General features: G+C 34.8%; 59 protein-coding genes (2 of these 59 running past the window's edge). 36 read left to right on the plus strand and 23 right to left on the minus strand.

Going from position 1 to position 57,671, the window contains the following annotated elements; all coding sequences use genetic code 11:
- The 3 genes from MKX67_RS07480 to MKX67_RS07490 form a co-directional block, all read left to right on the plus strand.
- Positions 1-1,451 carry the 3' portion of a phospho-sugar mutase gene (locus MKX67_RS07480; RefSeq protein WP_342489092.1) on the plus strand. The gene continues 292 nt to the left of window position 1, outside the view, so 1,451 of the gene's 1,743 nt are visible here — the last part of the coding sequence; its start codon lies beyond the left edge, outside the window; the stop codon is at positions 1,449-1,451.
- A gap of 343 nt (positions 1,452-1,794) precedes the next feature.
- On the plus strand, positions 1,795-2,913 hold the full coding sequence (locus MKX67_RS07485; RefSeq protein ID WP_341054995.1) for a GAF domain-containing sensor histidine kinase: 1,119 nt from the start codon (positions 1,795-1,797) through the stop codon (positions 2,911-2,913).
- Positions 2,914-2,929: 16 nt separating this feature from the next.
- Positions 2,930-3,562 carry a response regulator transcription factor gene (locus tag MKX67_RS07490; RefSeq protein WP_095369952.1) on the plus strand — a complete coding sequence of 211 codons (633 nt, stop codon included), beginning with the start codon at positions 2,930-2,932 and terminating at the stop codon, positions 3,560-3,562.
- 49 nt (positions 3,563-3,611) lie between these two features.
- Here the strand turns inward: MKX67_RS07490 and MKX67_RS07495 are convergent, their stop codons facing one another.
- Positions 3,612-3,863: a YhdB family protein gene (locus MKX67_RS07495; RefSeq protein WP_095369951.1), complete on the minus strand. Its 252-nt coding sequence runs from the start codon at positions 3,861-3,863 to the stop codon at positions 3,612-3,614.
- A gap of 199 nt (positions 3,864-4,062) precedes the next feature.
- Between MKX67_RS07495 and MKX67_RS07500 the strand changes: the two genes are divergently transcribed.
- Positions 4,063-4,407 (plus strand): DUF3889 domain-containing protein, encoded by a 345-nt coding sequence (locus MKX67_RS07500; protein WP_095369950.1) that lies wholly within the window; start codon positions 4,063-4,065, stop codon positions 4,405-4,407.
- A gap of 202 nt (positions 4,408-4,609) precedes the next feature.
- On the plus strand, positions 4,610-6,016 hold the full coding sequence (locus MKX67_RS07505) for a SpoVR family protein (RefSeq protein WP_095369949.1): 1,407 nt from the start codon (positions 4,610-4,612) through the stop codon (positions 6,014-6,016).
- 117 nt (positions 6,017-6,133) lie between these two features.
- Here the strand turns inward: MKX67_RS07505 and MKX67_RS07510 are convergent, their stop codons facing one another.
- Positions 6,134-6,997, minus strand: coding sequence for a YitT family protein (locus MKX67_RS07510; RefSeq protein ID WP_095369948.1), 864 nt, complete (start codon positions 6,995-6,997; stop codon positions 6,134-6,136).
- A gap of 202 nt (positions 6,998-7,199) precedes the next feature.
- On the opposite strand from MKX67_RS07510, the gene MKX67_RS07515 reads away from it, so the two are divergent.
- Positions 7,200-8,111, plus strand: coding sequence for a cation diffusion facilitator family transporter (locus MKX67_RS07515; protein ID WP_095369947.1), 912 nt, complete (start codon positions 7,200-7,202; stop codon positions 8,109-8,111).
- Here MKX67_RS07515 and MKX67_RS07520 read toward each other — a convergent pair.
- Entirely contained in the window at positions 8,108-8,419 is a 312-nt protein-coding gene (locus MKX67_RS07520) for a metalloregulator ArsR/SmtB family transcription factor (RefSeq protein ID WP_095369946.1), read from the minus strand. The genes MKX67_RS07515 and MKX67_RS07520 overlap by 4 nt on opposite strands.
- Positions 8,420-8,636: 217 nt before the next feature.
- Between MKX67_RS07520 and MKX67_RS07525 the strand changes: the two genes are divergently transcribed.
- Both MKX67_RS07525 and MKX67_RS07530 read left to right on the plus strand, forming a co-directional pair.
- The gene (locus MKX67_RS07525; protein ID WP_095369945.1) at positions 8,637-9,335 is read left to right on the plus strand and encodes a response regulator transcription factor; all 699 of its coding nucleotides are present in this window, start codon (positions 8,637-8,639) and stop codon (positions 9,333-9,335) included.
- A gap of 58 nt (positions 9,336-9,393) precedes the next feature.
- Positions 9,394-10,731, plus strand: coding sequence for a HAMP domain-containing sensor histidine kinase (locus tag MKX67_RS07530; RefSeq protein WP_322909124.1), 1,338 nt, complete (start codon positions 9,394-9,396; stop codon positions 10,729-10,731).
- Between the two features lie 47 nt (positions 10,732-10,778).
- On the opposite strand, the gene MKX67_RS07535 is transcribed toward MKX67_RS07530, so the two are convergent.
- The gene (locus MKX67_RS07535) at positions 10,779-12,137 is read right to left on the minus strand and encodes a hemolysin family protein (protein ID WP_307318311.1); all 1,359 of its coding nucleotides are present in this window, start codon (positions 12,135-12,137) and stop codon (positions 10,779-10,781) included.
- 501 nt (positions 12,138-12,638) lie between these two features.
- Positions 12,639-13,187 (minus strand): GNAT family N-acetyltransferase, encoded by a 549-nt coding sequence (locus MKX67_RS07540; RefSeq protein ID WP_095369942.1) that lies wholly within the window; start codon positions 13,185-13,187, stop codon positions 12,639-12,641.
- A gap of 155 nt (positions 13,188-13,342) precedes the next feature.
- On the opposite strand from MKX67_RS07540, the gene MKX67_RS07545 reads away from it, so the two are divergent.
- Together MKX67_RS07545 and MKX67_RS07550 are read left to right on the plus strand one after the other, a co-directional pair.
- A complete protein-coding gene (locus MKX67_RS07545) occupies positions 13,343-14,572 on the plus strand; it encodes a dicarboxylate/amino acid:cation symporter (protein WP_095369941.1) in 1,230 nt (409 codons plus the stop codon).
- A 534-nt stretch (positions 14,573-15,106) separates the two neighbouring features.
- Positions 15,107-15,574 carry a helix-turn-helix domain-containing protein gene (locus tag MKX67_RS07550; RefSeq protein ID WP_191815030.1) on the plus strand — a complete coding sequence of 156 codons (468 nt, stop codon included), beginning with the start codon at positions 15,107-15,109 and terminating at the stop codon, positions 15,572-15,574.
- Positions 15,575-15,626: 52 nt separating this feature from the next.
- On the opposite strand, the gene MKX67_RS07555 is transcribed toward MKX67_RS07550, so the two are convergent.
- On the minus strand, positions 15,627-16,133 hold the full coding sequence (locus MKX67_RS07555; protein WP_157733753.1) for a universal stress protein: 507 nt from the start codon (positions 16,131-16,133) through the stop codon (positions 15,627-15,629).
- Positions 16,134-16,235: 102 nt separating this feature from the next.
- Between MKX67_RS07555 and MKX67_RS07560 the strand changes: the two genes are divergently transcribed.
- Positions 16,236-18,236: a PBP1A family penicillin-binding protein gene (locus MKX67_RS07560; RefSeq protein WP_322909125.1), complete on the plus strand. Its 2,001-nt coding sequence runs from the start codon at positions 16,236-16,238 to the stop codon at positions 18,234-18,236.
- A gap of 102 nt (positions 18,237-18,338) precedes the next feature.
- On the opposite strand, the gene MKX67_RS07565 is transcribed toward MKX67_RS07560, so the two are convergent.
- Positions 18,339-18,659 (minus strand): hypothetical protein, encoded by a 321-nt coding sequence (locus tag MKX67_RS07565; RefSeq protein ID WP_095369938.1) that lies wholly within the window; start codon positions 18,657-18,659, stop codon positions 18,339-18,341.
- Positions 18,660-18,899: 240 nt separating this feature from the next.
- Between MKX67_RS07565 and fumC the strand changes: the two genes are divergently transcribed.
- On the plus strand, positions 18,900-20,273 hold the full coding sequence (fumC, locus tag MKX67_RS07570; RefSeq protein WP_322909126.1) for a class II fumarate hydratase: 1,374 nt from the start codon (positions 18,900-18,902) through the stop codon (positions 20,271-20,273).
- 56 nt (positions 20,274-20,329) lie between these two features.
- Here fumC and MKX67_RS07575 read toward each other — a convergent pair whose 3' ends face one another.
- Positions 20,330-20,533 (minus strand): alpha/beta-type small acid-soluble spore protein, encoded by a 204-nt coding sequence (locus MKX67_RS07575; protein WP_095373492.1) that lies wholly within the window; start codon positions 20,531-20,533, stop codon positions 20,330-20,332.
- Positions 20,534-20,892: 359 nt separating this feature from the next.
- Between MKX67_RS07575 and MKX67_RS07580 the strand changes: the two genes are divergently transcribed.
- Positions 20,893-21,153 (plus strand): metal-sensitive transcriptional regulator, encoded by a 261-nt coding sequence (locus MKX67_RS07580; protein ID WP_095369936.1) that lies wholly within the window; start codon positions 20,893-20,895, stop codon positions 21,151-21,153.
- 53 nt (positions 21,154-21,206) lie between these two features.
- Here MKX67_RS07580 and MKX67_RS07585 read toward each other — a convergent pair whose 3' ends face one another.
- From MKX67_RS07585 to MKX67_RS07610, 6 genes are all read right to left on the minus strand, one after another.
- Positions 21,207-21,401 (minus strand): hypothetical protein, encoded by a 195-nt coding sequence (locus tag MKX67_RS07585; protein ID WP_095369935.1) that lies wholly within the window; start codon positions 21,399-21,401, stop codon positions 21,207-21,209.
- Positions 21,402-21,452: 51 nt separating this feature from the next.
- Positions 21,453-21,665 carry a YheE family protein gene (locus MKX67_RS07590; protein ID WP_341091896.1) on the minus strand — a complete coding sequence of 71 codons (213 nt, stop codon included), beginning with the start codon at positions 21,663-21,665 and terminating at the stop codon, positions 21,453-21,455.
- A gap of 66 nt (positions 21,666-21,731) precedes the next feature.
- Complete coding sequence (locus MKX67_RS07595) at positions 21,732-22,919, minus strand: YheC/YheD family protein (RefSeq protein ID WP_342489093.1); 1,188 nt, start codon at positions 22,917-22,919, stop codon at positions 21,732-21,734.
- Positions 22,916-24,289 (minus strand): YheC/YheD family protein, encoded by a 1,374-nt coding sequence (locus MKX67_RS07600; RefSeq protein ID WP_307318325.1) that lies wholly within the window; start codon positions 24,287-24,289, stop codon positions 22,916-22,918. Before MKX67_RS07600 ends, MKX67_RS07595 begins: the two co-directional genes overlap by 4 nt.
- A gap of 4 nt (positions 24,290-24,293) precedes the next feature.
- On the minus strand, positions 24,294-25,370 hold the full coding sequence (locus MKX67_RS07605) for a YheC/YheD family protein (protein ID WP_095369932.1): 1,077 nt from the start codon (positions 25,368-25,370) through the stop codon (positions 24,294-24,296).
- A 21-nt stretch (positions 25,371-25,391) separates the two neighbouring features.
- Positions 25,392-26,750, minus strand: a complete 1,359-nt coding sequence (locus MKX67_RS07610; RefSeq protein ID WP_157733751.1) for a YheC/YheD family protein — start codon at positions 26,748-26,750, stop codon at positions 25,392-25,394.
- A gap of 142 nt (positions 26,751-26,892) precedes the next feature.
- On the opposite strand from MKX67_RS07610, the gene MKX67_RS07615 reads away from it, so the two are divergent.
- The 6 genes from MKX67_RS07615 to MKX67_RS07640 all read left to right on the plus strand — a co-directional run bounded on the left by MKX67_RS07615 (position 26,893) and on the right by MKX67_RS07640 (position 34,080).
- A complete protein-coding gene (locus MKX67_RS07615) occupies positions 26,893-28,035 on the plus strand; it encodes a DUF445 family protein (protein ID WP_307318328.1) in 1,143 nt (380 codons plus the stop codon).
- Between the two features lie 85 nt (positions 28,036-28,120).
- Complete coding sequence (locus MKX67_RS07620) at positions 28,121-28,471, plus strand: YlbF family regulator (protein ID WP_095369928.1); 351 nt, start codon at positions 28,121-28,123, stop codon at positions 28,469-28,471.
- 304 nt (positions 28,472-28,775) lie between these two features.
- Complete coding sequence (locus MKX67_RS07625; RefSeq protein WP_095369927.1) at positions 28,776-29,645, plus strand: Cof-type HAD-IIB family hydrolase; 870 nt, start codon at positions 28,776-28,778, stop codon at positions 29,643-29,645.
- A 219-nt stretch (positions 29,646-29,864) separates the two neighbouring features.
- Positions 29,865-31,376, plus strand: a complete 1,512-nt coding sequence (locus tag MKX67_RS07630) for a coproporphyrinogen III oxidase (protein ID WP_095369926.1) — start codon at positions 29,865-29,867, stop codon at positions 31,374-31,376.
- A gap of 179 nt (positions 31,377-31,555) precedes the next feature.
- Complete coding sequence (locus tag MKX67_RS07635) at positions 31,556-33,175, plus strand: long-chain fatty acid--CoA ligase (RefSeq protein ID WP_307318331.1); 1,620 nt, start codon at positions 31,556-31,558, stop codon at positions 33,173-33,175.
- Between the two features lie 113 nt (positions 33,176-33,288).
- A complete protein-coding gene (locus MKX67_RS07640; protein ID WP_095369925.1) occupies positions 33,289-34,080 on the plus strand; it encodes an enoyl-CoA hydratase in 792 nt (263 codons plus the stop codon).
- Positions 34,081-34,159: 79 nt separating this feature from the next.
- Here the strand turns inward: MKX67_RS07640 and MKX67_RS07645 are convergent, their stop codons facing one another.
- Complete coding sequence (locus tag MKX67_RS07645; protein WP_095369924.1) at positions 34,160-34,345, minus strand: YhzD family protein; 186 nt, start codon at positions 34,343-34,345, stop codon at positions 34,160-34,162.
- 151 nt (positions 34,346-34,496) lie between these two features.
- Here MKX67_RS07645 and MKX67_RS07650 point away from each other — a divergent pair, with 151 nt between their 5' ends.
- From MKX67_RS07650 to MKX67_RS07700, 11 genes are all read left to right on the plus strand, one after another.
- Positions 34,497-35,396: an ABC transporter ATP-binding protein gene (locus MKX67_RS07650; RefSeq protein WP_307318332.1), complete on the plus strand. Its 900-nt coding sequence runs from the start codon at positions 34,497-34,499 to the stop codon at positions 35,394-35,396.
- Positions 35,389-36,642, plus strand: a complete 1,254-nt coding sequence (locus MKX67_RS07655; RefSeq protein WP_095369923.1) for an ABC transporter permease — start codon at positions 35,389-35,391, stop codon at positions 36,640-36,642. The genes MKX67_RS07650 and MKX67_RS07655 overlap by 8 nt, the downstream gene beginning before the upstream one ends.
- A gap of 244 nt (positions 36,643-36,886) precedes the next feature.
- Complete coding sequence (locus tag MKX67_RS07660) at positions 36,887-37,828, plus strand: ABC transporter ATP-binding protein (RefSeq protein ID WP_322909133.1); 942 nt, start codon at positions 36,887-36,889, stop codon at positions 37,826-37,828.
- The gene (locus MKX67_RS07665; RefSeq protein WP_233435274.1) at positions 37,825-38,556 is read left to right on the plus strand and encodes an ABC transporter permease; all 732 of its coding nucleotides are present in this window, start codon (positions 37,825-37,827) and stop codon (positions 38,554-38,556) included. The genes MKX67_RS07660 and MKX67_RS07665 overlap by 4 nt, the downstream gene beginning before the upstream one ends.
- Positions 38,557-39,243 (plus strand): ABC transporter permease, encoded by a 687-nt coding sequence (locus MKX67_RS07670; RefSeq protein WP_095369921.1) that lies wholly within the window; start codon positions 38,557-38,559, stop codon positions 39,241-39,243.
- Positions 39,244-39,264: 21 nt separating this feature from the next.
- Positions 39,265-40,350: a histidine kinase gene (locus MKX67_RS07675; protein ID WP_095369920.1), complete on the plus strand. Its 1,086-nt coding sequence runs from the start codon at positions 39,265-39,267 to the stop codon at positions 40,348-40,350.
- Between the two features lie 2 nt (positions 40,351-40,352).
- Complete coding sequence (locus MKX67_RS07680; RefSeq protein ID WP_095369919.1) at positions 40,353-40,964, plus strand: response regulator transcription factor; 612 nt, start codon at positions 40,353-40,355, stop codon at positions 40,962-40,964.
- Positions 40,965-41,251: 287 nt separating this feature from the next.
- Positions 41,252-42,475, plus strand: coding sequence for a DNA repair exonuclease (locus MKX67_RS07685; RefSeq protein ID WP_342489094.1), 1,224 nt, complete (start codon positions 41,252-41,254; stop codon positions 42,473-42,475).
- The gene (locus MKX67_RS07690; RefSeq protein WP_342489095.1) at positions 42,472-45,468 is read left to right on the plus strand and encodes an AAA family ATPase; all 2,997 of its coding nucleotides are present in this window, start codon (positions 42,472-42,474) and stop codon (positions 45,466-45,468) included. Before MKX67_RS07685 ends, MKX67_RS07690 begins: the two co-directional genes overlap by 4 nt.
- A 71-nt stretch (positions 45,469-45,539) precedes the next feature.
- On the plus strand, positions 45,540-46,484 hold the full coding sequence (gene yhaM, locus MKX67_RS07695; RefSeq protein WP_095369916.1) for a 3'-5' exoribonuclease YhaM: 945 nt from the start codon (positions 45,540-45,542) through the stop codon (positions 46,482-46,484).
- A 191-nt stretch (positions 46,485-46,675) separates the two neighbouring features.
- Positions 46,676-46,864: a sporulation YhaL family protein gene (locus tag MKX67_RS07700; RefSeq protein WP_095369915.1), complete on the plus strand. Its 189-nt coding sequence runs from the start codon at positions 46,676-46,678 to the stop codon at positions 46,862-46,864.
- Between the two features lie 105 nt (positions 46,865-46,969).
- Here MKX67_RS07700 and MKX67_RS07705 read toward each other — a convergent pair whose 3' ends face one another.
- Complete coding sequence (locus MKX67_RS07705) at positions 46,970-47,857, minus strand: peptidylprolyl isomerase (protein ID WP_289433286.1); 888 nt, start codon at positions 47,855-47,857, stop codon at positions 46,970-46,972.
- 281 nt (positions 47,858-48,138) lie between these two features.
- Here MKX67_RS07705 and MKX67_RS07710 point away from each other — a divergent pair, with 281 nt between their 5' ends.
- Together MKX67_RS07710 and MKX67_RS07715 are read left to right on the plus strand one after the other, a co-directional pair.
- A complete protein-coding gene (locus tag MKX67_RS07710; protein ID WP_095369913.1) occupies positions 48,139-48,228 on the plus strand; it encodes a YjcZ family sporulation protein in 90 nt (29 codons plus the stop codon).
- 63 nt (positions 48,229-48,291) lie between these two features.
- A complete protein-coding gene (locus MKX67_RS07715; RefSeq protein ID WP_095369912.1) occupies positions 48,292-48,393 on the plus strand; it encodes a YjcZ family sporulation protein in 102 nt (33 codons plus the stop codon).
- A gap of 73 nt (positions 48,394-48,466) precedes the next feature.
- On the opposite strand, the gene MKX67_RS07720 is transcribed toward MKX67_RS07715, so the two are convergent.
- The 7 genes from MKX67_RS07720 to MKX67_RS07750 all read right to left on the minus strand — a co-directional run bounded on the left by MKX67_RS07720 (position 48,467) and on the right by MKX67_RS07750 (position 53,347).
- A complete protein-coding gene (locus MKX67_RS07720) occupies positions 48,467-48,646 on the minus strand; it encodes a hypothetical protein (RefSeq protein ID WP_095369911.1) in 180 nt (59 codons plus the stop codon).
- A 94-nt stretch (positions 48,647-48,740) separates the two neighbouring features.
- Entirely contained in the window at positions 48,741-49,292 is a 552-nt protein-coding gene (locus tag MKX67_RS07725) for a DUF3267 domain-containing protein (protein WP_180316987.1), read from the minus strand.
- Positions 49,293-49,540: 248 nt separating this feature from the next.
- Positions 49,541-50,116 carry an HTH-type transcriptional regulator Hpr gene (locus tag MKX67_RS07730; RefSeq protein ID WP_224937656.1) on the minus strand — a complete coding sequence of 192 codons (576 nt, stop codon included), beginning with the start codon at positions 50,114-50,116 and terminating at the stop codon, positions 49,541-49,543.
- A gap of 255 nt (positions 50,117-50,371) precedes the next feature.
- A complete protein-coding gene (locus MKX67_RS07735) occupies positions 50,372-50,746 on the minus strand; it encodes a YtxH domain-containing protein (protein WP_341091914.1) in 375 nt (124 codons plus the stop codon).
- A gap of 144 nt (positions 50,747-50,890) precedes the next feature.
- Positions 50,891-51,418: a tryptophan transporter gene (locus MKX67_RS07740; RefSeq protein ID WP_095369907.1), complete on the minus strand. Its 528-nt coding sequence runs from the start codon at positions 51,416-51,418 to the stop codon at positions 50,891-50,893.
- 127 nt (positions 51,419-51,545) lie between these two features.
- On the minus strand, positions 51,546-52,622 hold the full coding sequence (serC, locus tag MKX67_RS07745) for a 3-phosphoserine/phosphohydroxythreonine transaminase (RefSeq protein WP_095369906.1): 1,077 nt from the start codon (positions 52,620-52,622) through the stop codon (positions 51,546-51,548).
- A 302-nt stretch (positions 52,623-52,924) separates the two neighbouring features.
- A complete protein-coding gene (locus MKX67_RS07750) occupies positions 52,925-53,347 on the minus strand; it encodes an HIT family protein (RefSeq protein WP_095373489.1) in 423 nt (140 codons plus the stop codon).
- Positions 53,348-53,915: 568 nt separating this feature from the next.
- Between MKX67_RS07750 and MKX67_RS07755 the strand changes: the two genes are divergently transcribed.
- From MKX67_RS07755 to MKX67_RS07770, 4 genes are all read left to right on the plus strand, one after another.
- Positions 53,916-54,656: an ABC transporter ATP-binding protein gene (locus tag MKX67_RS07755; RefSeq protein WP_095369905.1), complete on the plus strand. Its 741-nt coding sequence runs from the start codon at positions 53,916-53,918 to the stop codon at positions 54,654-54,656.
- On the plus strand, positions 54,649-55,866 hold the full coding sequence (locus tag MKX67_RS07760; protein ID WP_342489096.1) for an ABC transporter permease: 1,218 nt from the start codon (positions 54,649-54,651) through the stop codon (positions 55,864-55,866). The genes MKX67_RS07755 and MKX67_RS07760 overlap by 8 nt, the downstream gene beginning before the upstream one ends.
- A 40-nt stretch (positions 55,867-55,906) precedes the next feature.
- Entirely contained in the window at positions 55,907-56,623 is a 717-nt protein-coding gene (locus MKX67_RS07765; RefSeq protein ID WP_095369903.1) for an EcsC family protein, read from the plus strand.
- Between the two features lie 184 nt (positions 56,624-56,807).
- Positions 56,808-57,671 carry the 5' portion of a hypothetical protein gene (locus tag MKX67_RS07770; protein WP_342489263.1) on the plus strand. Its footprint extends 537 nt past the window's final position, so the window shows 864 of its 1,401 coding nt (coding positions 1-864); the start codon lies at positions 56,808-56,810; the stop codon falls past the right edge of the window.

Below are 57,671 nucleotides of genomic sequence, written 5' to 3' on the forward strand. Positions count from 1 at the left end.
CACCAGAATTTGCTTTAGAAGCGGCAAAAACGCTTGCTTCAAATGATATTCAAACATATATCTTCGATGAGTTAAAACCCACACCTGAGCTTTCGTTTGCTGTAAGGTATTTGCATGCATATGCTGGTATTGTCATTACGGCTAGTCATAATCCAAAAGAATACAATGGTTTCAAAGTATACGGGCCGGATGGAGCACAATTGATACCAGAAGATGCCGATACAGTTATAGCAAAAGTAAATCAAATTGAAAACGAGTTACTTATTGAAGTAGAAGAAGAAGCACTGTTAAGAGAGAGAGAACTGATTGTTACAATCGGCGCATCTATTGATCGTGCTTATGTTCAAAAGTTACAGACAATTTCAGAAGACCGTTCTATAGGAGAAAAAACGGATCTTTCTATCGTATTTTCTCCATTACATGGTACTGGCAATAAACCGGTTAGAGAAGGGCTTGCAAGCTTGAATTATAAGCATGTTCATATTGTAGAGGAACAAGAAAAACCTGATGGTGATTTTCCTACAGTAGATAGCCCTAATCCTGAAGAAAGGTCTGCATTTACGTTGGCTATAAAAAAAGGGAAAGAGGTAAATGCTGATTTACTTATTGCTACTGACCCCGATGCGGACAGATTAGGAATAGCAGTTAAAAATGATAAAAATGAGTATGAGCTTCTGACAGGCAATCAGACAGGTGCTCTAATTCTTTACTACATGCTAGCACAAAAGAAGGATAAAGATAGCATTCCGTCAAATGGAATTGTATTGAAAACAATTGTAACTTCAGAGCTAGGAAGAGAAATTGCAGCTTCGTTTGGTTTAACTACAAAAGATGTACTTACAGGCTTTAAATTTATTGCTGAGAAAATAAAAGAATATGAAACAACAGGTGAGTATAAATTCCTTTTTGGTTATGAAGAAAGCTATGGTTATTTGATTGGTGATTTTGCAAGAGATAAGGATGCTGTTCAAGCAGCACTATTAATTGCTGAAGCAGCTGCTTTTTATAAAGAAAAGGGCCAAACCCTTTATGATGTATTAATGATGATTTATGAAAAGTATGGTTATTTCCGTGAAGGATTAAAGTCGATAACTTTAAAAGGCAAAGCAGGTACAGAAACAATTGCAAACATACTCTCTACGTTTAGAAATGCATCTTCAATTGATATAGAAGGTCTTAGTCATATCGCGACAGAAGATTATTTAACAAGTATTCGTACAGAAAGTGATCATCGTTCGGATATTCATCTTCCGAAATCTAATGTATTAAAGTACTTCTTCGCTGATGGTACATGGATTTGTTTACGCCCATCAGGAACGGAACCAAAGATTAAGTTTTACTTCGGTGTTAAAAGCGAATCATTAAGCTTGAGTCAAGAAAAGCTTGACCATGTTCAAGTGGAACTAATGAAGAAAGTGGATCAATTGATACAAGAGGAATTGAAAAACTAAAAAAATTCGAACATCATTCAAATCTTAAAGGATGAGAATATGTTCGATTTTTTTATTCAAGTAATGGCCTTGTTAATCCCTCATGAACCCTAGGGTAAATAAAAGTAAAGTTCATTAAAGAGATCATTGTAGTAAAGGTTTGTTTTAGCAGTAGCTTATTTAAAGCCAAACAAAGTGGATTCGCGTTTTGAGGATAATTGCTGAGGATTCACCAATTTTAGTTAAAAGTAGTAGCAAATAAGCTTCATATATACGACCTTAGGCTGAGATATTTTCATCGATGCGAATGAAGATCATTACATAAATACTCGTTATAATAGTCATAAAGAGAGGGTTAAAGAGAATGGCGGATCAACAAATTCGTGAAGCAGTCATACTTAAGGAAATAGCGGAATTACTTAATGAAGGAAGCGAAATGAAAGAAACATTGTCTGCTGTATTAGAAAGATTGCTACAAGTCACTCAATTACAAACAGGCTGGCTTTTTTTAATCAAGAACCATGAACCAACACTAATCGCACATCATCAATTGCCCCAAGCATTAACAACAAATCAGTTAGCTCCGATGTGTTCGAAAGAATGCTGGTGTGTAAATCGTTACAATAACGGTGAATTAAACCGTGCGAGTAATATTATCAATTGTAAAAGAATTGAAGAGGCAAAAAAGAATGGATATGCTGACATTGAAGGTTTAACCCATCATGCAACAGTTCCCCTTCGCTTTGGTGAAGAAATGTTCGGCATTTTAAATGTAGGAGCTCCGAATAAAATTCATTTCACAGAAAAGGAACTTTCTTTATTAGAATCTGTTGCTTTTCAAATAGGATCGACATTAAAAAGAATGGCATTAACTGAGAGGGAACGAGAAATGGCACTTATTGAGGAAAGAAATCGCCTTGCACAGGAATTGCATGACTCTGTCAATCAATTGTTATTTTCGGTTAGTTTAACGGCTCGAGGAGGAAGAGAGATAACAAAATCTAAAACTGTTCAAGAAACATTTACTTATATACAAGAGCTTTCCCAACAAGCACTTCATGAAATGCGTGATCTGATCTGGCAGTTACAACCAAAAAGTCTAGAAAACGGGTTGCTTACATCATTAAAAGAATACAGTGAAATGCTTGGGCTTCAGTTACATTGTCATGTTAATACATTAACAAATATTTCTCCACAAACAGAAGAAACTTTATGGAGGATAGCTCAAGAGGCAATGATGAATTGTAAGAAGCATTCTGGTCAGGATAAGATTGATATTGCAATTGATTTCAACCAGGATAAACAGATAATACAGATGAGTATAACTGATCAGGGTGTAGGATTTAATTACAGTCCATCTGTATTCTTACCTTCCCATGGATTGCGAAATATGCGTCAACGAGCTGAACGGCGGAATGGTACAATGGAAATAACTACTAGTGAAGGGGAGGGGACGAAGATCATTATACGCCTGTTCAATTGAGAGGAGGGTCTAACGGGTGAATGTATTAATTATTGACGATCATCATGTTGTAAGAAAAGGGCTTATCTTTTTTTTGAAAACACAAAAGGATATCCATATTGTTGGTGAAGGAAGTACTGGAGAGGAAGCAATAAAATTAACAGAACAATGTATGCCTGATCTTATTTTAATGGATCTTGATATGCCTGACATGAATGGAATCGAAGCAACTAAAGCAATTAGAAAGAAATTTCCTCAAGTAAAAATACTCATACTGACAAGTTATTCAGATCAAAGCCATTGTATCCCTGCAATAGCAGCCGGCGCATCAGGTTATCAACTTAAGGATGTTGAACCAGATGAGCTCGTAAAAACGATGAATGAAATAATGGACGGGGAAAATTATATCCACCCTAAAGCGACCACTCATTTAATGTCAAAATTCTCACATGAAAATGAGGACATACATTTATGGCATGAACTTACAAAAAGAGAAAAAGAAGTATTATCCGAAATGGGTAAAGGTAAATCCAATAAAGAAATAGCGACCGATTTATTTATAACAGAGAAAACGGTAAAAACACATGTGTCTCATATATTATCAAAGTTAGACGTCGATGACCGCACGCAAGCGGCCATTTTTGCAGTGAAAAATAACTTTGTCAAATAAAAGAAGAGCACTACAAATAGATAGTGCTCTTACATTATTTGGTGGAATTCTACATAAAATAGGGTGAAGCTGTTTTCATTTCTTCTTCCGATAATTGATTGGCGTGATCAATATAACGTAGAAGTGTATATAGATGCTGTTCGATAATCGTGTAATCTTTTTCAAAATTGTACGCATGTAGAAAATGCTCGATTTTTTTCGCTAAAAATTGATCACTTGTTCTAACCATAAGAATGAGTAAATTATCCCATTCGGATCGGTGAGTATAATATAACGCACGGTCATAATCCACTTTATTCATTTTCATTCTCCTCCCTTGGGAGTTAAGATTAGTTTGAGCCATAATGAATTATTTTTTCAACCAAAAATTTGGTCAACCTGTTATTGCACGTTTATCAAGTTTTACCTGTATAAAAATAAATTTCTTACATTGATACATAATCGAGTTACAATTTGAAAAAGATAGAAGTAGTAATTTTAGATAAACGGGGGTTTATTGTATGAAAAAGCTACTTTTATTGTTACTTACTGTAGTATGTTTAAACTACATTCAGGCACCAGTATTTGCCGACGTACATACACATGGAGAACATAAAGAAAAAGTCGATTATAAAAAATACGGCAGAATTGCAACAGTGGTTGTGAAGGAAGATTACCCAGAGGAAGAAGTTGTTGATTATCAGTATGCTGGAAGACGGATGATTTCAGAAAATGAAGTCATTGATACTTTTATATTTCAAGTAAAAGAGGATGGAAAAGATTTGACTGTGCTTGTTAAAGTAACTCATCGACTAGACGATAGTAAATTTTTAAATTTAACTGTTGAAGAGCAGGAGCGAAAGTGAAAAGAATGTAGTAAACGCCTAGCGTCTCCTTTAGAAAAAAATAATTATTTCACAAAGGATGCTCATTTTAAGGGCATCCTTTGTTTGTCTAAATGAGGATTAAATGGATCACTAAAAGTCTTGTTTGAAAGACTGAAGTATACTCATCATTCTCTTTTTTCTATCATAGATTATGTTAAAGGTGAAGATAGGGAGTGAGAGAATGCTTGGTAGTGAACATAAATCGTTAGAGTATGCAATAGACGAAATCACAGAAATCGCCACAGGTTTTGGGCTGGATTTTTATCCGATGAGATATGAGGTATGTCCAGCAGAAATAATTTATACTTTTGGTGCTTATGGGATGCCAACAAGGTTTTCCCACTGGAGTTTTGGAAAGCAATTTTTTAAGATGAAACTACATTATGATCTCGGTTTGTCGAAAATATATGAATTGGTGATTAACTCTGATCCCTGTTATGCTTTTTTATTAAATTCCAACTCTTTAATTCAAAACAAATTAATTGTCGCACATGTCCTTGCTCACTGTGACTTTTTTAAAAATAATGTTCGATTCCAAAATACAAAGAGAGATATGGTTGAAAGCATGTCTGCTACGGCAGAGCGTATTAGAAAATATGAAATTGACTATGGAAAAAAAGAAGTAGAGACATTTTTAGATGCCATTTTAGCTATTGAAGAGCATATAGATCCTTCTCTTATGCGCCCGAAATTTATTTGGGATCATGAAGAAGAAGAAGAGAGCTCGTCTTTCCATGTTGAAACGCCTTATGACGATTTATGGGGACTTGATCAAAAAGAAGTAAAACAGAAAAAGAAAAAAATGAAGAAGTTCCCACCTAAGCCAGAAAAAGATATACTTTTATTCATTGAACAATACAGCCGTGAATTGACTGATTGGCAGAGAGATATCTTAACAATGATGCGAGAAGAGATGCTCTACTTTTGGCCACAACTTGAGACGAAAATTATGAACGAAGGCTGGGCCTCCTTTTGGCATCAACGAATTTTAAGGGAGATGGACCTTACTTCTGGAGAAGCTTTGGAATTTGCGAAATTAAATGCTGGTGTTGTGCAACCATCAAAAACAAGTATTAACCCTTATTACCTTGGCTTGAAGATTTTTGAGGATATTGAAGAACGATATAATCACCCTACGGAAGAAATGATTAGGAGAGGAGTAGAGGTTGGCTCTGGTAGGGAAAAAATGTTTGAAGTACGAGAAATTGAATCTGATATCTCGTTTATCCGGAATTACTTGACAAAAGATTTAGTGATGAGAGAGGATATGTATTTATTTCAAAAGCAAGGAAAAGATTATAAAGTTGTCGATAAAGGATGGGAAAATGTGCGCGATCAGCTAGTTAGTATGAGAGTAAATGGGGGATTTCCTTATCTGACGGTAAATGATGGAGATTATATGAAGAATGGTGAGTTGTATTTAAAGCATTGGTTTGAAGGGATTGAGCTTGATTTGAAATACTTAGAGAAAGTTCTGCCTTATGTATATCAGTTATGGGGAAGAGCGGTTCATATGGAAACAATTGTAGAAGAGAAGGAAATGGTTTTTACTTATGATGGAAAGGCGCTTCATAGAAAATATCTATAAAGGTGACCACTGAAAATTCAATGATCATGACAAATACGAACAGTTGAGGATTCGCTTCTGTTCGTATTTTTATGGGTGGTGGTTAAACAGCAATAGATGAATGGCAGTATTTTAAAACTAATGAAGAGCAGATTTGAATTTACTACCTCGTGCTTCTTGTGTGTCCATTATGGTTGTAAAAGCAAGAGGATCAATCTCAGCAATGATAGTTTTAAGTTTAGATATTTCTAATCGAGTCACAACAACATAAATAATTTCTTTATCAGTATTAATATATCCACCTTTGCCGTTCAACTTCGTCACACTTCTTCCTAGCTTTGTAATAATACAATCAGCCATCTCCTTATAATGGTCAGAAACGATGAGCACAGCTTTCGTATCTCCTTCAAAACCTTGTACAACCATATCAATCGTTTTAGAAGCAATATAGTAAGTGATGATTGAATACATGGCTTGTTCCCACCCCAAGACGAATCCTGCCCAGACAAAAACGAAAATATTAAAGAACATGATAAATTCCCCTATAGAAAAGGGGATTTTTTTTGTTAAAAGAATTGCCATAATATCAGTTCCATCTAACGCACCACCATGTCGAATGACTAGCCCCACTCCTGCTCCTAGGATGACACCTCCGAATACTGTTGCCAGTAACGGGGTAGATGTAAAAGGAGAGGTATGATGAAATAGTGATTCGACTCCTGCTAAAGAGATAATGCCTATTAGGGAAGCAAGAAAAAAACTTTTTCCTAATAGCTTATAACCAGCAATTAAAAAAGGAATATTAAAACAAATAAATAATACACCGAAATGGATGGTTGTTAAATGGTTAACGATTAAGGAAATACCAATAATGCCACCATCTATAATCAGATTTGGTATAAGAAATAATTCAATTGATAAAGCAGCAAGTGTAGCACCAGCAATGATCATTAAGAACTTATAAATAAAATATGCTTTACGGTTGATGAGTGCTTTTATCATGAAAAATCCTACTTTCTGTTGAAGAAGCTTTGTTCGTATGGTTTTGTTATTATGTGTAAAATATTATTTTTGTAAACAATACCATATTTTGGACTATAAACAAACTTTTCATTCGATTTCATACAAAACAGTTGAACAATTTCGTTTAGTTCTTCATAATGTAATATATGAACATATATTCATATATAAGAGGTGAATTATAATGAGTCATGATCATTCCCATTCTCATCATCATCATTCGTCTAACAATCAAAATGTATTATTACTTACCTTCTGTTTAATTTTTGGATTCATGATTATTGAGTTTATTGGTGGTCTGTGGACGAATAGTTTAGCACTTTTATCAGATGCAGGCCATATGTTAAGTGATGCAGGAGCGTTAGGGTTAAGCTATATTGCCATCAAGATAGCTCAAAGGGAATCAACCAACAAAAAAACATTCGGATTTAAAAGGTTTGAAATTTTAGCGGCGGCGATAAATGGGGTAACATTAATAGTCATCGCTATTCTTATCATGATTGAAAGTGTGAAAAGGTTTATCTCACCGCCAGAAGTAGCAAGCTTAGGTATGTTAACAATTGCTACAATTGGTTTTCTTATCAATATAGTAGCAGCTGTTATCTTAATGAAAGGTGACAAAGATGAAAACCTTAATGTGAAAAGTGCGTTTCTTCATGTAATTGGAGATTTACTAGGCTCTGTAGGAGCGATTATAGCAGGTTTACTGATCTACTTTTTTGACTGGGGTATTGCTGACCCAATAGCAAGTTTAATTGTTGCTATTTTGATTATAAATAGCGGCTATAGAGTGACAAAAGAAGCCTTTCATGTATTGATGGAAGGGGTACCTGACGGGATGCAAATTGAGGAAATTAAAGCCTCCATCAAAACACTTCAAAATGTAGAGGATGTACATGATATACATCTCTGGACGATTACTTCAGGATTCCCTGCTTTTAGTTGCCATATTGTCTTAAATGATGATGGGCACCATGATACTGTCCTCAAAGAAACAAAAGAATTACTTTCTCATCAATTTGGCATCAATCATAGTACAATCCAAGTTGAAGGCAGAAGCAGTGGTTGTCCAAACCATAAGGACGTGTGTAATTAAGAATGGCGAGTATGTTCTATTGTTTGTTTTAATAAATGCATAACATGTTCATCATCGTGACTATAATATAAAGTAGTTCCTTCACGTCGGAATTTAACTAGCCTCAAGTTTTTTAGGAATCTTAATTGATGGGAGACAGTTGATTGCAACAGAGAGAGCTTATCGGCAATCTCATTTACCGAGTGTTCTTCGTGAAAAAGTAAATGTAGGATTCTAAGCCTTGTCGGATCAGATAAGGCTTTAAAAGTTTGTGTGACTAAAAAAAGAGTTTCTTCGTCTAATTCGTTATAAGATGGATTGTCGTTCATTATTTTATTCACCTTCCTATTTATCATAAGTATACCTTTGTTAAAATCGAAAATAAATATCGAAGTCATCTTTCGATTGCATTTAGTGATGACGAAATGTGACTTTCATATTTTTAACACCGTTTTGACACATAAATGAGATATAATTCTTTTATTAAAATGAAAATATACCTATACAATAAACTTAGATTACCTGTTTAAAGGATGGTGGTTATACATGAATTTATTAGTAGTTGAAGATAATGAAAGTGTTTGTACAATGCTTGAAATGTTTTTCATGAAAGAAGGATATAAAGGAACCTTTGTCCACGATGGACAATCAGGATTTGAGGCGTTTAATAAAGGAGAATGGGATTTAATTATACTCGATTGGATGCTCCCAGCTATGGACGGTGTAACATTATGTAGAAAGATCCGTGATATTAGCAGTGTGCCCATTATTATGTTAACAGCGAAAGACAGTGAATCTGATCAAGTACTTGGACTTGAGATGGGTGCGGATGATTATGTGACGAAACCATTTAGCCCGTTAACTTTAATGGCGAGGATTAAAGCCGTATCTAGAAGATTTCAATCAGATACAACAGAGAAGGATCATCACTTTACGACAAGCCATTTTTTCAAAATTAGTAAAGAAGCTAGAGAAGTCTACTTTAAAGATGAACTGCTTTCAAATTTAACACCTAAAGAGTTCGATTTATTGTATTACTTTATTACCCATCCAAAACAAGTATTTTCGAGAGAGCAATTACTCGATAAAGTATGGGGATACCAATTTTATGGAGATGAAAGGACAGTCGATGTTCATATTAAACGTTTAAGGAAAAAGATAGGCAGTGCAGATCAACCATTTATCCATACTGTGTGGGGTGTAGGTTACAAATTTGATGAGTCGACGGATACCTATGAGAAATAAATATTTTCTTAAACTGCTATCCAGTCATGTTCTTATTCTAATACTGGCGTTTCTATTAATGGGTTTGATTTTTTCACAATTTGTAAGAAGTTATATATTCGAAAACAAAGTGGAAGAATTAAATGAATATGGCCAGCAGATTTTAGAAGATGTATCCATTCATGAAGAAAGTCCACAAACTTTTTTGAATAAATATAGTAAGCTACTTGAAGCAAGAAATATTCAATATATTTTATTCGATAGTAATGCAGATATTATCTACCCCAATGTTTCTATGGACCCTAGTATACGCCTTTCCCAAAAAGAGTGGGAAAAGTTGTCAAAAGGTGAGTCTGTAACAATCCTTCATGATATTAAACGGTTTGAACAGGAAGTATCATTAGTAGCTTTACCGTCAATGGAAGGTGAAAACATAACCGGTGGAATTTTATTACTTTCGCCGATAAGTACGTCTTTAAAAATGATTGGACAGCTTAATCAATATTTATTGTATACGATTGCTATAGCTGCAACGGCAGCAATCTTTTTAAGTTTAATCTTCTCCCGTAACTTATCAACTAGAGTGAGAGCGTTTAGAAAAGCAACTTCAATGATTTCATCAGGCGATTATAATGTAAATGTGCCAGATGATTCCAAGGATGATTTAGGTTATTTAGCAAGGGATTTTAATGAGATGGTTGTGCAATTAAAAAAATCTCAAGAGGAAATTGAAAGGCTAGAAAATCGCAGACAAAAATTTCTTGCCGATGTCTCACATGAATTAAGGACACCATTAACGACTATTAGTGGATTAGCAGAAGGAATTAAAAATCAATTGATTCCTGAAGAGGAAGTTGATAAAGGGATGAATTTAATTGACCGTGAAGCTAAAAGGTTGATTAGATTAGTAAATGAAAACTTAGACTATGAAAAGATTCGTTCAAACCAATTAGAATTACATATGATTGATATTCAAGCTATTGAGGTATTTGAAGTCGTAAGTGAACAGCTTCTAATGCAAGCAGATGAAAAAAATAACCAAATTTATATTGAGGCAGCAGATGATATCTATATTCATGCTGACTATGACCGCTTGATTCAAATTCTTATTAATATTGTTAAAAATAGTATTCAATTCACAGAAAACGGATGGATATCCATGCGCGCCTTTGAGAATGAGCATGATATTTGTATTGAAATTGAAGATAATGGAATTGGTATAGATCCAAAAGAAGTTGATTGGATTTGGGAAAGATTCTACAAGGCGGACAGTTCAAGAACGAACAGTTATTTTGGTGAATTTGGGATTGGTTTGTCAATCGTAAAACAATTAGTTTCTTTACACCGTGGTAAAATAGATGTTCAAAGTGAAACAAATAATGGAACCATTTTCCGATTGTTTTTTCCTAAAAAATGAATGGCAAAATAAAAAAATCGCGCTGAATTTCAGCGCGGTTTTTTATTTCATATTTGGACTTGTGATTCTGTAGACAAAGGAATTTGGGAAGGAGCTATTTCTTCAATTACTGGTTTCTTGTATACCTCCACTAATTTGATATGGTGATCTTCCATTTCTACAATAGTAAACACAAAGTTCTCCTGTTCAATAAAGTCGCCTTCTTTGGCTTCATAATTCTCAGTTAACAACCAACCACCTATTGTGTCAACATCTTCATCATTGATGGAAATATCTAAAATATCGTTAATTTGGCTAACTAAAACTTTTCCATCTAAGATATAATGATTATCTTTCACTTTTTGAACACTTGGTACTTCGTCCACATCAAACTCATCTCTAATATCACCGACAATTTCTTCGATAATATCTTCAACGGTCACCAATCCTGAAGTTCCACCATATTCATCCATCAATATAGCCATATGGATACGTTCTTTTTGCATTTTTAACAACAAATCATGAATCGGTGTAGAATCGATTACACGAATGATAGGACGAATATAAGTGGATATCGGTTTTATTGTTGACTGAGACTTAGAAGAAATTAGGTCCGTTAAGATTTCTTTCACATTGATCATACCGATGATATGGTCTTTATCACCGTCTATAATGGGATACCGTGTGAACTTTTCATTCTTGGCGGTAGGTAAAAATTCCTCTAGGGTATCATCTTTAGAAATAGAAATAATCTCTGTACGTGGGACCATAATTTCTTTCGCAATGCGGTCATCAAAATCAAATATTTTGTTCACATATTTAAATTCCGATTGGTTGATTTCCCCGCTTTCATAACTTTCTGAAAGAATAATCCTTAATTCTTCTTCAGAGTGAGCCATTTCGTGTTCAGAAGCAGGTTTTAGCCCAATCATTTTTGTTAACAATCTGGCAGATCCGTTTAGCACCCAGATAAATGGGAACATAATGCGATAGAACCAAATTAAAGGCTTGGCTACCATTAATGTGACCGTTTCGGCTTTCTGAATAGCAATTGTTTTCGGCGCAAGCTCTCCAACGACAACATGTAAAAATGTAACGATGGTAAAGGCGAATGCAATAATCAAAATATGAGATAATGAGGCAGGTATATGAAACAACTGGAATATCGGTAAAAGTAGATTTTCAAATGTTGTTTCACCAAGCCAACCGAGAGCTAATGCCGTAATCGTAATACCTAATTGACAGGCAGACAAATACTCATCTAAATGAGTAGTTACTTTTTTTACTGAGATGGCTCTCTTGCTACCTTCTTCGATTAATTGATCCACTTTTGAGCTTCGTACTTTCACAATAGCAAATTCTGAAACGACAAAGAATGCCGTTAAGCCAATTAAAATGGCAACAATAACCAAGTTTAATATGTCCAAATAAATTCCCCTAAACCCAATAAAGGGTAGGGTGTCACCTCCTGAGAATTGAAAAATAGATGAGCTCCTATTACAAGCAATCGAAGCAATCAATGAGTTAAGTATCTATTTGATATATACTTAAATTTTCCTATTTCAAATTTAGAGGTAAAGATTTATCGTCTTTAATTTAAAAAAATATGGAATAGCTTCGATTACCATGTAAATCACTGTATTTCTTTTCCATAGTAAGTTCATCATCATAATTAGAAAAAACTTCATTTAAGACTATTTCATGCAATAACTTAATTTTCGCTAATCCACCGATGCGATAGAATATCCCATTTTACCACCTCAGTTTGAATATTTTAAAAATAATTATACGTTAAGAAAATATAATCAGTCAAAGGGTAACTTCTTATTTAAGACTATTTTATTCGAAAATTCTGTAAATATGAAGGTCGAAAGAACGAATTACTGTTCCATTTAGGCTCAATTAAGGGTATAATATTCATACATCTTTTACCAATTGTGATCTGTACTTAACAGAGAATAAAGAACAAGGTCATGAAAATGGTTATTAATGTATTCGTTGTCTCTGAGAATACCTTCTTGAGTAAAACCTAATCTTTCTGGTATTTTACGGCTTTTTTCATTTTGTACGGCACATTTGATTTCTAGGCGATGAAGATGTAAAAGAGAAAACGTATAGTTAATGAGGTGATTAGCTGATTTCGTAATAAGACCTTTTCCTTGATGTGTCTGGTCTAATAAATAACCAATGCTTGCTTGCTTATTTTGCCAGTCTATTGTATGAAGACTAATAGAACCGATTAATTTTTGATTTATAAATATACCTAAAAAAATCCCGTTCTGTGTATGATATTGTTGGAGCCATGAGGAAATCATTGCACTTGTTTTTTCAATACTATCTGTGAATTGCACCCATGGCAACCACTCAGCTAAATACGCACGATTTTTTTCGATTAATAAGTAAAAATCTTCTGAATGATAAGGCTCTAATAAGTGAAGTTTAAGAGAGGAATCGATACTCATTTTCCACTTCGACAAAAATCTCACCCTTTCGACATTTAAAAGTAAAATAAAACCATTATTATGGGTATAAAGTTCTATTTTTTATCACGAATGGACAAAATGTTTTGCAGAAACACACTTTTATATATTACGATTGTAATTCGAGTATATTATTTTATGGGAGGACTTCTATGAAAATTACCACAAAAATTATTATTGCGTTACTTGTCGGTGCAGTTGTTGGAATTATCTTAAATGTAACCGCTCCAAACGTATTTGAAGTACTAGATACGTGGTTATTTTATCCACTTGGACAAATTTTTCTTAATTTAATTAAGATGTTAGTTGTACCAATAGTTTTATTCTCAATAATTCTCGGATTTACTGGACTAGGGGATCCGAAAAAATTAGGGAGAATCGGTGTTAGAACCATTTCATATTTCCTTGTAACAACTGCAATAGCTATTGTCATTGCAATTTCTTTGGCTTTAATATTTAAGCCTGGCGAAGTTGGCACATTTGACACAGCTAATGCTGAATTCAATGCAGAAGAAGCACCACCAGTAAGTGATACCTTACTTAATATGATTCCTGCTAATCCATTTGCAGCGATGACTTCTGGTGATATGTTACAAATCATTGTTTTTGCAGCATTTATTGGTTTTGCTCTAACGATGTTAAGAGAAAAAACACAAGGTGTTATAAAGCTAATTGAACAAGGCAATGAGATTATGATGTATCTTGTTGGTGTTGTAATGAAATTTGCACCATACGGAACTTTTGGTTTAATTGCTTCAGCAATCGGAAGTCAAGGTTTCTCAGCAATTAAAGCAATGGGCTTATACTTCATCCTAGTTGTTGCTGCACTAATCATACATTTAATTATTGTATATGGAGGTACAGTATACTTCTTAGGTGGTAGAAAAAATCCTTTGAAGTTCTTTAAAGGGTTTACACCGGCAATGGGAGTGGCATTTAGTACATCTAGCAGTAATGCTGTTTTACCAATCTCAATGGAAGTAGCCCAAGAGAACTTAAAAGTACCTAAGCATATTAGTAGTTTCGTTCAACCTTTAGGAGCAACGATTAATATGGATGGAACAGCGATTATGCAAGGTGTAGCGACTATTTTTATTGCTCAAGTATATGGTATTGATTTAAGTATTGGTCAATTAGTGACAGTAGTTCTAACAGCGGTCCTTGCTAGTATTGGGACAGCAGGCGTACCGGGTGTAGGTTTAATTATGCTTGCCATGGTATTACAATCAGTTGGTTTACCTGTAGAGGGAATTGCGTTAATTCTCGGAATTGACAGATTATTAGATATGGCGCGTACAGCTGTGAATATTACAGGGGATGCAGCTTGTGCAGTTTATAATACAGCTGCAGAAGAAAGACGCGAAAAAAAATTAGCTAAATAATAATTAATAATGCATAAATAATTCATGCGTCATGCATTACTTCCGAACAACATGTGAATTCTTCTTAAAGGAGATTCACATGTGTTCGGTTTTTTTATGGGTTTTAAAGGATAAGTTTATAATTGAAATAATATTATTAAGCGGTTATGAATAGGAGAAGGATGCCATCATACATATGAGGAACGTACTTTTTGACAAAAAATAATAATATTTGATCAGTGGTAGGTGGTGGTGAAAATTGCCTGCTTCTCTTTAAAAATAATCCATTTTATATAGTCCGTATTTCTTAATTATTTGCAATTAGGTTATGTTCATTTGAGTAATCTTTCTTGCAATGTTAATATGATTATCAATCGATGTGGATTGGACTTTTAAATATTTTTATAACACAAAATGACATTTGTTGAAAAATGTATGATGTATATGTTGTTTATTCATTTCGATTTTTATTTGAAAGGTTCGAAAAATTTAATTATAATCGATATGAAAAGGTGTAAAAATACACGAAAAATAAATCAAGGGAATGAAATGATTTTGACTAGAGATGAAATCATATTAAAAGTTTCGGAAAAGATGCGCTTAATTCGTACTGAAGCTGGTTATACACAGGACAAAATGGCAGAAATCGTTGGTGTTTCAAAAAAAACACTTGTACAAATTGAAAAAGGCCGGGCCAATGCTGGTTGGTCGACTGTCGTTGCTGTATGTGCATTGTTTAGAGAAACAGAGACAGTAAGGTTTTTGTTCGGAAACGAGCCTTTAGAGGTAATTGAAACAGTAGTGAGAGAGGGAATTGATTTTCGTAAAGAGAAAACTCTAGGTGGAAAGATTTGGTGGAAAGAAATACAGAATAAAAGCGGCTATGTTTTGCAACAAAATATCATTAGTCAACATTACCGAATTATTGACGAAGAGCATTTCCGTATTTATAGTAGCTTTGATGAAACTTCTGCCAAGGAGAGATTCGCTGAAGTCATTGAAGAACTTCAACATCAATATTAATTCATTTAATACATAGCTGCAAAAAACCCAACAAAGTTGGGTTTTTTGCTTATTATTTGACGACCATTACGCTACATGGCGCTTCTTTTGTTATTTTTTCACTATTGCTTCCTAAGAAAATTCTTTTTAATCCTTCTTTTGAGGAACTTCCTACGAATATAATGTCTGCTTTTAATTCTTCAGCTAATTCGCATATGGCATCTGCCGGTTTGCCTCCCAATATTTTTATTTCTAATTTTTTTCCAGCTTCATCAGCAATTTGTTTAGCATGTGTAATCGCTTGGTCGACGCTGTTAATTATTGTTGAATGTGTCGTCTTTTCTTCTGCGTGATTACTAATATGGAGCGGTTGTATTTGCATGCCTTCAACAATCATATTATTCGATCTTAACTGAGGGTTTTTTTCAGTTGCTGAATAAGAATTTTCAATCACTTCTTCATCAGCATGAGCTAGAATGATTTTTGTGTCAGTCGTAGAGAAAGAAAGTGCTTTTTCCAATGCGTGACGGCTGTTTTCAGAATCATCATACCCGACAATAATTGTTTGAAAGTTTAACAATCTTATCACCCTTTCGTCTTATGTTATACTTTACCCTTATTGATGAAGTATAATCCTATAATAATAGAAATTTTCTTGCTAGGAACATAAGGTGGAGATGTTATGAAAAGGGAAAAAACACCATTTGTTTGGTTGAAAAACATGATAAAGAAATTGCATATATGGCAGGTAATATTATTACTCATATCACTGGGAGTCCTTTTTGGTTTAATCTATATCATTCCATTTGCAACAAATAATGATATTGAAGGTCTAAATAGTCAATTAAGCAAGCCAACGATTATTTATGATAAAAATGGTGAAGTAGCTAGTAAGGTTTCTGCTAACAAAAATGAAGGAGTAGCCTTTGAAGAGATACCGGAATCACTCATACACGCTGTTATTGCTATTGAGGATCATCGTTTTTTTCAACATGAAGGCGTCGATTATCAAGGGATTGGCCGCGCTTTTTTAACCAATATACGAGCTGGTAGAATTGTTGAAGGCGGAAGCACAATCACTCAACAACTTGTAAAAAATGAACTTCTCACTGCAGAAAAATCATATGACAGAAAGCTTCAAGAGTTTTTTATAGCTAGAGAAGTAGAACACCAATATAGTAAAGAAGAAATACTACAAATGTATTTGAATAGAATTTATTTTGGTGAGGGTGCGTATGGGGTGAAAAAAGCAGCTAATAAATACTTTGCTAAAGATTTAGGCGAATTATCGTTAAGTGAATCTGCAATGTTGGCTGGTTTAATTAAAGCACCTTCTACGATTAATCCATACAATGACAAACAAAAGGCAATAGCAAGAAAAAATCTTGTTTTAAAGCAAATGAAGCAACATGGATATATTAATGAAGAGGAAATGAATCAAGCAATAAATGTAGAAATGAGTTTTAAAGAAGGGGAAGCTGATCCAATGAAAGGAAAGTACCCTTATTATGTTGATGCTGTTCTCGAAGAAGCAATGAATCGATATGATCTCTCATTAGATGAGTTGTTAACGCAAGGTTATCAAATATATACCGAATTAGATCCTAGTATGCAAGCTGATATAGAGTCTACTTATCAAAATGATGCGATTTTTCCTTCAACAACAGGGGAGCGACCGGTTCAAAGTGGGATGATATTAATGGATCCTGAAACTGGTGGCATTCGTGCTTTAGTTGGTGGGAGAGGTGAGCATACGCTCCTTGGACATAATAGAGCCATTCACCCTGTGGGAGAACCAGGTTCAACGATGAAACCGATTATTCCTTATGCTGCTGCAATTGAAGCTGGATGGGAAAATACAGATATGTTGAAAGATGAGAAATTATCATTTGGTGAGTATGCTCCAAATAATTATAATAACCAATATCTAGGTGAAGTACCAATGTATGAGGCTGTGATGCATTCTATCAATTTACCGGCTGTATGGTTATATAATGAAATAGGTGTAGATAGAGGAAAGAAGATGGCCGAGCAATTCGGCATTCCGAAGAATGTATTGGATGGAGGCCTAGCTCTTGCTTTGGGTGGGACAAGCCGTCCTGTGTCTCCTAAAGTGATGGCTGAAGCTTATAGTGTTTTTGCTAATGGTGGTAAGAAAGAAGAAGCTCATACAATTATTGAAATAAAAACCCAATCTGATGAGCCTTTCGTTCAATGGGAAAGTAAGAAGGAAACAGTAATCTCTGAACAAACAGCAAATCAAGTGACAGCAATGCTATTAGGTGTCGTCGATTATGGTACAGGGAAAGCTGCTAAAATTGATGGAGTTGAAATCGCAGGGAAAACTGGTTCAACACAGTTAGGGATTGAAGGTTTAAGTGGGACAAAGGACCAATGGTTTGTTGGTTATACTCCTCATCTAGTAGGTGCCATCTGGGTTGGCTATGATCAAAGTGATCGTAATCATTATTTGACGACGAGTAGTAGTGAAGGCACAGCGCCAATTTTCAAGGAAGTAATGGAAAAAGTGCTTCAAGGAAAACCGATTGAAAGCTTTAATGTCGATAAAATCGATGATAAATATAAAAAGCAGCAACGTAACAAGGAGAAACAGGAACAGAGGGATGAAATAAGAAACTGGTTAGAAGATAAAAGGAATCAGTTTTTTGACTGGTTTAATTAAATATGATATTTAAAGGGAAATAATGAAAAATCTACTGAGAGAATCTTTATTCTCATGGAGAATCTTTCTTATTTCCCTATACCTTTACTAAAATAAGATATCTTATACATGTACACTTCTGTTCAATAATAAACTTTTAGGCTCTGCTGTAAAGTGAACATCATTCGTACACAACGTTTTAATTTGAATAAGTATTTCTTCTGGCTCAGTACCTTCCACAATCACTTTCAATTCGTCTTTCGGTCGGACCATCATCAGAAAGGTTACTAGTTTTGACAAGTGAGAAGGGATCACTACATTATGTTGATAAAGAAAATAAATTGTGCCGTCGTATTTATATGCAGTTTGGTATATAGCAATCATTTTCTTTATATTTAATGATTTTTCAAATTTTAAACTGGAAGAGATAATTTTTCTATTCATGATATGTAACTCCTTTTAAAAGAATTTAATAAAAAATTACCCCTTTATTTTTAAGTTAAACATTTTATAATTAGAATGTTTTACGTTTAATCTTTGTCGGATTTATTAATAGAAAAGTCGAATAACTTGATTCTGTTGATTAGGAATGTAAAACTAAGGATGGAGCTTTTATAAACCTATTTTAAAATGCTTTAAATTAGGAAAATAATAGATAGACAAGAATTTTTGGGAGGTAGTAAGATGACTGAATATCGTGTAGAGAAAGATACGATTGGTGAAATTAATGTGCCTGCTGAAAAATATTGGGGTGCACAAACAGAAAGAAGTCGCAATAATTTCAAAATAGGTATTGAAAAAATGCCATTAGAGTTAATTTATGCTTTTACTACGATTAAGCGCTCAGCAGCGATAGTCAATCATGAATTAAATAAGTTATCAGAAGAAAAGAAAAATGCAATTGTTGCAGCGTGTGATGAGGTGTTAGCTGGGAAATTTGATGAACATTTCCCTTTAGCTGTATGGCAAACAGGCAGTGGAACGCAAACAAATATGAATGTCAATGAAGTAGTGGCAAGACGGGCAAATGAATTATTGGATAATGAAGATATTTCTATTCACCCAAATGATGATATAAACATGTCGCAAAGTTCTAATGACACTTTTCCAACAGCGATGCATATTGCAGCACTGAACAGTGTGGATAAACATTTAATTCCTGCGCTTATTCGTTTAAAGGATGTCATTCTACAGAAGGAAAACGATTTTGCAGATATCGTAAAAATAGGAAGAACTCATCTTCAAGATGCAACTCCTCTTACATTAGGACAAGAAATAAGCGGTTGGCGTTATATGTTAGAGAAGGATGAGCGCCTTATCAATGAAGCGAAACTAGCACTAGGAGAACTGGCTATCGGTGGAACTGCTGTCGGAACAGGTATTAATGCTGACCCGTCGTTTGGTGATAAGATGGCTAGTGAGATTTCTAAATTAACGAAGCTCTCGTTCACTTCTTCTCCTAATAAATTTCAAGCACTAACAAGTCATAGTGAGATTGTTCATCTTCATGGAACTTTAAAAGGTTTAGCTGCAGATTTAATGAAGATTGCTAATGATGTTAGATGGCTTGCGAGTGGACCAAGAAGTGGGATTGGAGAATTAACGATACCTGCTAATGAACCAGGAAGTTCAATTATGCCAGGAAAAGTAAACCCAACACAAAGCGAAGCGTTGACAATGATTTCAAGTCAAGTATTTGGAAATGATGCAACGATAGGCTTTGCTGCCAGTCAAGGTAATTTTGAATTAAACGTCTTTAAGCCAGTAATCATTTTTAATTTGCTTCAAAGTATTACATTACTTAGTGATGGTATGAATTCTTTTAATAAAAATTGCATTGTTGGTTTAGAAGCTAATACTGAAAAAATCTCTCTGTTTGTCAATCAATCCCTGATGTTAGTGACAGCTTTAAACCCCCATATCGGGTATGAAAAAGCAGCTGAAATTGCTAAGTTAGCTTTTAAAGAGGAGCTAACATTGAAGGAAGCGGCATTAAAAACAGGATATATTACTGAAGATCAATATGATAAATGGGTTGTACCAGAAAAAATGATCTAAACAAATAAAGCCCCCTAGGTGATAGGGGGCTAATCCATATTATTAAGTTTTGCAGCTTAGAACTTTCCGCCACCAAGTTGTTGTTCAGCCATTTGAACAAGACGCTTAGTAATTTCTCCACCTACAGAACCGTTCGCACGAGATGTTGTTTCAGCGCCAAGGTTAACTCCGAATTCACTTGCGATTTCGTACTTCATTTGATCTAAAGCTTGAGCTACTCCTGGTACTACTAATTGATTTGAAGATTGGTTTGCCATAATGTGTTTCCACTCCTCTAAATTTTTTTTTGGCTGGGTTAGTTGGCAATGAACCAACGCAATTTTCTTTGCACCATATTTGGTTTAACCCATCGATAGTAGAAGTTTTAAGCGTGTTTGCCGCTTGTAATAGTTATTATGGTTGATATTTAAAAGATTATGCCTGAATATTTTTAGGGAATTATTTCCTTATAAATGTTTTGTTGTCTTTTTATTGTGCATAGGGAGGAACAGTAGAAACATGATATAATATAAATCATCAATTTAATCGTCATTAAAATTATGGGTATGCTTTTACATTCGCTAACACAGATGATTAATGATGACCCTAATCATTGAAAATGAGGTTAGAAGGTGAATAAATGGATTATACAGAGGATATGAAAAACAGGCTTAAAAGATTAGAAGGTCAAATGAGAGGCGTATTACGGATGATGGAAGAAGAGCAACATTGTAAAGATGTCGTTACTCAGCTTTCAGCTATTCGCTCGGGCATTGACCGAACGATTGGTTATGTTGTCGCAAAGAATTTGGAAGCTTGTATAAGAGAAGCAAATTCAGAAGGTAGAAATGCAGAAGAAGAGATACAACAAGCTGTTAATATGATTGTGAAAAGTAGGTAAGATGTTTTTGGTAAAAGGAAAGGAACGATTGCTCACAATCGTTCCTTTCTAGTCTATTCTTCATCACAGCAATGCGGAGGTTGTTCTTTTTCTAGTTCTCTCGCTTCTTCGATATTCGTATGTCCTCCACTAACATGCACAGTACCTCCGGACATTCCTTCGTTAATATAACGATCAACATCGAGAAAGGCTTCATCGCGTCCTTCATATGGTAAATCTTTTTCTAAATCGTCTTTTTTGTTTGCCATAAATGAACCTCCTTAATTTCAGAAGAATGGTTCATATTCTTCCACAATTCTTTACCGGTCATACACATGGTAAAGCATGAGTTCGTGAATATGGCTTTTTAACTTGTCTTCATGATTATGGTCCGGAACAGTGGATAACCATTCAATTTTTCCATCACGATGATATATACCTAAATACTTTTTGCCATGATGAAAAAAAGAAAATTTCCATCCTGGTAATTCTTTGTTTTCATATAATGATTGAAATTGAAAATGTGAAATCATGATTATTCCCCCTTGTTCTCATTTTAACTTGAATCGAGGAGTTCTGAAAATGAAAATAAACATAATTTAATGAGGAAAAGTGGGAAAACCGCTTAATTGCATACATAAGTGACAAATTGCTTTGATTCGTTTGTTTTCAATATGCTCTTCATCAAAACTCATAGGCTTGGAATTTACTTCATACAAGTAGAATTTACCGTTCGCACCTACACCTATATCTAAAGAGAATTCCCCGAATAAACCTAGTTGTTCATTTAATAAATGACCCACCTCTTGTATGATTGAATTGAAAAATATATAGTCCTCTTCTTTAGCAAATAGTTCATAAGGCAATATCTTCCCACCATTGGGTACATGTGTTGTGACTTGTTGGTGACTGCTAGATTGCCTTATACCAATCCCAGAAATGACAAAATTGTTCCTCTCTTTATGTGATAATATTCTGAAATCATATCTTGATTCATCATATAATGCTGGTTCAATTGCTTCTTGTATGATATATCGGTCCTTAGCTAAATGAACTTTTAATTTATTCCATAATTCGTTTAAGGTAGCGAACTCTTTTGTTAGATGAACACCTTCCATTAAATAGTGATTTTCCTGTAGGGAGATTCGAAAGATTCCTTTTCCCTTTGCACTACTAACGGGTTTGATATATATTTTTTGTTTGTCTTTCAGCCAATCATGTAGCATTTCTTCAGAAGTTAATAACGAAGTTTCTGGTAATAAAGGTTTTAATGAGGAAGATTCCATTAATAAATGATGCATTTCCAATTTATTTATAAAACAGGGATTGAAAAAAGGAATATTATGTTTTTGTAAGAACGATGTAAGTGCAGTAAAATCAGTTTCTTTTTCTAGGTTGCGGAAAGGAATACGGTTATATATGACATCAGGTAGAGGGGATGAGACCTGTATCCATTTTCCTAGAGATGGATGAAATGTATAACCAGTTACAAATGAAACTCCAAAATCATCTGGCGTAAAGACAATAGGTAATGCGCCTATTTTTGAAAATTGTTGGACAAGAGATAAAAATAGCGGACCATTGCCCGCTAATTTTTTATTTTTTCCTTTGCTTGTTAAGATCCCTATAATTGGACCGATTCGATGAGAATCTTCATTTAATGAGAATGGCAACCATTTTTTTGAATAATGAAAGAGTTTTTCTGTTTTTATTTTATTGTTTCCAAACATTTTTTCCTGTGCGTGATACCACTTTTGAGATAAAGGGTCATAGTAGGAAATAGTCATCTAAACAATGCCTCAGGGCTTTTCATTGCTTGTTCTGTTAGGTAGATACTATATGCTAAAGAAAGTTTACGTGTTAAGAAATCAAATTTTTTCATACTTGGATGTGTAAAGATTGAACGTCCTGGTTTTGAATTCGCTTCGAAAAACCAAACTTTTCCTGACTGGTCTATGCCTAAGTCAAAGCCTATTTCTGCGACAAGACCTTCCATATTATTTTCTATTGCTTCGCTTAACTTTAAGGAAGCTGTTTGCAATTTATTAGCAATTTCTTCTCTTTCAATTGGATCCTCGAAAATTTCATCTAATGATTGAATCGTACCTCCACTTTTTACATGGGTTGTAACACTTCCATTTCCAGCTACTTTTGCTGCACAAGCAGTAACAATCCACTGTCCTGTTGAATCTTTATTCGTGTGTAACCGAAAATCAATGGAGCATTTCTCTTTCTTCAACAGATATATACCCTGTTGGATAATCATTCTTTCGAGGTTTTTACCTGCAAAAATATGCTTCATTAACCCTTCTAGACTAGAGAATTTCTTTAGTTTATTCATACCAGCTTTTAAATCTCTGTACCGACAATAATAAGCACTGTCTTCTCTGTTATAAATAATCTGATGAATACCTAATCCCAGACTGCCATTCATTGGTTTAATGTATATATGGCCATATTTGGCGAGCATGTTTTCGATAGCGGAATAAGAACTAAACGGCTGTGTTTCAGGTAAATACTCCGAAATTTCCTCGACTTGAAATAAACGATCATAAATATCCATTTTATTAAAAAAGCCTGGATTATACCAAGGAATTAAATATTCTTGTTCAAGTCGTGACTTTACTTCTTTTTGTTGTTTTTGCCGTTCACTTTTTCTATTTGGAAGGCGATCATAGATTACGTTTGGGAAAGGCACTTCAATTGTCTTCCACCCATTTTGTAAATAAAATAAACCTTGTATAGTACCAGAATCCCAATTAATATGCTTCTCTCCAAATACGAAAGGAAGTGCACCGACACTAGTACTTACAGATAAGAGTTTAGAAAAAATAATTGAGCGATCACCGATAGGCCGCATGGGAAATGATGTGAACCCTGACGTGAAAATGCCAACAAGGGGTCCGATTGTTAATGTTTCATCATGTATAAAAATATGAAGAGGGTGCTTGACATAAGGGAAGAAAATATCTTTAGCGAGATCTTCACTGATGGTGATTGCTTGTTTGGAGCTCGGTTGTTGCTTAAATTTAGCATCAATGGTAACTGTACCGAAATTTAATTTGTAAAGGGCAGTATTTAGATTTATATGGTTTGGCAAGAATACACAGCCTTTATAGTCTGAGGTGATATCTATCATAAATGTTTGATTCATCATTCTTTCACTTCCTTTCAGCTAATGCCCGTTGGGATAATAGGTAATCTCCATACTTAAATGGAGAAGTGTAAAGGACATCTGCTAATTGTGGATTTGTTTGTAAGACCAATTTCCTGCCAGGTTTAGAGTTAATATCAAGAATCCAGATGCCACCTTCTTGATCAATTCCGATGTCGATACCTAATTCAAATAGTGTTGAAAAGCATGATTCCATAATTGAGGGAAGAATAATTAATATTTCCTTTAATTCTTCCTGTAAAAACGACTTTTGGCTTTTTGGAATACTATCTAGCCAATGCTCATAGGAAGAGGTTGTTCCACCGGCACTTAAATTAGAAATTATGCCGTTTTCATGACCAGTTCGCATGGCTCTTGCTTGTTCTTGCCATTCACCGTTAGCATCCTTTTGCAGAAAAACGCGTAAATCAAAGGGGCGATTCTGTTCATCAACGAGTAATAAGAATGGTTGGATTAGATATTGATATCTTTTTGTCAGCCTCTCTAACCAAACCGTTGCTTTATGAATGGGAAGCGTTTGTTCAATCTGCTTAGAGCCTTTGTCTGTTTTGATAATCATTGAGTCACCTTTGATTGAGATAACATAAATACCTATACCTTGTGACCCATTTACTGGTTTTAATACGAGTGGTGACTGCTTTTTTAACTGTTTAATGAAAGATTTCGCTGAAGTGAAAGGATCTGATTGCAGTAAATAAGGAGCGAGTCTAGAATGTTTTAGGGCATCATATATTTCGAGCTTATTTGGAAGTCCTTGACCTAAGAATTGGGTCTTACCACTCTTTTTTAACCAATTTGTTATGACTTTGCATTTTTTTGAATGATCATCTTCTTGATAAAAACAACGGTCATATAACAGTTCAGGTAATGGAAAAACCGTAGACTCCCATTGTTCGGTTACTTCATTAAATAGCTCTCCATTTACTTCATTATTGTGTGGTAGGATGTTTTTCGGAATAAAACGAAAGCATTGATAGCCGTGATGTTTAGCTTGTGAAGCAATAGCTGTTATATAGGTCCTTTCACTTGTTTCGTAAAGTGTCATAATACCAAGTGTTTTCATGCTGATTTTTCCTCCTTATTGTTATGTTGAAAAAGCTAAAAAAGTACAATACTCTACAAGTGCTCTTGCAGAAGGTCTGATCTGATTGAATTCACCATCAATTTGCTTAGATGGTTTAGAGTTTGCTTCAATCATCCACAAATGCCCCTCATAATCAACGCCCATATCAATGCCAAGTTCACCATATAGGCCAAATGTTTTTTGATCAATCATCGTGCATAGCTCTATTGAAATTTCTTTCATTAATGCTAATATTTGTATTGCGGTGGTTTTATCAAATAGTGTAGTTAGCAGTGCTAGTGGTTTTCTCATTTCCCCTCCTTGGGCAAGATTAGATACAAATTGTTCTGCATTAGAGATTCGGGCTACAGCAGAGGTAACTTTCCAAATGTTTTGCCTATTTTTATGACAAAGAATGCGAAAGTCAATCGGTCTATTGTTGAGTTGAATGAGCGGTATGCCTTCTTGGATAATATAGTTACTTGTTCTATGCTCTTTCTCGAATTGCGATATGAAGCTATCAAGATGATGGAATGGGTGGCTTGTTTTTGCCTTTTTCCCTGATGAGTAACCAACGGCGTACATATCTTTATTTTTACGTATGTGAATAATTTGTTTCCCTTGACTTCCATTTACGGGCTTTATGAAGATAGATGGATACTTTTCTATAAAATAAAGTAACTTTTCTTTTGAATAATCTTCTGTTTCTGGTAAATAGGTACGTAAATGAGTTTCGTCGAATAAGAAATCATATACATCTTTCTTTGATAAAAATTGTTCATTAAAAAAAGGGATGGCATTTTTATATAGCAAATTTTTAAGGTTTGCAAAGCTAGGTGAGCTTTCAATCTTTCTAGAGTGAACGCGGTTATAAATAACATCAGGAAGTGGCAGTAGTTGTTTCTTCCATTCACCCTCGATATTTATATAACCATGGACTTCAGTTTCTTTAATATCTTTGGGATGACAAACATAAGCAATTCCTCCTAAAAGCTCAACAGTTTGATTGATTTCATGGCAAAATTGATGGATGGTGCGAAAATGTGGAGGAGATTGATCTCCCATTTCAAAAAAGTCAGTCATGATAGCAATAATTGGCCCGAGTGACAATACCTTGCTTTGAACAATATAATTAACAAGCATGAGGTGCCCTTCAAATGGTATATTGAAATAATCGAATACAGATTGACTAATGAACAGTTCCTTTTCATCTACTTGACGATAAATGAGGCGAATGGTTAATTGTTTTTGCCCTAATGATAAACGGATATGTTCCTCATTAGAAATTAGTAAATGTTCTGCTAATGCTGGGTTGAGCTCTAGAACCATCTTATTTTCATACGGAAGTACTCTCATTTTAATGTTTGTATATCGTGTCATCATTAATCCCCATTTGCCCGCAAGAAGCGAGTAATTATATAATAAAATCTAGGCGAATGCTGATACGCTATCTTATGAATGGCAAGATAAATTGGTGCGATTGCACAAAGAATTTGGTGAAAGAAGAAAGGTAGAGAGCGGAATGAAAGAAATTTTTACGACCCTACTAATGATGGTTGCTACTGGTGCCATCATTGGAGGAGTTACAAATTATTTAGCTATTAAAATGATATTTAAGCCTTATAGAGCGATTTATATTGGGAAATGGCGTCTTCCTTTTACACCAGGGTTGATTCCTAAACGTAGAGGTGAGATGGCCGAACAAATGGGTAAGCTTGTCATAAATCATTTGTTAACACCAGAAGGGATACAAAAGAAACTACAAAATGAGCGTTTTCAAACAATGCTGACACAATTTGCCGTGGTAGAAGTAGAAAAGAAATTGAAAACAGAAAAAACGTTAGAGCATCTGTTGGAACAAATAGATATAAATGAACCTGCAAAAATGGCTGAGGATAAGATTGGTGCGTTTTTAGAGGTGAAATATGAGAATTGGATGCGTACAAATCAAGATGTAGCAATGAAAGAAATCTTGCCACAAAAACTTGTAGGTAAAGTGGAGGAACAGTTGCCTCAACTAAGCAATTGGATTGTGCAATCAGCAAAGAATTATTTCGCAAGTGAAGAAGGAAAAGAAAGTATTCAAAGGATGGCCGATGATTTTGTCCAAAAACGAAGTGGCATGATTAAAAGTATGCTACAAATGTTTTTAGGCAATGTGAAATTAGGGGAAAAACTACAACCTGAAATCGTAAAATTCTTAAATCATCCTGGAACAGATGAGCTTTTAACATCACTCCTTAGAAAAGAATGGCGAAAATTATTAGATAAAAATATTGCTGAGTTTGAAGATAAAATAGGAAGAGATAACCTCCTTCCATTCATAAAGCAGACTGTGTTTCGATTTGTTCAAGTTCATGAAATATTTCAAATGCCAATTAGTCAACTAACAGCAACAATAAGACCTTATATTATTACTGAACTTATCCCGAAAGCAACAGTAGGAATAAGTAAGTTATTAGCTGATAGAATATCTGTTTTAATGGAAAAAATGAAGCTTAATGAAATTGTAAAAGAACAGGTAGACTCATTTTCTGTTGAAAGGTTAGAGCAAATGGTGTTCTCGATTATTAATAAGGAATTAAGAATGATTACATTTCTTGGAGCCTTACTGGGTGGTCTAGTAGGTGTGTTTCAAGGTATTACTGCCATATGGATATTATAAATCCTTATATTTTATAGGTTTTTCCTCGATTTTACTTCCATTGTCTGTTATAGTGGTGGAAGTCTATGAAAAGGAAGTGTTCAATTTGGCAAATAATTTACAAGACGCAGCAATCGAATTAGAAAAAGCAATCCGTGAAAGCAATGAATATCAAAGCTTAAAGGATTCTTATGATAAGGTGAATGCAGATCCATCAGCTAAATCGATGTTTGATAACTTTAGAAATATTCAAATTCAGTTACAACAGAAGCAAATGTCTGGTCAAGAAATTACACAAGAAGAAGTGGATCAAGCGCAAAAAACAGTTGCCCTTGTACAACAACACGAACTGATTTCTAAACTTATGGCCGATGAACAAAAAATGAGTGAAGTTATCACAGACTTAAATAAAACAATCATGAAGCCTCTCGAAGATTTATACGGTGCAGCCGAGTAATTCATGAGTAATAGACTTGGTTCTATTTCATAAAAGCACAACCTTGCTTTCAATAGCAAAGTTGTGCTTTTTTTCGTGCAGGTGTAAAAACCTCATGCCTTCTTAAGGATGTGACGGCTTATATACAAATACAAATGTCGCGGAATTTTGATAAAAAAAGATTAAGGAACGGCAGGAAACGTAACTATGTTTAAAACGCAAAGAGAACAGACTTCTTTATCTCTATTCTTCCTGTTCTATTTTCTGTTGCGGGTACATAAAAGTGTCATAAGGACAATTTTCATCCAGAATAGGGGGCAAAAAGATGATTTATCGTCTCTTAGCTATAAATATTGATGGTACCCTTCTTCAAAGTAATGGAAGGCTGCATAAATCAACAAAGGAAGCAATCGAATACGTCCAGCAAAAGGGAATTTATGTGACGTTAGTAACAGCAAGAAGTTTTCCATCGGCTAAGAAAGTGGCTAAAGCATTAAAATTAAATTCCATCCTTGTAACATCAGCTGGAGCTTATACAGCGGATAAATTGGAACAACCAATTGAAGTAAAACGCATCAAAAAAGAAGTAACCTTTGATATTGTACGCTTATTAGAAGGATTCCCTTGTCAAATAAGACTTGTGCATGAAAAGTTTTCACTAGCAAATAAGACAAAAACAAATAATAATATCCTCGCTAAAACGGTGTTCTCAACAGGTGATCCTGTTTTTTATTCCCACCAGTTTGTTGAGTCTCTGAGTGAAAATTTGCTAGAAGATCCAGTTAAACCACCAAAAATTGAAATTTACTTTGAAAATACCAATGATCTTATACATGCCAAAAAAGCATTAGATGTCATGTATGATGAGGAAATTGCTATTACCCAACTAAATGACTCTCGTTTAGATATTGTCCCTTATGGTGTATCCAAATGGAATGGTTTACTGAGATTAAGTAAGGAACTTGGTATTGCACCGCAAGAAATTGTAGCCATTGGAGATGGCTATGATGATTTGCAGATGATTGAAGGTGCGGGTTTAGGTGTAGCGATGGGGAATGCCCCTCATGTCTTAAAAAAGCAAGCTGATTGGGTAACAAGAACAAATGATGAACATGGTGTAACATATATGGTAAAAGAGCATTTCCGCAAACAACATCCTATCCAATTTTTAAGGAAAATGAATCTCTTGAAGTAAGGTAGAAGCTCTGAAGGTGGTAGAACGGTTACTACCTTCAAAGCTTCTTATTCGTATTCCTTAATTTAAGGGGGGGGCTTTTAGCAGCATATGCCAAATATAGCTAACAAACTGATATACTAAAATACAAACGACCTGTGAATGGAGATTGACCCGTAAGGTCTTTTTTTTGTAAACTTAAAGAAGTTTGATCAAGAGAAAGTATAAAGGTGATTAACAATGAATATATCTATTTTAGGTTTGAATGATAACCGTTATATAAGACCATTGCAGTTAATTGGTAATTTATTTTTTGAAGAATGCTCTGTAAAACTTGATAAACATGAGGGTGCAGATGTAGTTATATCTTTCCACTATGAAGTAAGTGAAGAGATTAACATGAGTGTTCAGCTTACTACAAGCGAGGAAGAAGTCTATACCGCTAACTATAGAAAGAATCTTAAGGCGTTTGAGACAGAAAAGGAATTCTTTAATCAATTAAAGTATGCAGCTTCCCATGTGTATTTAACTGTTTTACAAGATTGGACAGGTATTGTGCAGAAATGGGGCATATTAACAGGGATAAGGCCAACAAAGCTTTATCATCGTCATATGATGTCTGGAAGTAGTAAGGAAGATGCTCATCAAGCTTTGAAAAAAGATTATTTGATTTCAGATGAAAAAATTAATCTAATGGAAAAAATCGTTGCACGACAATTAACGGCGATTCCTGACCTTTATGATTTAAAAAAAGAAGTCAGTATCTATATCGGCATTCCCTTTTGCCCAACAAAATGTGCTTATTGTACATTTCCTGCTTATGCAATTGGTGGTAAACAAGGTAGAGTCGATTCCTTCTTAGCTGGGCTGCATTATGAAATCAGACATATGGGAGAATGGTTAAAGGAAAATGACATCAAAGTAACAACCGTATATTATGGTGGAGGTACGCCAACAAGTATTACAGCAGAGGAAATGGACCTTCTATATGAAGAAATGTATGAGTCGTTTCCAGATGTGAGTCACATTCGGGAAATAACGGTCGAGGCAGGTAGACCGGATACGATTACTGCAGATAAGTTAAATGTATTAAAAAAATGGAATATTGATCGTATCAGTATCAATCCACAATCATATACGCAGGAAACGTTAAAAGCGATTGGGAGGCATCATACGGTTGAGGAAACAATCGATAAGTTCCACCTGGCGAGAAGTATGGGTATGAACAATATTAATATGGATTTAATCATTGGCTTACCAAATGAAGGCACAACAGAGTTTGCACACTCATTAAATGAAACAAAGCAATTACTACCCGAGTCACTGACTGTTCATACATTATCTTTTAAAAGAGCTTCTGAAATGACAAAGAACCGGCAGAAATATAAGGTTGCAGATCGTGAAGAAGCAGAAAGAATGATGAATATGGCAGAAGAGTGGACGGCTGATCATCATTATGAGCCCTACTATTTATATCGTCAAAAAAATATTTTAGGAAATTTAGAAAACGTTGGCTATGCGTTACCGAAACAAGAAAGTCTTTACAATATTATGATTATGGAAGAAATGCAAACGATTATCGGAATTGGCTGCGGGGCAGCAAGTAAGTTTATCCATCCTGAAACAGGTAAAATTACTCATTTTGCAAATCCGAAAGACCCTAAATCCTACAATGAAAGTTTTGTTGAATACACGGATAAAAAAATAGCTATGTTAAATGAGCTCTTTAATATTGAGGCAAAGTCTATATAAGCTTAATGTGAGCTGTACCTTGGTTAAAGGTGCAGCTTTTTTGTTTGTGAAAATAGACTAGATTTAATTATGGCAACTTTAATAGAGGATTTTATTAAAAAAACAAGAATGTAATAGGTACAAAAGCGCATAAACATCTATGATAATGTAAACGGTTACTAAAAGGGAGGCGATTGGTGATGAATCATTCTTCTTTGACGATGGCACAGATGATAAAAAGAGCAGAAACGTTTTTCGCAAAAAAAGAGGTTGTATCTAGAACAGCAGGTGGTATTCAAACATTTACGTATAAGGAAATGGCAGAACGAACACGAAGACTTGCTTCAAGTTTACAAAGGCTTGGTATTAAAAGAGGGGAGAAGGTAGGGACATTTGCCTGGAACCATCACCGCCATCTGGAAGCATATTTTGCGATTCCTTGTAGTGGAGCGGTGTTGCATACAATTAATATTAGACTCTCATCTCAGCATATCACCTATATTATTAATCACGCAGAAGATAAAATTCTCCTCATAGATGAAGAGTTAGTTCCATTAATTGAACAATGTAGAGACGAACTTTCCAATGTAAAAGCATTTATCATTATGAGTGACCATAAGGAACCTCCAACTACAACTTTATCTCCAGCATATAATTATGAAAGTCTACTAGAAGAGGCAGATCCCAATTATCAATATCCTGATGATCTAGATGAAAATGACCCGGCAGGGATGTGTTATACATCGGCGACCACCGGAAATCCTAAAGGCGTCATTTACTCTCACCGGGCAATTGTGCTCCATAGCTTAGCATTAGGTTTAGCGGATAGTGTTGGTGTAAGTGAAAAAGATATTGCCCTACCTATCGTCCCGATGTTTCATGTCAATGCATGGGGCTTACCTTTTGCAGGGGTGTGGTTTGGCACAAAATTGATCATGCCTGGGCCTGCATTTACGCCTAAATTAATTGCCGAACTAATAGAAGAATATAAGATTACTATTACTGCAGGTGTACCAACTATTTGGCTTGGATTATTGAAGGAATTGCAAGCGAAAAAATATGATTTAAGTTCTTTAAGAAGCATTCTGTGTGGCGGATCTGCTGCACCAAAAGGCATGATTAGAGTGTTCGAAGAAAAGTATAAGATACCGTTTCTTCATGCTTATGGAATGACAGAAACAAGTCCACTCGCAACTGTCTCCAATCTAAAAAGCTATCAAGAAAATATAGATTTTGAAGAGAAACTGGAGTTAAGAAGCAAGCAAGGATTATTGGTTCCGGGATTAGAAATGAAAGTGATTGACGAAAAAGGGATTGAAGTGGAGTGGGACGGAAAGCAGATGGGCGAGCTCTGCTTAAGAGGTCCGTGGATTGTAACCGAATATTATAATGATGAGCGGACTGCCTCGAGTTTTAAAGATGGCTGGCTTCATACGGGTGATGTTGTCACCATTGATGAAGAAGGACTTTTGAAAATTGTTGATCGCACGAAGGATTTAATAAAAAGTGGTGGAGAGTGGATTTCTTCTGTTGACATAGAAAATGCGCTCATGGCTAATGAAGCCATTTTTGAAGCTGCTGTTATTGGTATTCCGAGTGAAAAGTGGCAAGAGCGTCCATTAGCCTATGTTGTATTACATGAACAATACAAAGGGAAAGTGACTGCTGAAGAAGTGCTTCAGTCATTAAGCGCTCAATTTGCAAAATGGTGGATTCCTGATGATGTCATTTTTATTGATGAAATTCCCAAAACATCTGTAGGGAAATTTTTAAAACGTGATTTACGAGAGAAATATCAAATGGATAAAATTAATCAGTAATTATTTTCAATATGAACAGTCATTCATTTTCTAGTAAAAAAATTCAATTATATTTGGAAAATAAAAAATATTTTATTTATAATAGAGGTATCCAAACTTAAGGAGGAAAATGAATGGCGCTTGATTTTGATACAAAGACCGTTAATTATTCGATTGAGGGAAGAGTAGCGCATGTAGAAATGAACCGGCCAGAGTCATTAAATGCACTAAATGTGGAAATGATTCATGAGCTTGCTGCTGTAATGAAAGAGCTAAGTAATTTAGAAGAAATAGATATCGTTGTTCTGAAAGGGGCGGGTAGAGCATTTTCTTCAGGCGGAGACATTAAAACGATGCTGATGGATGCGAATGAAAACGATTTCCCCGTTGTGATGGATGCGATTAATGAGTTAGTTGTTACATTGTATAGTATGCCTAAAATCACCATTAGCGCAATAAAAGGTGCAGCTGCAGGGCTCGGATTAAGTTTAGCTTTAGCTACCGATTTCATTTATGCTCATAAGGATAGTAAATTAGCGATGAACTTTATTGGTATAGGGTTAATCCCGGACGGTGGTTCCCACTTTTTCCTTGAAAGTAAGTTAGGGCCCGACCAAGCAAAGCACCTCATATGGGAAGGGAAACCGATGACAGCTGAAGAAGCATGGGAGAGAGGACTTGTTCATGAAGTCGTAGGTGATGATCTTGACGAAGCAGTAAATAAAAAAGTGTACCATCTGAGTCATCTTCCAATCCTTGCGATGATTAAAACAAAAAAAATACTGACAGATAAGAATCGCCCATTATTGTTAAAATTATTAGAGCTCGAAAAAAGTGGTCAAGCACAAATGAGGAAAACATCTGATCATAAAGAAGGCATAAACGCTTTTATTGAAAAAAGGCAGCCTCGATTCACAGGGAAATAACAGGAATGAAAGACACGCATGTTTTATCAGAAACATGCGTGTCTTTATTTGATACGTGGTGTATAGTATAACCTGAGGTCTATCGGTGAAATAATATAAGCTTTCCTGCTGGAGATGAGCAACGATGTGTTTTCTCTTCTAATCCTTTTTCTTTCAGGAGGTTTTCTCCGGTCACCTTGGCTTCTTGATCATTTGCTGATTCGAATGATTCATCAAGAATTTTTTCACCAGTTGGTTCGAATGCCGTTAATTTATAAGTTTTCATCATAAAGACTCCTTGTAATGTAGTTGAATATTCCGATATTTAATTATATTTTGGCATAATTCCATCAATCTTGCAAAAAGAAACATACTTATTTAATGAATCTTTTTTAGTTTTATATCGTAAATAAATGAAAGGGAGGGACAGAATTTATATGTCTTTAAAATTAGAAAATGTTACGAAGAAGTTTGGTCAATTTACCGCAGTAGATGATATATCTATAGAAATACCTGAAAAGGAAATGTTTGGTTTTTTAGGAGCGAATGGTGCTGGAAAGACGACTACTTTTCGAATGATTTTAGGGTTAATTGATGCAACCAAAGGAAACATCACTTGGCAAGGTAAACCCATTAATTATTCAGTGAGTGGTCAGATTGGTTATTTACCTGAAGAGCGTGGGTTATATCCAAAATTACAAGTGAGAGAACAACTTGTTTACTTAGCACGGCTAAGAGGGATGGATAAACAATCTGCCTTGAAGGAGTTAGACAACTGGCTTGATCGCTTTAAAGTACCTGATTACAAAACAAAAAAAGTAGAGGAGTTATCAAAAGGGAATCAACAAAAGATACAATTTATATCTAGTATTTTACATAAACCTAAGCTATTGATTCTTGATGAGCCATTTAGTGGGCTAGATCCAGTAAATGTAGAGCTGCTAAAAGACGCAGTTGTAGACTTGAAAAATAGTGGTACATCAATCGTGTTTTCTTCCCACCGTATGGAACATGTTGAGGAGTTATGTGAGCATCTTTGTATCATGCAAAAAGGTAGGCCAGTCGTACATGGTGAATTGAAGGAAATTAAGCGTTCTTATGGAAAAAAAACATTAATCATTCATGGTGATTTTTCAATGGCTTTTTTACAAGACCATCCTGCGGTGAAGAAATTTAAAATGACGACAGAAGGGGTGCATCTGCAAATTGAAAATGAATTGGCAGCGGACGATATACTAAAGGATATTGTTGGCAAAGGATTTATTCGCAAATTTATGCTTGAAGAACCATCTTTAAATGACATCTTTATCGAAAAGGCAGGTGCTTCTTATGAGTAATTTTTGGACAATTCTATGGCATACGTATTGGACAAAAATAAAAACAAAGTCTTTTCTTATTACGACAATTATTACGGCACTTTTATTTGTGCTGTTAGCCAATATTACAACTATTATCGATGCTTTTTCAAATGAAGAAACACCGAAAGTGGCAGTGATAGATGAAACAAACAGTTCCATCCAAGCAATAGAACGTATAGAGGCATATACATCAGAGGAAGTCATATTAGAAAGTGTACAACAGTCAGAAGCTGAAGTGGACGAGAAGGTAATATCTGGGGAATTTACAGGTGCACTTTACTTAACTTCTAACGGTGAAAATCTCATTAGCGGTGAATATAAATCTTTGAGTATAGCTGATACTACTATCTCTAGCTTATTGCAAACAGCTTTGCAGCAAATAAAGACAGAATTAACTGCAGAGAGTATAAATTTATCACCAGAGCAATTGCAAACATTGTATGCACCTGTATCGTTTGAGACGACTGCACTTGAGGAAAATGCCAAGTCTCAAGAAGAATTAAGTCAGGCAAGAGGTCTTGTTTATGTGGTCTTATTTTTAATTTATTTTGCTGTCATCATGTATGCGAGTATGATTGCTAATGAAGTGGCAACTGAAAAGTCATCTAGAATCATGGAAATTCTTATATCAAGTACCCCACCTGTTCAGCAAATGTTTGCTAAGATACTCGGAATCGCTCTCTTGAGTGTGACACAAATGCTGATATTAGGTTCCATTGGTTTTATTGCATTGAGAGAAAGCATGTCTAAGCTTGAAGGTGGCTGGTTCGAAGCGTTTGGGTTTAGCAACTTATCTCTTGGTATATTGGTTTATGCAGCCATCTTTTTCTTATTAGGCTATTTTTTATATGCGACCCTAGCCGCCTTTCTTGGGTCTTTAGTTAGTCGGATTGAGGATGTTCAACAAATGATTATGCCAATGACGATGTTAGTAGTTGTGGGCTTTTTACTCTCAATGTATGGTCTATCTAACCCAGATACAACTTTTATTACTATTGCCTCTTATATTCCTTTTTTCACGCCAATGCTGATGTTCTTAAGAGTAGGAATGCTTTCATTGCCGGTATGGGAACCAATATTAGGCATGGCCGTTCTTATTGTGACAACAATTATTTTGGCGATATTCGGTGCACGAGTGTATCGCGGCGGTGTCTTAATGTATGGTCGCTCATCTTCGTATAAAGATATTAAAAAAGCGATTCAATTAACGAAGAAAGAAAAATAAGTATTTACATTCAAGCTTCTCATACTTGTGTATGGAGAAGCTTTTTTAGCAAAAAAGAATTGATAAATGTAGTAGTGAACATTAATCTGCCGGCTCTGCTAATGTTTATTTATCGGTTCGTAACAACTTTCCCCCTTTATTGAAGAAGAGGCAGTGAAATAAAACAAATTAATGACAAATGTAACTATTTGCTTTTTGCCTTTCTTGACATACTTACACTAACAAGGCGAAAGGGTGTGAGCGGATGATTGCCTCACTAAATGGGATTGTGAAACGTTATGATTCGAAACTAGTGTTGGACTACATTGATTTGGATATAAATGAGGGTCAAATTATTGGTTTACTCGGTCCTAATGGAGCGGGAAAATCAACATTAATTAGATGCCTAACAGGAATGGAGACAGTTAATCAAGGGAATGTTACGTTATTTGGGGATGGAAAAAAACCATTTCAGAATAAAAACAAAGAAAAAATTGGTTTAGTCACGCAGGAAATATCGATTTTTCCAGAATTAACAGCACAGGAGAATGCGAACTTTTTTGCCGGAATTTACGGGTTAAAAGGGGAAATGAGAAAAAGAAGGGTGGCAGAGGCCTTAGCGTTTGTTGGATTAGCAGAACATACAAAGGGAAGGGCACAAAATTTTTCTGGAGGAATGCAAAGGCGGCTGAATATTGCATGTTCCTTAGTTCATGATCCTAAGTTTTTAATTATGGATGAGCCGACGGTGGGGATAGATCCTCAATCGCGAAACCATATTTTGCAAGCTGTAAAGAAATTACAAAGAAACGGAACGACTATTCTATATACAACGCATTATATGGAAGAGGTTGAGGCGATTGCATCAGAGGTTGTGATATTAGATAAAGGGCAAATCATTACAAGAGGAACAGTTCAAGATTTGATTCGAAACATTCAGCATGAAGAGAGAATCAAGGTAGAAGTAAGTCATCCTGAAGAAGTCTCTTTGGAGAGTATTCAGGCACTGCCAGATGTAAAACAAGTCATTAAAGATGGGAATCAAATTTTGGTTGTGTCTTCTGCTAATTCAGGACACCTTGATCGTATTTTAACGATTATAAAAGAGGACTCTGGTGTTGTCGGCATTAATGTAGAAAAAGCAAATTTAGAGGATGTTTTCTTAACTTTGACTGGAAGAACCTTAAGGGATGGAGGTAGTGCATGATGCGTGTCCTAAGAACCATTCCTTATACAGTGATTCGAATGAGTAGAGACTATATTACGCTATTGCTGCTCTTAGTTGTTCCGATTATCCTTATTACCATTTTTTATTTCGTATTAGGAGACTTAAAAAATCAATACGGTGATCCTGCGTTCTATGATACAGCACAGTTAATGACACTCGTGTTTCAATTGTTTGGCGGTTCAATCGTGATTGCCCATATTCAAGATGATTTATTTTCTCCAAGACGGCAACGTTTAATGGTGGCGCCGATTAGCCGACCTTTTTATGCTCTCTCAATCTCATTATGTGGCATGTTATATTCCATTTTTCTGGGTTTTTTGTTATTTCTATTTACAGGAATAGGCTTAAAGGTGGAGTGGGGAAATGGATTTTGGGTAATGTACATCATTGGCTTATTGGCTGTACTATCAAGCCTTGTAAGTTTAATTCTTATTTTTGCAGTAAAGAACTTTAAATTAGCAGAACGGTTAAGTGAAGTATATGGAATTGGATGTATTGTGTTGGCAGGGTTGTTTTTTCCAATTCCTGATTATACGGTTATCACATTCATTAATGAATACCTTAATCCTCTATTGTTAGCTGCTAATGCAATTGGCTATGCACAAAGCAATTTATTTCCTGATGCTTATATTTATATGTTTCGGTTAGGAGTAGGAATTGTAATTACTTTTATTATTGTGTTTGTGCTCGGTAGGAGGAAGATTTAAATGACTGTTTTCCACTTTGTACTGAAGAGAAGTATTGCAAATAAAACAAGTTTGTTGATTCTATTTCTCTTCCCAGTTGTTGCGATCTTTCTGCCATCAGGAGAGTATTGGCCACATCTTCCATACGGATATCAATATTTTGGTATTTTTATTTTGTTTATTAGTTTGAAGCTCTCTGGATTAATTTTAGAAGATAGAATGAGAGGAATTGCTAAAAAGGTATCAATTGCCCCCATCAGTCATTTTAGTTATCTAGCACAAAATTTGCTAGCATATTTTTTCATTTTAATATTACAATGTCTGATTTTAGTTTATGGAGGCGTATTAATTGGGAAAGAACTTTACCAGCCCTTTTGGTTACTCATTTTATTTATTACATTTAGTATGGCATCGATTGCCTTTGCACTAATGTGGATTTCATTTTTTCGTAATAAAGAAATATCCATGTTAATTTTTATGTCGATTATCAGTATAATTGCTTTAATCGGTGGTGTCTTGATTCCAATCGAGTTGTTACCTGAATTATTACAAAAAATAGCGATTATTTTGCCGACTTTTTGGCTAGCTTGGGGTATAGATTGGATTGTTTTTGGTGGCGAACTGAAGGAGTTTCTGCTTGTGAATGGAATGCTTATTTTGTATATGTTTTTATTTTTAATTACAGGAAGTGCGAAAAAATTGCATTGATAGCTGAGGAGAGGTGTGCATATGAGAGTGTACGAGCGATATTTCAGATTTGTGATATTTTGGCGAATAGTACAATTACTTATCCTAGCACATCTTTGGCTCACAAGTACTGCTGGCTTTGAGGCAATTGTTTTTATCCTGCTTTTGCTCATTGTTATGAGCATACGTATAAGATTTTCTATACCAAAATGGAGTTTTCTTATTGAAATAGTCCTCTGTATCGTTTTCATTCCATATTTTCCGTTTGCCCTATACGGTTTAGCCATCGCTATTTTCGAAGCAGCAATAGTCGGAAAGTGGTGGTTGGTTTTCCCAATGACGATTTTCATGATTGCTTACTCTGCCTTTGATATGACTTTGATCTGGTATAGTTTACTCACAGTATTAGTAGGAAGCTTCACTTATCAGTCAATGAAAGAACGTAAGCAACTAGAAAAGGCTTTAGACAAGGAAAGAAAAGAAAAGCATGAGCTTGAACAGATCAAAATGGAGCTTTTAGAAGCTTATTTTGAGGTGGAAAAGGCAGCAGAACTGAAGGAGAGAAATCGGATATCAAGAGAACTGCATGACCACCTGGGGCATGATTTAACAGGTGCCCTTCTAGCTATTCAAGCATATGAACAAGTAGAAAATAAAAATCAAGCACACACCCTTCTGGAACAGGTGAAAATCAGGCTTTCGAGGAGTACAACGAGATTAAGAAATACAGTTCATAATCTCACACCAGTTACTTATATAGGTGTTGATAGGTTGCAAAGAATCGTAGTAGATTCAGAGCCATTACTCATCGATTTTCAATATAATGGAAATGTTGAAAATGTATCTTCTCAATCTTGGGTGATGTTGGAAGCGTGTCTTAAGGAAGCTATTACAAATGTAAGTAAATATAGTAATGCGACGAAAACGAAAGTTGAACTTGATATTACTGAAACACTTGTAAGGTTGAAAATCCATGATAACGGTACCAATACCCAAAAATCAGTGAACGGAAGTGGACTAAGAAGTTTACAATTAAGGGCAAGAATGTTAAAAGGAAGCTTTACAATTGATCGTCAAAATGGGTACTTGCTCGTATGTGTTTTACCTTTACAGAGAAGGGGGAAGTAGCTATGGATATATTAATTGTGGATGATGATCGTTTAATTTGTCAGAGCTTACAATTACTTCTCGATAAAGAAGAAGATATAAAAATTGTTGGTGTGGTCGAAAATGGAAGTGAAGCGATTTCTTTTTGTGAGAAAGTGCAGCTAGATGTTATTCTAATGGATATCCAAATGCCGGTGTTGAATGGAATTGAAAGTACCAAGGTTATAAAAAGAAACTGGCCACATATTAAAATAATGATGTTGACAACCTTTAAAGACGAAATGAATATTCGGCTTGCTTTAAAAGCAGGTGCTGAGGGCTACATCATAAAATCTAGTAAAATTAAAGATATGGCCAAACAGATTCGTGCAATCGGATCAAATGCGAGGGTTCTTACTCCGGAAGTACTTGATAAACTTGTGCTACAAAATAAGTCAGATGGGTTCTGGGCATTAACCGAAAGGGAGAAAGACGTAATGGAACTTGTGGTGGAAGGTTTATCGAATAAAGAAATATCGAAGCAGCTTTATTTAAGTGAAGGAACCGTACGTAATGTTCTTTCTATTGTTCTTGATAAACTGGAGCTACGCGATCGTACACAACTAGCCATTTACTATTGGCAACGGCAAAAATAGGGTGTCAACTCGAATCTTACACCGCATGTAGAGAAAAGCAGTTGATTATTATCTAAACAAAACCGGGAGATGAGTCCGGTTTTTCTTATGCGATAAAAAACGAATATTTCTTAATAGAATTTAGCAAGTTGATATAAAGGTCGAAACTACCATTATGGTGACGGAGCTGAGTCGTCTAATCCCTTCATTAAAATTGAACATTTTTAATTCTACAATCGACCAAGTAAGAACGTGCATTCGCTTTTGGTTTGCGTTAAAATAAAAGAAAAATGTAAGAGGGATAAAAAATGGAGCCTATCAAATTTATTCATGCTGCAGATTTACATTTAGACAGCCCGATGGTGGGATTAAAAGACTTACCCGACTTCATATTTGAGCGGTTAAAGGAAAGTACATTCCGTTCATTTATTAAGCTCATTGATGTTGCAATAAGTGAAAAAGTTGATTTTGTTATCTTAGCGGGAGATTTATATGATGCAAGTGATCGGAGTATAAAAGCACAAAACATCTTGCGAGAACAGATGTTACGTTTACATAAGGCTAGAATTCGTGCATTTATTGTTCATGGTAACCATGATCATCTAGGTGGAGAGTGGATTAAATTAACGATGCCAGAGAATGTATTTATTTTTGGTGAAATACCAGAAGTAACTAGATTTAAAAAAAACGATACAATTATTCATCTTTATGGCTTTAGTTACAAAGAACGACATGTCGATGAAAGAATGGTTCAGCTTTATCAGAAAGAAGAAGCGGCTGGTTATCATATCGGCATTTTACATGGCAATTTGGAAGGATTAACAGAACACGGGAACTATGCACCGTTTACGATTTCTGACTTGATAGAAAAGCAGTTTGATTATTGGGCCCTTGGTCATATACATAAAAGAGCTGAAATCAATACAGTGCCGCCAATTATTTATCCAGGGAATATACAAGGACGACATAAAAAGGAAACAGGTATAAAGGGTTGTTATTTAATAGAATTACAAGAGCATATTTGCGAGAAGCGATTTATTGAGACAAATGATGTGGTTTGGGATGAAGTGGTCCTTGATTGTAGTTCATTCAATTCTTTTGAGGTTTTATTATCAAATTGTATCAAATTGTTAGAATCAAAAAGAAGAGAAGGAAAAGCCATTATACTTAAATTAGAATTACAACACTTGAGTATGAGTGAAATAGAAGAAAAGGCCTTTAGGTCAGGTGAATTAATAGAATTTCTCCAAGAAACTGAACGAATACAACAATCCTTCGTTTGGGTAAATGAGTTAAAAGTTAAAAAGCAGTTAGTGTGGGATGAGGAAAGTTTACGAAGTCAGTCACCTTTTTATAAAGAAATGTTAGATCTTGCAAATGAAGAAATAGTACTGAAGGCATTATCCCCATTATATAGGCATAAACAAGCAAGTCGATGGATAGATGAAATATCACAAACAGATCAAAAAGAAATTGTTGCAGATGCAAAGCAATTGTTACTTGAACTATTAGTGGAGGGGGTGAACGAATGAAGCTTAAAGGTATGGAGATCTATGGTTACGGAAAATGGGAAAATATCAAAATTAAACAGTTAAACGATTTTCATTGTTTTTACGGGCAAAATGAAGCGGGTAAATCAACACTGATGTCTTTTATTCATAGTATGTTATTTGGTTTTCCATCTAAAAAAGGAAATGAAAGAAATTATAAACCTAAGAATAGTAGTCAATATGGTGGGAAATTGATTTTCACTTTACCAGATGGTCATGAAGCAATGATTGAGAGAGTAAAGGAAAGAACACCGGATGAAGTGAACGTTGTGCTCAGTTCCGGAAGAAGCGGTGGTTCTACGTTATTAGAGGAATTGCTCCAAGGGATGGACCAACCATTATACCGAGCGATCTTCTCTTTTGACCTGTTTGATATTCAAAATGTGCAATCATTTAGTAAAGAAGATTTAGGGCATTTTTTATTTTCTTCTGCGGTTGTTGGAACAGATGGCATTTTAAAGGCAGAACAATATTTGCAGAAGCAACTCGATTTGCGTTTTAAGCCATCTGGAACAAAGCCAGTTTTAAACAGCGGTTTAAAAGAGCTAAAAAAAGCATATGAAAATCTAAAAAAAGCGGAAAAAACGAATAACCTTTATAAAGAACGAACTGAGAAAAAAGAAGAATTAATTTATAATAACGAACTACTTGAACAAGAAGTGGAACAGTTAGAAGCGATGCTAAGCTCTTTAAGGAAGTGGTTTACGGTTGAGGAAGTATATCTTCATTATTTAAGTTTACTAGATGAAGAAAGTCAATTAGACGTAGATGAATTTCCAATAGATGGGTTAAAGCAATTAGAGGCTATACAACAGAGTAAGGAAGTATTAGAAGACCAAAGAAATGAACTCATCATGAAAAGAAGTACCCTTGACGAAAAATTAATGAATGCAGGATTACAGAAGCAAATACTTGAAAATAGAGCAGAAATCGAAGCTGTTTGCGAACTGAATACTGTCAGAGAGAATCAAGTGCAGACGAAGAATGAATGGCAACTCGAAATAAAAGCTTTGGAGGAAGAATTGCAGCATATGTCAGATAAGCTGCATATGCAAATATCTGACGAAGAGATTTTATCTTTTGATACGAGTATGTTTCAAAAAGAACTTATCTCTAATGTAATGAAGAAAAAGTCGCGGTTGTCCGATAGAAAAGTACAATTGGATGAAGAGTCGGAGACTATAAGAACTGAATTAAATGGATTAGAAAATAAAATAAATGAAAGTAGAAAGAAGTTACTATCAAGAGAAGAGAGAGCAAACATTCTTAAACAAATCACTACTTTTGAGCAAAAGGAAAGTCACCATCAGAGATTAACTGAAATCAATGTCAATATACAATTGCTCACAGAGAAACATAAACAAGCAATTACTAAGGATAAGAGATCCCAAAAAATTGAATATATGAAGATAAGTTCACTTTTATTATTATTTATTTTCATTGGCATATGGGGATTCTTTGAAGCTTCATTCCTCATCCAAGCATTAGCGATTGGTGGAATCTGTATTACTTTTATTAGTTCATTTTTTAAACAGAAGGCAGTCTACTCTAGTGGAATAAAGGATGAATTAGATTATTTAAGACAACAAAAAGTGGTATTAGAAAAACAAGAGCCCATCGCTGCTAAGGAGCAGGTAGATGAATGGAAGCAGCAAATTGAAAGAGATAAAGAGCAAGAAGCCGAAGTCGCCGAATACGCTCGGCGATTAGATTATGTCAATAGTCAGTATGAAAAAATCATTGCCGCATATGAAGTGTGGGAAGGTGAGATGAGAGAAGTTGATAGTAAGATAGATCTCATTGCCGAGCCATATAAATTAAATAAATCAACTATGAAAAATCAATTACTTGATGCCTTCTTATTGATTGAAGAGATGAAGGGCACGATTAGAAAAAGGAAGATAAAGAAAGCGAAATTGGATGACTTAAGCCAATCTATTACTAATATAGAGGAGAAACTATCTCATTATTTCTCGTTAGTGGTTATCGAACCACGCTCTTATGCTGATGGCGTGATTCAGTTAAAAGATATCATCGATAAAGAAAGAAACAAACTTGCAAACTTTGAAAAAAATAACGAAATAAGAGAATCAATCCAATCAGATATTACGATTATAGACGAGAAAATAGCAAATAGAGAAAAGCATATTCAATCGTTACTAGAAGAAGCAGGTGTGTCTTCAATCATAGCTTTTAAAGAAAAAGGGATGGCTGCTAAAAGGAAGCAAGCCATTAAAGAAGAGCTACGAACCGAAAAATTAAAGTTAAATATGACAAACTTATCACAAGAGACATTAAATAAATATGTTGAATTAAGACCGACAGAAGAACAAATAAAAGAATACCAAATAAGCATTGATACGAAGAAAGAAAGAATAACCAAGCAACAAGAAATACTACATCATCTTTCTTATGAAATTAAACAATTAGAAGAAGGTGGAATTTATGCTGAACTATTACACAAATACAAACAATTAAAAGCAGAATGGAATGAGTTGGCAAAGGAATGGGCCGTGTATGCAACAGCAAAGAGCTTACTATCTGAAACGGTAAACACCTTTAAAGAAGAAGAATTCCCAAAAATATTAAAGAAAGCTGAGAGGTATTTTTCTGATTTAACATTAGGTCAATATAAGCGGATTTTTTATGATAGCGACAAAGACCATTTATTATTAGAGCATAAGGAAGGGATGTTTTTTGAGCCAAGATCGTTAAGTCAATCAACAGCTGAGCAACTTTATATTAGTTTGCGGTTGAGCTTGGCAGAAATTGTGTTCCATCGGTATCAGCTCCCTTTTATAATTGATGATGGATTTGTGAACTTTGATCATAAAAGACTGGAAGAAGTAATGCGAGTACTAAGGGGTAAAGAGGAGCAGATAATTTTCTTTACTTGTCATAAAGGGATGTTGCAAAGTTTTAACGGGGATGAAGTGATTGATTTAAGTGAACTACAAACAGCAACAAGCTTTTAAAAATGAAGGCTTTAAGATAGATATGATATACTTTTACTTAAAGGTAAGACTTAGAGGAGGCAGGTGTAACGATGACTAAAGGAATTGTTTATTACGATACAGGAGAGCAGGTTGAATTGTTCTTACTAATAAAAAATGCTACAAAAGGTGTGGCAAGTAACGGTAAACCTTTTTTAACTTTGATTTTTCAAGATAAAAGTGGGGATATCGAAGCAAAACTTTGGGATGTTTCCGAACAGGATGAAAATAATTACGTGCCAGAAACAATTGTCAAAGTGGCGGGAGATATCTTAAATTATCGTGGACGACAACAGCTACGGATAAGACAGATTCGTACGTCAAATGAAAACGATACGGTAAAGTTAGCAGACTTTTTAGAAACTGCCCCTATTGACGCTGAAGAAATGATGGGGAAAGTCACACAATACATTTTTGAAATGAAAAACCCTAATATTCAAAGAATCACTAGACATTTATTAAAGAAATATCAAGCTGAGTTTCTAGAATATCCTGCAGCGACTAAAAATCATCATGAATTTGTCTCAGGTTTAGCTTATCATGTTGTTTCAATGTTAGATCTCGCTAAAGCGATTGCAAATCTTTACCCTACGTTGGATAAGGATTTATTATATGCAGGTATCATTCTGCATGATTTAGGTAAAGTTACAGAGCTATCTGGTCCTATATCCACAACTTATACAGTAAAAGGAAACTTACTCGGCCATATTTCCATCATGGTAAGTGAGATTGAGACGGCGGCTGAGGAGCTATCAATTCAAGGAGAAGAGGTCGTTATTTTACAGCATATTGTTCTGTCTCACCATGGTAAGGCAGAATGGGGTAGCCCGAAACCGCCTTTAATTAAAGAAGCGGAAATCATTCATTATATTGATAATTTAGATGCGAAAATGAATATGCTTGATCGATCATTATCTAGAGTCAAACCAGGTGAATACACAGAAAGAGTTTTTGCGTTAGATAATCGGGCATTTTATAAGCCGACCTTTCATGAATAACTTAGAAAAGCAAGTATGTGAAATGTAAGAATGTCACATAACTTGCTTTTTTTGCGGTTTACCAGTCGGGTGTATGTGTTCGTGATGCCTATGGAAATGAGAGTAAGGTGAGCAAAATGGTTATGAAAAATTTTTTGCATATTATGGGACGAGCAGACATATTTTCTAATAAGAGAGTAAGGAGGAGTCCAATGATACCTATATGGCTTTACTTTGTGATTGCAGGTATTTTCATTAGCGCATTTATGGCGATTAAGACAGGTAGGGATGAAAGAAAGGCGGAAACTGCTCAAATTGAGCAGGAAGGTGAAGTTTATATGCAAAGGTTAGAATCCGCTAGGGATGACAAACGAGAACAATATGAAAGGCAAGAAGGATAATAAAGGTCGAACCATAGATACGAAAGGAAATATACCCATAAATAGTCTAATGGGTTCGAGACCAAAGAAAAGACCTGGTTATGTCATATAACCAGGTCTTTTATGTTATTGTTCTTCTTTTGCTTCAGCATCATTGGCTTCTGCTTCAGGAGCTTTGAATAACTCTTTAAAATCATTATCTTTTACTTCCACACCTGAATTTTCTAATTCCCTCTGCATTGCTTCTTGAATAATTGTACTGTCGACTTTCGCTACTTTCACTTGATATTCAATTTCTTCTTTCATATCTTCATATGATTCTTTTTCTTTTTTGTCAGTTACTTGAATGATATGGAAACCATGTTGTGACTCAACAGGATCACTAATTTCATCTACTTCTAATGCATAGGCAGCTTCTTCAAATTCTGCAACCATCTGACCAGCTCCAAACCAACCTAAATCGCCACCATTGGCAGCAGATGCTGTATCAGTTGAATATTCTTCAGCCACTTTTGCAAAGTCTTCGCCATCATCTAATTTCTTTTTCACTTCTTCAGCTGTTTCTTTATCGGCTACAAGAATATGACGCGCTTGGATTTCTGGCTTATAATTCTCATAGTATTCCTTCATTTCTTCTTCGGTAGCTTCAACATCTTTAATTGCCGCTTTTTCTTGCATTAGACCTGTTCTTAACATTTCTTTTAGGTCTTCTTCACTTTCCATACCGTATTGTGCAAGTGCTAATTGGAAGTTAGAACCTAATTGTTCTTTCATTGTATCTACTTGTTCATTAAGTTCATCCTCGGAAACCTCATAATTTTCTGAGAGGACTTTCTCATAAACGAGTTCTTGAAGAACTTGTTCACCATATTGTTCTTTCAAGGCTTGATAAAAGTCTTCTTGTGTAATATTTCCGTTTCCTGTTTCGACTACTACTTCAGAATCTCCTGAACTACAAGCGCTTAAAACTAATACACCTGTTGCAACAGAAAGGGATAAAATCCATTTTTTCATGTTGAACACTCCCACGTTTATTGTTGTATATACACAGTAAATACTATAACACAAATCATTTCCTTAACAAAAATATTTACTACAAAATTAGGTTTATTTAAGAAAATTTTGGGTATTAGACTAACCATTCTGGAGAGTCCAACATAGGATATAAAGAAATTGAAAATGATATTTCGTCCAAAGAAGTTTAGAGAAAATATAAAAAGACGAGATACGCGCCTATTCGCACGACAGAGTGTTTGAATAGTATGTGGTAACAACCTAATAAGGGAGGTGTTATCATGGGTGGAGGATTTGGATACGGCGGAGGCTTCGCTTTAATTGTTGTTCTTTTCATTCTATTAGTCATCGTAGGTGCTGCTTGGTTATAAAAAATAGCGTTATAAGACAATAAAGAAAGAACTTATAACGGACGATAGAAGGGAGGAAAATCCATGTCACACGGCGGTGGAGGATTTGGATACGGTGGAGGTTTCGCTTTACTCGTTGTCCTTTTCATTTTATTAGTAATTATTGGAGCTTCTTGGGTTTGCTAATTAATTCATACCTCAAGCTTTTCCATAGAGAGAAAAAAGCGGCGAAAATCTCGCCGCTTTTTTTACATTTATTTTAAGTAAATGCAATTTCAACAAAGGAAGAAATAAGCAGTATCGTAATTAAAACATTAATTGTTCGATATACTTTAGGTTGTTTCTCCTCTGGGATTTCCTTTTGTAAACATAAGGAAAAAGTAAGTCTGTTAATATTGTATAGAATAAATACAGCAAAAATAATAAAAATGGAGATCATCGATGATTCCCTCCCCTAGTCAATCGTAGTCTATTGTTTTACAATATCAAAAATAATCATAAAAAGATAGTATAAAAGGTTGGAAGAGTGGATTTTATCTAGTTTCCTTGATTTGTATTAATATATTGAGTCCAACCTCATTCTCTTCAATATATGAAAATTTAGGTGTGTTCATTACGATTTTTATATAGATTAAATCACGGCATGATAATCCAATATGCAAAGATAAAAGAATGATGAAAAACGCTCCATATTGTTGAAATGATAACATTAACAACAAAAGTGTTCCATTAATAAATAGTATTGGTGCGATTAAAGCACTTAGATACATCAATTTAGGTACTGGTTCATTGACTTTTAATTGTATCATGGGTACACATTTTGATCGTAATTCCAACGATTTCTTTATATTTTTATTTACCGGCATTAATGGAATATAATGAATCAATTTATGGATAGGATACAATCCAATCAGAAAGAGGGTAAAGATACTTAAACTTTCTGTATTAATCACTGTATCAGGAAACAAATAATTCATTGGTAAATATGTGATAATAAAGACTGTAAATGCCAGTATAGCAGACATGAAGTCCAACCATAATTGTCCATACTGCTTGTTAACATTTATCTCCTTTACACAGCTCATAAACAAAATAATCCCTCGCAGTTCAGCGCTCATGTTTTAAATTCAAACACTACTTTACTCTCCTCTTTAAGAAAAATCAATACCATTTTTTCGATAAAAAAATGATTGTTATATTTCAACATAAAAGTGAAGGGATGTAAGGGTTTTCATTATTTTATTTTATTTTATAATCAATGAATATATTGTCTTTTATACCAAAATAAAAAAGCGGAGAAGTTTGTTTATAATTCCGCTTTTATCGTACAAAATTATACTAATTCTTTTGTATATTCTTTCTTCTTTAATAGTTTACCATCTTTTTCCTCAAATTCGTTATCAATATTTGAAAATGATTTTTCGAATATTTCCATAAAATCATCTCCGTAAATGTTGCGGATAATGGCCATCACTTCAATGATTTCTGGGAATTTTCCATATAATTCTTTTAAAGGCATCGCACCTGAAAAAACAGAATTTTTATCTGGATGATATGTTTCCATTAATTCTAGAAAAACGCTTTCACCTTTATCCGTTAATTTAATGTAAGTATTCCTTTTATCACTTTCTCTTTTTGAAAATTCAAGATATCCTCTTTCTTCAAGCTTTTTAGAAAAATTAAATGCGGTAGATACATGCATAACGCCAAACTTCGCTACATCAGAAATGGATGCGCCATTTAAATGATAAGCAATCCATAAAATATGGTGTTCATTGATATTTAAGTCATATGGTTTAATCCATTGTTGCCAATCTTTTTCAATAGATTTCCATAAAGCTTTACTCAATTGAGCAACCCTTTGACTGAAAAGCATGGCTTCCTTGATTGAGAAATTCGTTTCTGACATTTCGCTTCACCTACTTTTTTATTATTGTATATTTATTATGCCAATAAAGCAAAAATTAATAAAGATATTAATTTGCATAATTTTTAGATTTTGTTTCTTGTTTTTAGGAGTAATACTTCTGTTAGCATTTGGCATAATCTTAAAGCAAACCATTTTTATAACATAATATATTAGATTTCTTTTTTAAAATAAGAAATCCTTCTTTTTTTCTAAAATAATTAGAGAAAAAAGAAGGATTGTAAAATAGAAGGATATTTATTCTTTGTCCATTGGATTGGCATGTTTTAATGTTTGTTCTAATTCAGCTATTGATTTTTCAATATTTGCGATTTCTTGTTGTAAGTTTTGCTGATGGGGCAGTATTTCACTTTTCCATTGTTTAATGGAAGATGATACGTCTTCGGTTAAAGTGGAAAGAGCTTCTTTCCCTTCTTCACCTACATGGACGATCTGATTCTTGATATCAGTTAGTTGTTTACCTAATTCTTTTATTTGAATAGAAGCCGATTTTGATTGTACAGTAATATATTTTCGGGTATCTTTACCAGAAGCAGGCGCATTAAAGAGTGTAGCTGCAGCAGCTGCTACTCCGCCAACGACAAAGCCTAAAAAAAGTGATTTCGCTTTCAATCTAAACTCTCCTCTCAATTTTAATGTCTACGTATATCATACATGAATCCAGTAAAAAGAACATCTATTACCCCTTATATTCCACGCTTAGTAGCTATATTAAACATAAAAAAAACACCTGTAGTCTACTACAGGTGAGGACGTTTATAAATGAATCGCATGTTCATTTAATTTAGTCCTTTTATTAATAGATTTTGTAATTGGGAACAATACTGCCATTAAAACGGCATTTAATAATACGGTTGGTAAGACGCTTGCTGCAAATAACCCGATAAAGGCACCTGGTAGACCTACAATGATGTAAGCAGATGTTAAAAATATAAATCCAGATATCAGTGTGCCAATCGCTGTTAAGACAATAGCGACAATTGATTTAGCGCTGATATTCTTTAACAGTGACAAAAGACCATAAAAGATAAAGGCAGTTATCAGCTTATCAATAATATTAGGAATTTGTCCTCCTGGAAATCCTGTAGTCAAGGCTGAAAGAATACCACTTACAAGTCCAATAAGAACAACGCTTTTGACGTCGGTAAATAATAAAATGCCTAAAAACATCATGACTAACATCATGTCAGGCTTTACACCCATAAAAATCGGTGGAGTTATGGCATGTAGGACAACACCCATTCCTGCCAAAAGGGCAAGGGCCACAATATTTTTACTTTTCATTTTCTCATCTCTCCTCAAGCTAATCTCATTTTGAACTGTATTCTCCTACAATGCACTCATTGCTTGCAGCGAGAACTTTTATTAATTATAACATCACAAATATCATATGAACATATCTATTTTATGGTTAATATTTTTCTTTGAAGTTCTTCATAAATGATACTAAAGCTTCTACATGTTCTAATGGAACAGCGTTATAAATAGATGCTCTACATCCTCCAACAGAGCGATGTCCATTTAACCCAACAAATCCTATTTGTTTCGCCTCTTCAAGGAATTTGGTAGAAAGTTCTTCGCTTTTTAAGTTAAAAGTGACATTCATATGAGATCGGCTCTTCTCATCAGCATGCCCAATGTAAAAGCCATTGCTATTATCAATCATATTGTATAAGAGGGAAGACTTCTCTTCATTTCTCTTGCTTATTGCCTCTATCCCACCATTTTCTTCTACCCATTCTAAAACTAGAGAGAGAAGGTAAATCGCTAGTGTTGGAGGTGTGTTATATAAAGAGTTATTTTTTGCAAACGTTTCATAGTTTAACATAGTAGGTAGTGCTGGTTGACTTTGGATGAGTTCTTTACGAATAATAACTACTGTTACCCCAGAAGGTCCTAAATTCTTCTGCGCACCTGCATAAATAAGGTCGAATTGCTCTATTTGAAATGGGCGGGACAAGATATCGCTTGACATATCTGCAATAAGCGGGACTTGTGTATTTGGATATTGGTGCCATTGTGTCCCAAAGATCGTATTATTACTCGTTAGATGGAGATAAGCTGCATCTTCTGACAAATTAATTTCCTCTAGCTCGGGAATGCGATGATAGCCCGTTTCCTTCGTCGAAGCAGCAACATGGGTGGAACCAACCTTTTTGGCTTCTTTTAATGCTTTATCTGACCATGAGCCAGTAAGGATATAGTTTGCCGTCTGATCTGGCTTTAACAAATTCATTGGGATCATAGAAAATTGTAAACTCGCTCCACCTTGTAGAAAAAGAACTTCATAATCATCTGGGATGGATAGGATGTTTCTTAATGAGGCAATAGCTTTGTTATGTACTATTTCATAATCTTTACTTCTATGGCTTAACTCCATTAAAGCCATACCTGTTCCATTAAAATCTAGCCAAGCTTCTTTTGCTTTTTCTAGGACCGCAAATGGCAAAGTTGCTGGACCTGCATTAAAGTTAAATGCTCGTTTCATGCTTTTCCCTCCATCATTCACAATGTTGTACTATATCGCTGTAGCGAAATAAAGATATCATTATGTTATCAAAAAAAACACATTTGTACAGAATTAATTAAAAAGATTTTGAATTTTTTTAGAAATATTTTAAGTAAGGTTTCTTTTAGGACGATGGTTAAAGGAAAGTGAGATGGAGAGGAGAAAATATATATTTATTGGCTTTGGATTCTTGAGTGTAGATACAATTACATGGGAGGTTGATAGAAATACTTGTGAATAGGTTTTATCAGACACAGATCTTGCTGTGCCTGATAAAAGCTTTATGATAAATGACTATGTATTTGTTGTGACATCATTTGGAGATCTTCAGGCGTATATTCTGAAGTATGTGTTTTCCATACGACACCTAAACCATCACCTTGGCCATATCTAGGAATAAGGTGCATATGATAATGAAAAACCGTTTGGCCAGCAATTTCCCCATTATTATTAATCGTGTTTAATCCATCAGGCTGGAACTCTGCTTTAAGCGCACGACTAATGGCTGGAACAGCTTCAAATACGTGACGGGCTGTTTCTTCATCTAATTCAAAGATATTTTCTTTATGAACCTTTGGAATAATCAACGTATGACCTTTGGTTACTTGACTGATATCTAGAAATGCAACGACATGCTCATTTTCATACACTTTTGCTGATGGGATTTCCCCAGCTACTATTTTACAAAAGATGCAATCACTCATATTCTTTTCATCTCCCTTATGCTTGAATTGACCATATTTTATCATAAAATTAGACAAATCATAAATAAAAGAAGCAGGATTCAATAAGAATCCTGCCGAAATTGAAGGGGAATGCTTCTTGGCTTCTACTCTTGGAAATACTCTTTAACAAACACCTCATTTGACAGTTTTGTTAAATGCATTGAATAACTACCATCACAAACTACTTGTAATTGGTATCTTTAATAAACACCTCATTTAGAAATGATGATTTAAACCACTTTCGGTAAAGCGATTTAAATGTTTAAAAAAAGCTCAATGCGTTTTCATTACATTTGTGCAATAAAAACATCTCCTTTAATAGTTGCATTTGAAGCTACAATCGGTTTGAAAGATTATTGTCTGCCGTAGACACCTCATTCAAGTTCATTCATTAAGATAATGAATGTTGATTTGTATTCCCCTTCATAAAATAGAATGCCCGTAATAAGAAGAGATATGCGTCACCCAAAAAAATAGTTGTTTTCTTTACAATATGGTTTTAATTTACTTACAATAAGAATAACTTTTTACAAGGAAGGTCGATCAAATGACTTTATTAAATATTAAAGAGGTAACAGGTGGTTATACGAGAAATCCCGTATTAAAGGGTATTTCCTTTGATGTCAAACCGAATGAAATTGTAGGATTAATTGGACTGAATGGTGCAGGTAAAAGTACAACAATCAAGCATGTTATTGGTCTTATGGAGCCAAATAAAGGTGAGATAACAATTAATGGGAAAACATTCTTAAGTGACAAAGATGCGTATCGTAGACAATATACCTTTATACCAGAAACGCCTATTTTGTATGATGAATTAACCTTAGATGAACATTTAGAAATGACAGCTATGGCTTATGGACTCGAACGCGAAACCTTAAAAGAAAGAAAAGCGCAGTTACTTAAGGAATTTAGGATGGAAAAGCGCTTAAAATGGTTTCCTGCCCATTTCTCAAAAGGAATGAAACAAAAAGTAATGATTATGTGTGCTTTCCTTGTTCAACCTTCCTTATATATTGTTGATGAACCTTTTGTAGGGCTTGATCCGCTCGGAATTCAATCACTATTGAATTTAATGGAGAAAATGAAGAATACCGGCGCAGGTATCCTGATGTCCACTCACATTTTAGCAACTGCAGAAAGATATTGTGATCGCTTTGTGATCATACATGAAGGTGAAATTAGAGCGAAAGGCACATTAGAAGAGCTAAGGGTACAATTTAATATGGCCGGTGCTACATTAGATGATTTATATATCCAGTTAACAAAGGAAGAAAATTATGAATGATATACAAAGTATCTGGAAGAATCGCTTTGCGAATAGAACAAAGGAACTAAGTCGCTACTTAAAATATATTTTCAATGGCCACATCGTTATTGTAATGGTATTTCTTATTGGTACAGTGGCCTATTATTATCAAGAGTGGCTAAAAACGCTCACTTCGGATTTTCCAGTGGCAGAAATTATGGCCATTCTACTTGGTCTTATCGTTACATATAGCCCGATTTATACATTTTTAGAAGAAGCAGATCGTGTGTTTTTACTGCCATTAGAGAATAAACTAGGTATGTATTTCAAGAAAGCAATTTTAACTAGCTTTTTATTATCCTCATACTTAATTCTAATTGGCTTGGCCGTGTTAATGCCAATGTATGCAAGTGTAAATCAAGGAGATTTCAGTTCGTTTTTTCCGTTTTTAATTATTTTGTTGTTAGTAAAGGGTGTGAATATGCTTATTCGTTGGCGAGTTCAATATGAGATGGATTATACTACCCATTTAATTGACTCATTTGTTAGATTCGTCATTAATGTTGCGTTGTTATTTTTCATATTTAGCTCAGCACATATTGGGTTCACAGTCGCCACTATAGGTATTCTTTTATTACTTTATTTGTATTTTTATCAGAAAACAAAAGGAAAAGGATTAAAATGGGAATTCTTAATTCAATCTGAAGAGAGAAAAATGGCCAAGTTTTATCGAGTGGCAAATATGTTTACAGATGTACCACATTTACGTGATCAAATTAAGCGGAGAAAATGGTTGGACTGGGTGTTACAATCGGTTTCCTATCAGCAGGAAAACACCTTTCATTATTTATACTTAAGAACTTTTCTCCGAACGGGAGATTATCTAGGCATCTTTTTCCGTTTAACAGCCATCGGCGGTGTGTTAATCTATTTTATTAATAATGGAATCGCACAAATAGTTATTGCCATGCTTTTTATCTATCTAACTGGGTTTCAACTCGTACCATTGTGGAGACAACATCAAAATAAATTATGGATAGATTTATATCCAGTCGATGTTAAAATTCGAGAAAATTCATTTAAATGGTTAATTGCTCGTGTACTAATCATTCAAGCCATCATTTATGCGTTACTCATTATGATAAAAGGAAGTTTCTTTGTAGGTTTTGGTGTGCTCGTTTTAAGTGGGTTAGTAGCCGTTGGTTATGCATATCTTTATATGATGAAAACATTGCGTTCTCAATCGTAAGCTGATAGAAGTAATAATTGATAATGGAGTGTGTGATATTATGGGGAGTTATGAGGATGCTGTCTCAAGAGAAGTAAAAGATTGGCTTTATCAAATGCGGAAAAAGTCAAGGTTATGGAAAAGAACATCCAAGCATGCCCAAGATAAATTCAATGGATTAATCCCAGAAAAAGCTCATCACTTGATAACAGATGCTATCAAACATATGGTAAAAGCTACATTATGGGGGAGTGAATATACAACTAAGAGACCTTCTCATATAGTGGTTACGTTACAGGAACAAGATGAAAAGTTAACAGAGACGTTGATTAAATACAGAAACACGGCTTCCGTTGAAGGAGCAGGAACAGGTGCTGTAGGATTTATAGGTGGGTTAGCAGATTTTCCACTGCTTCTTAGCATAAAAATGAAGTTCCTATTTGAAGCAGCAATGATATATGGTTATGATACTTCAGAATATGAAGAAAGATTATTTTTACTTCATATTTTCCAATTAGCATTTTCAAGTGATGATAAACGGAGAGAAACAATGGATATCATTGAAGATTGGGAAAATAGGAAAGCAGAGCTTGTAGATATGGACTGGCAGGTATTTCAACAAGAATACAGGGACCATATTGACTTAATTAAAATGTTACAAATGATTCCTGGGATTGGTGCTGTAGTTGGTGCCTATGCTAATTTTCATTTATTGGAACAATTAGGGGCGGTCGCTAAAAATGCTTATCGGTTAAGAAGAATCCAACAAAATAACTGAACTAATTGCCACAGATGTTACTTCTGTGGTTTTTTTGTTATAAAAACATATTTCCTGGGGAATTCCGACAAAAAAATTGGCCATGTCGAATGGTGATACACACAACTTTTTCTCCCAAACATATTTTAAAGTAATCCATTAGGGCAGATGCCTAATAAATGGATGAGGGGGGAGAATGACGAACATGGGCGTCGAATTAACAGCAATACATTGGATTTATGTAGTGTTTATCTTATTAATTATTGGATTTATGGTCGCTAGAAGAGATACAACCTTTATTTGTATAGTCGGGATATTCTTAATCACGATCACAGCAACGAATTCGATTAATTCTTCGATCAGTGGAATTTTTAACAGTTTTATTTTTGCTATTACGGAATTACTACCTACAATATTAGTCATCTCAATTATTGTAGGTATGAGTAAAACATTAACATCAACAGGCATTAATGATGTCATGATTTCACCATTTACAAAACTGATTAAAACACCAACGTTAGCTTATTGGGTAATAGGGATTTTAATGATGGGAATTTCATGGTTCTTTTGGCCGTCCCCGGCAGTTGCTTTAATTGGTGCAGTGTTATTACCAGTTGCTTTAAGAGCAGGTCTACCTGCACTAGCAGTAGCGATGTCAATGAACTTATTTGGTCATGGTATAGCATTATCAGGAGACTTTGTTATTCAAGCTGCTCCTAAACTGACTGCAGACGCAGCAGGGTTACCAGTTGGCGATGTCATCTCAGCAAGTATTCCACTCGTTATTGTTATGGGTGTTGTGACCACCTTAACAGCGTTTTTCTTTATTAAGAGGGATATGAATTCAGGCAAACTTAATATGTCAACTGCTATGACGGAAAGTGCAGATTTACCAACTGATTTACCGCAAGCAAACCTACTTACACCAATACAAAAAAAGATTTTTGCTATTCTTATTCCCGTTTTATTTGTGATTGATGTGGTTGTAATGTTTTTATTCGACCTTCAAGGAGGGGATGCAACCGCTTTAATTGGGGGTACAGCTATTCTCATTTTACTCACGATTACA

The sequence above is a fragment of the Cytobacillus sp. FSL W7-1323 genome (assembly GCF_038595015.1).
Classification (GTDB): domain Bacteria; phylum Bacillota; class Bacilli; order Bacillales; family Cytobacillaceae; genus Cytobacillus; species Cytobacillus kochii.

Excerpts from the sequence above, each read along its gene's own strand:
- MKX67_RS07560 (WP_322909125.1), top strand. The coding sequence starts at position 16,236 with ATGAAAAGGGAAAAAACACCATTTGTTTGGTTGAAAAACATGATAAAG.
- yhaM (WP_095369916.1), top strand. The coding sequence starts at position 45,540 with ATGACTAAAGGAATTGTTTATTACGATACAGGAGAGCAGGTTGAATTG.
- MKX67_RS07710 (WP_095369913.1), top strand. The coding sequence starts at position 48,139 with ATGGGTGGAGGATTTGGATACGGCGGAGGCTTCGCTTTAATTGTTGTT.
- MKX67_RS07690 (WP_342489095.1), top strand. The coding sequence starts at position 42,472 with ATGAAGCTTAAAGGTATGGAGATCTATGGTTACGGAAAATGGGAAAAT.
- MKX67_RS07505 (WP_095369949.1), top strand. The coding sequence starts at position 4,610 with ATGCTTGGTAGTGAACATAAATCGTTAGAGTATGCAATAGACGAAATC.
- MKX67_RS07525 (WP_095369945.1), top strand. The coding sequence starts at position 8,637 with ATGAATTTATTAGTAGTTGAAGATAATGAAAGTGTTTGTACAATGCTT.
- MKX67_RS07635 (WP_307318331.1), top strand. The coding sequence starts at position 31,556 with ATGAATCATTCTTCTTTGACGATGGCACAGATGATAAAAAGAGCAGAA.
- MKX67_RS07725 (WP_180316987.1), bottom strand. The coding sequence starts at position 49,292 with ATGAGCTGTGTAAAGGAGATAAATGTTAACAAGCAGTATGGACAATTA.
- MKX67_RS07600 (WP_307318325.1), bottom strand. The coding sequence starts at position 24,289 with ATGATGAATCAAACATTTATGATAGATATCACCTCAGACTATAAAGGC.
- MKX67_RS07565 (WP_095369938.1), bottom strand. The coding sequence starts at position 18,659 with ATGAATAGAAAAATTATCTCTTCCAGTTTAAAATTTGAAAAATCATTA.
- MKX67_RS07645 (WP_095369924.1), bottom strand. The coding sequence starts at position 34,345 with ATGAAAACTTATAAATTAACGGCATTCGAACCAACTGGTGAAAAAATT.
- MKX67_RS07630 (WP_095369926.1), top strand. The coding sequence starts at position 29,865 with ATGAATATATCTATTTTAGGTTTGAATGATAACCGTTATATAAGACCA.
- MKX67_RS07615 (WP_307318328.1), top strand. The coding sequence starts at position 26,893 with ATGAAAGAAATTTTTACGACCCTACTAATGATGGTTGCTACTGGTGCC.
- MKX67_RS07510 (WP_095369948.1), bottom strand. The coding sequence starts at position 6,997 with ATGATAAAAGCACTCATCAACCGTAAAGCATATTTTATTTATAAGTTC.
- MKX67_RS07520 (WP_095369946.1), bottom strand. The coding sequence starts at position 8,419 with ATGAACGACAATCCATCTTATAACGAATTAGACGAAGAAACTCTTTTT.
- MKX67_RS07680 (WP_095369919.1), top strand. The coding sequence starts at position 40,353 with ATGGATATATTAATTGTGGATGATGATCGTTTAATTTGTCAGAGCTTA.
- MKX67_RS07675 (WP_095369920.1), top strand. The coding sequence starts at position 39,265 with ATGAGAGTGTACGAGCGATATTTCAGATTTGTGATATTTTGGCGAATA.
- MKX67_RS07730 (WP_224937656.1), bottom strand. The coding sequence starts at position 50,116 with ATGTCAGAAACGAATTTCTCAATCAAGGAAGCCATGCTTTTCAGTCAA.
- MKX67_RS07755 (WP_095369905.1), top strand. The coding sequence starts at position 53,916 with ATGACTTTATTAAATATTAAAGAGGTAACAGGTGGTTATACGAGAAAT.
- MKX67_RS07760 (WP_342489096.1), top strand. The coding sequence starts at position 54,649 with ATGAATGATATACAAAGTATCTGGAAGAATCGCTTTGCGAATAGAACA.
- MKX67_RS07495 (WP_095369951.1), bottom strand. The coding sequence starts at position 3,863 with ATGAATAAAGTGGATTATGACCGTGCGTTATATTATACTCACCGATCC.
- MKX67_RS07545 (WP_095369941.1), top strand. The coding sequence starts at position 13,343 with ATGAAAATTACCACAAAAATTATTATTGCGTTACTTGTCGGTGCAGTT.
- MKX67_RS07705 (WP_289433286.1), bottom strand. The coding sequence starts at position 47,857 with ATGAAAAAATGGATTTTATCCCTTTCTGTTGCAACAGGTGTATTAGTT.
- serC (WP_095369906.1), bottom strand. The coding sequence starts at position 52,622 with ATGAAACGAGCATTTAACTTTAATGCAGGTCCAGCAACTTTGCCATTT.
- MKX67_RS07610 (WP_157733751.1), bottom strand. The coding sequence starts at position 26,750 with ATGACACGATATACAAACATTAAAATGAGAGTACTTCCGTATGAAAAT.
- MKX67_RS07595 (WP_342489093.1), bottom strand. The coding sequence starts at position 22,919 with ATGACTATTTCCTACTATGACCCTTTATCTCAAAAGTGGTATCACGCA.
- MKX67_RS07605 (WP_095369932.1), bottom strand. The coding sequence starts at position 25,370 with ATGAAAACACTTGGTATTATGACACTTTACGAAACAAGTGAAAGGACC.
- MKX67_RS07715 (WP_095369912.1), top strand. The coding sequence starts at position 48,292 with ATGTCACACGGCGGTGGAGGATTTGGATACGGTGGAGGTTTCGCTTTA.
- MKX67_RS07660 (WP_322909133.1), top strand. The coding sequence starts at position 36,887 with ATGATTGCCTCACTAAATGGGATTGTGAAACGTTATGATTCGAAACTA.
- MKX67_RS07530 (WP_322909124.1), top strand. The coding sequence starts at position 9,394 with ATGGGTTTGATTTTTTCACAATTTGTAAGAAGTTATATATTCGAAAAC.
- fumC (WP_322909126.1), top strand. The coding sequence starts at position 18,900 with ATGACTGAATATCGTGTAGAGAAAGATACGATTGGTGAAATTAATGTG.
- MKX67_RS07765 (WP_095369903.1), top strand. The coding sequence starts at position 55,907 with ATGGGGAGTTATGAGGATGCTGTCTCAAGAGAAGTAAAAGATTGGCTT.
- MKX67_RS07720 (WP_095369911.1), bottom strand. The coding sequence starts at position 48,646 with ATGATCTCCATTTTTATTATTTTTGCTGTATTTATTCTATACAATATT.
- MKX67_RS07740 (WP_095369907.1), bottom strand. The coding sequence starts at position 51,418 with ATGAAAAGTAAAAATATTGTGGCCCTTGCCCTTTTGGCAGGAATGGGT.
- MKX67_RS07700 (WP_095369915.1), top strand. The coding sequence starts at position 46,676 with ATGATACCTATATGGCTTTACTTTGTGATTGCAGGTATTTTCATTAGC.
- MKX67_RS07500 (WP_095369950.1), top strand. The coding sequence starts at position 4,063 with ATGAAAAAGCTACTTTTATTGTTACTTACTGTAGTATGTTTAAACTAC.
- MKX67_RS07650 (WP_307318332.1), top strand. The coding sequence starts at position 34,497 with ATGTCTTTAAAATTAGAAAATGTTACGAAGAAGTTTGGTCAATTTACC.
- MKX67_RS07515 (WP_095369947.1), top strand. The coding sequence starts at position 7,200 with ATGAGTCATGATCATTCCCATTCTCATCATCATCATTCGTCTAACAAT.
- MKX67_RS07625 (WP_095369927.1), top strand. The coding sequence starts at position 28,776 with ATGATTTATCGTCTCTTAGCTATAAATATTGATGGTACCCTTCTTCAA.
- MKX67_RS07590 (WP_341091896.1), bottom strand. The coding sequence starts at position 21,665 with ATGATTTCACATTTTCAATTTCAATCATTATATGAAAACAAAGAATTA.
- MKX67_RS07485 (WP_341054995.1), top strand. The coding sequence starts at position 1,795 with ATGGCGGATCAACAAATTCGTGAAGCAGTCATACTTAAGGAAATAGCG.
- MKX67_RS07585 (WP_095369935.1), bottom strand. The coding sequence starts at position 21,401 with ATGGCAAACAAAAAAGACGATTTAGAAAAAGATTTACCATATGAAGGA.
- MKX67_RS07670 (WP_095369921.1), top strand. The coding sequence starts at position 38,557 with ATGACTGTTTTCCACTTTGTACTGAAGAGAAGTATTGCAAATAAAACA.
- MKX67_RS07655 (WP_095369923.1), top strand. The coding sequence starts at position 35,389 with ATGAGTAATTTTTGGACAATTCTATGGCATACGTATTGGACAAAAATA.
- MKX67_RS07580 (WP_095369936.1), top strand. The coding sequence starts at position 20,893 with ATGGATTATACAGAGGATATGAAAAACAGGCTTAAAAGATTAGAAGGT.
- MKX67_RS07640 (WP_095369925.1), top strand. The coding sequence starts at position 33,289 with ATGGCGCTTGATTTTGATACAAAGACCGTTAATTATTCGATTGAGGGA.
- MKX67_RS07665 (WP_233435274.1), top strand. The coding sequence starts at position 37,825 with ATGATGCGTGTCCTAAGAACCATTCCTTATACAGTGATTCGAATGAGT.
- MKX67_RS07685 (WP_342489094.1), top strand. The coding sequence starts at position 41,252 with ATGGAGCCTATCAAATTTATTCATGCTGCAGATTTACATTTAGACAGC.
- MKX67_RS07750 (WP_095373489.1), bottom strand. The coding sequence starts at position 53,347 with ATGAGTGATTGCATCTTTTGTAAAATAGTAGCTGGGGAAATCCCATCA.